53 protein-coding genes (2 of these 53 only partly in view) are annotated in these 56316 nt (G+C 67.1%); 19 read left to right on the forward strand and 34 right to left on the reverse strand.

Annotation, left to right across the window (positions count from 1 at the left end):
- Together BKX93_RS11745 and BKX93_RS11750 are read left to right on the forward strand one after the other, a co-directional pair.
- Positions 1–847: the 3' portion of an MFS transporter gene (locus BKX93_RS11745; protein ID WP_070979921.1), read on the forward strand. It extends 533 nt beyond the left edge of the window; only the last 847 of its 1380 coding nucleotides appear in the window; the start codon falls outside the window, past its left edge; it ends in the stop codon at positions 845–847.
- Positions 848–1065: 218 nt separating this feature from the next.
- On the forward strand, positions 1066–2016 hold the full coding sequence (locus BKX93_RS11750; RefSeq protein ID WP_046167640.1) for a LysR family transcriptional regulator: 951 nt from the start codon (positions 1066–1068) through the stop codon (positions 2014–2016).
- Here BKX93_RS11750 and BKX93_RS11755 read toward each other — a convergent pair.
- On the reverse strand, positions 1986–2894 hold the full coding sequence (locus BKX93_RS11755; protein ID WP_070979923.1) for a LysR family transcriptional regulator: 909 nt from the start codon (positions 2892–2894) through the stop codon (positions 1986–1988). The two genes, BKX93_RS11750 and BKX93_RS11755, sit on opposite strands and share 31 nt — an antisense overlap.
- Before the next feature lie 133 nt (positions 2895–3027).
- On the opposite strand from BKX93_RS11755, the gene BKX93_RS11760 reads away from it, so the two are divergent.
- Positions 3028–3666, forward strand: a complete 639-nt coding sequence (locus BKX93_RS11760; RefSeq protein ID WP_070979925.1) for an NAD(P)-dependent oxidoreductase — start codon at positions 3028–3030, stop codon at positions 3664–3666.
- 7 nt (positions 3667–3673) lie between these two features.
- On the opposite strand, the gene BKX93_RS11765 is transcribed toward BKX93_RS11760, so the two are convergent.
- Entirely contained in the window at positions 3674–4090 is a 417-nt protein-coding gene (locus BKX93_RS11765) for a hypothetical protein (RefSeq protein WP_145929304.1), read from the reverse strand.
- A complete protein-coding gene (locus BKX93_RS11770) occupies positions 4087–5508 on the reverse strand; it encodes an MFS transporter (protein ID WP_070979928.1) in 1422 nt (473 codons plus the stop codon). Before BKX93_RS11770 ends, BKX93_RS11765 begins: the two co-directional genes overlap by 4 nt.
- A gap of 114 nt (positions 5509–5622) precedes the next feature.
- Between BKX93_RS11770 and BKX93_RS11775 the strand changes: the two genes are divergently transcribed.
- Positions 5623–6528, forward strand: coding sequence for a LysR family transcriptional regulator (locus BKX93_RS11775; RefSeq protein ID WP_070979929.1), 906 nt, complete (start codon positions 5623–5625; stop codon positions 6526–6528).
- A 267-nt stretch (positions 6529–6795) separates the two neighbouring features.
- Here BKX93_RS11775 and BKX93_RS11780 read toward each other — a convergent pair whose 3' ends face one another.
- The 3 genes from BKX93_RS11780 to BKX93_RS11790 all read right to left on the reverse strand — a co-directional run bounded on the left by BKX93_RS11780 (position 6796) and on the right by BKX93_RS11790 (position 10141).
- A complete protein-coding gene (locus tag BKX93_RS11780) occupies positions 6796–8730 on the reverse strand; it encodes a methyl-accepting chemotaxis protein (RefSeq protein WP_070979931.1) in 1935 nt (644 codons plus the stop codon).
- 225 nt (positions 8731–8955) lie between these two features.
- The gene (locus BKX93_RS11785) at positions 8956–9522 is read right to left on the reverse strand and encodes a DinB family protein (RefSeq protein WP_222103251.1); all 567 of its coding nucleotides are present in this window, start codon (positions 9520–9522) and stop codon (positions 8956–8958) included.
- A gap of 16 nt (positions 9523–9538) precedes the next feature.
- A complete protein-coding gene (locus BKX93_RS11790; protein ID WP_046158672.1) occupies positions 9539–10141 on the reverse strand; it encodes a TetR/AcrR family transcriptional regulator in 603 nt (200 codons plus the stop codon).
- Between the two features lie 114 nt (positions 10142–10255).
- On the opposite strand from BKX93_RS11790, the gene BKX93_RS11795 reads away from it, so the two are divergent.
- The 4 genes from BKX93_RS11795 to BKX93_RS11810 all read left to right on the forward strand — a co-directional run bounded on the left by BKX93_RS11795 (position 10256) and on the right by BKX93_RS11810 (position 16273).
- Positions 10256–11701 (forward strand): efflux transporter outer membrane subunit, encoded by a 1446-nt coding sequence (locus BKX93_RS11795; RefSeq protein ID WP_070979933.1) that lies wholly within the window; start codon positions 10256–10258, stop codon positions 11699–11701.
- A 36-nt stretch (positions 11702–11737) separates the two neighbouring features.
- On the forward strand, positions 11738–12880 hold the full coding sequence (locus tag BKX93_RS11800) for an HlyD family secretion protein (protein WP_070979935.1): 1143 nt from the start codon (positions 11738–11740) through the stop codon (positions 12878–12880).
- Between the two features lie 7 nt (positions 12881–12887).
- A complete protein-coding gene (locus BKX93_RS11805) occupies positions 12888–14432 on the forward strand; it encodes a DHA2 family efflux MFS transporter permease subunit (RefSeq protein ID WP_070979937.1) in 1545 nt (514 codons plus the stop codon).
- Positions 14433–14638: 206 nt separating this feature from the next.
- The gene (locus BKX93_RS11810) at positions 14639–16273 is read left to right on the forward strand and encodes a hypothetical protein (RefSeq protein ID WP_052717505.1); all 1635 of its coding nucleotides are present in this window, start codon (positions 14639–14641) and stop codon (positions 16271–16273) included.
- Positions 16274–16715: 442 nt separating this feature from the next.
- Here BKX93_RS11810 and BKX93_RS11815 read toward each other — a convergent pair whose 3' ends face one another.
- Together BKX93_RS11815 and dkgB are read right to left on the reverse strand one after the other, a co-directional pair.
- Positions 16716–17057, reverse strand: a complete 342-nt coding sequence (locus BKX93_RS11815) for an FKBP-type peptidyl-prolyl cis-trans isomerase (protein WP_046158668.1) — start codon at positions 17055–17057, stop codon at positions 16716–16718.
- Between the two features lie 68 nt (positions 17058–17125).
- A complete protein-coding gene (gene dkgB / locus BKX93_RS11820; RefSeq protein ID WP_235429455.1) occupies positions 17126–17923 on the reverse strand; it encodes a 2,5-didehydrogluconate reductase DkgB in 798 nt (265 codons plus the stop codon).
- 189 nt (positions 17924–18112) lie between these two features.
- Between dkgB and BKX93_RS11825 the strand changes: the two genes are divergently transcribed.
- Positions 18113–18883, forward strand: a complete 771-nt coding sequence (locus BKX93_RS11825) for a substrate-binding periplasmic protein (protein ID WP_046167649.1) — start codon at positions 18113–18115, stop codon at positions 18881–18883.
- A 10-nt stretch (positions 18884–18893) separates the two neighbouring features.
- Here BKX93_RS11825 and BKX93_RS11830 read toward each other — a convergent pair whose 3' ends face one another.
- Positions 18894–20186, reverse strand: a complete 1293-nt coding sequence (locus tag BKX93_RS11830) for an adenylosuccinate synthase (protein ID WP_070979938.1) — start codon at positions 20184–20186, stop codon at positions 18894–18896.
- A gap of 111 nt (positions 20187–20297) precedes the next feature.
- Between BKX93_RS11830 and gcvA the strand changes: the two genes are divergently transcribed.
- From gcvA to BKX93_RS11845, 3 genes are all read left to right on the forward strand, one after another.
- Positions 20298–21176, forward strand: coding sequence for a transcriptional regulator GcvA (gcvA, locus tag BKX93_RS11835; RefSeq protein WP_070979940.1), 879 nt, complete (start codon positions 20298–20300; stop codon positions 21174–21176).
- Positions 21177–21384: 208 nt separating this feature from the next.
- Positions 21385–22167, forward strand: coding sequence for a 3-hydroxybutyrate dehydrogenase (locus BKX93_RS11840; RefSeq protein ID WP_070979942.1), 783 nt, complete (start codon positions 21385–21387; stop codon positions 22165–22167).
- Between the two features lie 9 nt (positions 22168–22176).
- Positions 22177–23376: a patatin-like phospholipase family protein gene (locus BKX93_RS11845; protein ID WP_052717506.1), complete on the forward strand. Its 1200-nt coding sequence runs from the start codon at positions 22177–22179 to the stop codon at positions 23374–23376.
- Positions 23377–23409: 33 nt separating this feature from the next.
- Here BKX93_RS11845 and BKX93_RS11850 read toward each other — a convergent pair whose 3' ends face one another.
- Complete coding sequence (locus BKX93_RS11850; RefSeq protein WP_070979943.1) at positions 23410–24336, reverse strand: LysR family transcriptional regulator; 927 nt, start codon at positions 24334–24336, stop codon at positions 23410–23412.
- Between the two features lie 160 nt (positions 24337–24496).
- Here BKX93_RS11850 and BKX93_RS11855 point away from each other — a divergent pair, with 160 nt between their 5' ends.
- The gene (locus BKX93_RS11855; protein WP_244887173.1) at positions 24497–26044 is read left to right on the forward strand and encodes an MFS transporter; all 1548 of its coding nucleotides are present in this window, start codon (positions 24497–24499) and stop codon (positions 26042–26044) included.
- Here the strand turns inward: BKX93_RS11855 and BKX93_RS24690 are convergent.
- From BKX93_RS24690 to BKX93_RS11870, 3 genes are read right to left on the reverse strand one after another with little or no spacing between them, the layout of a single operon-like run.
- The gene (locus tag BKX93_RS24690; RefSeq protein WP_070979945.1) at positions 25940–26230 is read right to left on the reverse strand and encodes a hypothetical protein; all 291 of its coding nucleotides are present in this window, start codon (positions 26228–26230) and stop codon (positions 25940–25942) included. The two genes, BKX93_RS11855 and BKX93_RS24690, sit on opposite strands and share 105 nt — an antisense overlap.
- Entirely contained in the window at positions 26227–27948 is a 1722-nt protein-coding gene (locus BKX93_RS11865; protein ID WP_070979947.1) for a chloride channel protein, read from the reverse strand. Before BKX93_RS11865 ends, BKX93_RS24690 begins: the two co-directional genes overlap by 4 nt.
- Positions 27945–28394 (reverse strand): MarR family winged helix-turn-helix transcriptional regulator, encoded by a 450-nt coding sequence (locus BKX93_RS11870; RefSeq protein WP_046159111.1) that lies wholly within the window; start codon positions 28392–28394, stop codon positions 27945–27947. Before BKX93_RS11870 ends, BKX93_RS11865 begins: the two co-directional genes overlap by 4 nt.
- Positions 28395–28522: 128 nt before the next feature.
- On the opposite strand from BKX93_RS11870, the gene BKX93_RS11875 reads away from it, so the two are divergent.
- Complete coding sequence (locus tag BKX93_RS11875; protein ID WP_046159112.1) at positions 28523–29611, forward strand: HPP family protein; 1089 nt, start codon at positions 28523–28525, stop codon at positions 29609–29611.
- A gap of 23 nt (positions 29612–29634) precedes the next feature.
- Here BKX93_RS11875 and BKX93_RS11880 read toward each other — a convergent pair whose 3' ends face one another.
- From BKX93_RS11880 to BKX93_RS11940, 14 genes are all read right to left on the reverse strand, one after another.
- The gene (locus tag BKX93_RS11880; RefSeq protein WP_144410379.1) at positions 29635–30234 is read right to left on the reverse strand and encodes a c-type cytochrome; all 600 of its coding nucleotides are present in this window, start codon (positions 30232–30234) and stop codon (positions 29635–29637) included.
- A gap of 12 nt (positions 30235–30246) precedes the next feature.
- Entirely contained in the window at positions 30247–31551 is a 1305-nt protein-coding gene (locus tag BKX93_RS11885; protein ID WP_145929305.1) for a cytochrome C, read from the reverse strand.
- 134 nt (positions 31552–31685) lie between these two features.
- Positions 31686–32072: an integrase core domain-containing protein gene (locus tag BKX93_RS23720; protein ID WP_145929306.1), complete on the reverse strand. Its 387-nt coding sequence runs from the start codon at positions 32070–32072 to the stop codon at positions 31686–31688.
- A gap of 18 nt (positions 32073–32090) precedes the next feature.
- Positions 32091–33560, reverse strand: coding sequence for a CHASE3 domain-containing protein (locus BKX93_RS11890; RefSeq protein WP_046168444.1), 1470 nt, complete (start codon positions 33558–33560; stop codon positions 32091–32093).
- A gap of 47 nt (positions 33561–33607) precedes the next feature.
- Positions 33608–33994 carry a response regulator gene (locus tag BKX93_RS11895; RefSeq protein WP_052717653.1) on the reverse strand — a complete coding sequence of 129 codons (387 nt, stop codon included), beginning with the start codon at positions 33992–33994 and terminating at the stop codon, positions 33608–33610.
- Positions 33969–36875: a response regulator gene (locus BKX93_RS11900; protein WP_070979952.1), complete on the reverse strand. Its 2907-nt coding sequence runs from the start codon at positions 36873–36875 to the stop codon at positions 33969–33971. Before BKX93_RS11900 ends, BKX93_RS11895 begins: the two co-directional genes overlap by 26 nt.
- Entirely contained in the window at positions 36872–37915 is a 1044-nt protein-coding gene (gene cheB, locus BKX93_RS11905) for a chemotaxis-specific protein-glutamate methyltransferase CheB (protein WP_046168443.1), read from the reverse strand. The genes BKX93_RS11900 and cheB overlap by 4 nt, the downstream gene beginning before the upstream one ends.
- The gene (locus BKX93_RS11910) at positions 37912–39918 is read right to left on the reverse strand and encodes a hybrid sensor histidine kinase/response regulator (protein WP_070979954.1); all 2007 of its coding nucleotides are present in this window, start codon (positions 39916–39918) and stop codon (positions 37912–37914) included. Before BKX93_RS11910 ends, cheB begins: the two co-directional genes overlap by 4 nt.
- A 42-nt stretch (positions 39919–39960) precedes the next feature.
- Positions 39961–40497: a chemotaxis protein CheW gene (locus BKX93_RS11915; protein ID WP_070979956.1), complete on the reverse strand. Its 537-nt coding sequence runs from the start codon at positions 40495–40497 to the stop codon at positions 39961–39963.
- Positions 40494–41993: a CheR family methyltransferase gene (locus BKX93_RS11920; protein WP_070979957.1), complete on the reverse strand. Its 1500-nt coding sequence runs from the start codon at positions 41991–41993 to the stop codon at positions 40494–40496. Before BKX93_RS11920 ends, BKX93_RS11915 begins: the two co-directional genes overlap by 4 nt.
- On the reverse strand, positions 41990–42460 hold the full coding sequence (locus BKX93_RS11925) for a chemotaxis protein CheW (RefSeq protein WP_083340529.1): 471 nt from the start codon (positions 42458–42460) through the stop codon (positions 41990–41992). Before BKX93_RS11925 ends, BKX93_RS11920 begins: the two co-directional genes overlap by 4 nt.
- A 233-nt stretch (positions 42461–42693) precedes the next feature.
- Positions 42694–43566, reverse strand: coding sequence for an alpha/beta hydrolase (locus tag BKX93_RS11930; RefSeq protein WP_222103252.1), 873 nt, complete (start codon positions 43564–43566; stop codon positions 42694–42696).
- Positions 43567–43634: 68 nt separating this feature from the next.
- On the reverse strand, positions 43635–44513 hold the full coding sequence (locus BKX93_RS11935) for an alpha/beta fold hydrolase (RefSeq protein WP_070979960.1): 879 nt from the start codon (positions 44511–44513) through the stop codon (positions 43635–43637).
- 18 nt (positions 44514–44531) lie between these two features.
- A complete protein-coding gene (locus BKX93_RS11940; protein ID WP_070979962.1) occupies positions 44532–45587 on the reverse strand; it encodes a sugar phosphate isomerase/epimerase family protein in 1056 nt (351 codons plus the stop codon).
- 161 nt (positions 45588–45748) lie between these two features.
- On the opposite strand from BKX93_RS11940, the gene BKX93_RS11945 reads away from it, so the two are divergent.
- Entirely contained in the window at positions 45749–46315 is a 567-nt protein-coding gene (locus BKX93_RS11945) for a TetR/AcrR family transcriptional regulator (protein ID WP_222103253.1), read from the forward strand.
- 128 nt (positions 46316–46443) lie between these two features.
- On the opposite strand, the gene BKX93_RS11950 is transcribed toward BKX93_RS11945, so the two are convergent.
- On the reverse strand, positions 46444–46959 hold the full coding sequence (locus BKX93_RS11950; RefSeq protein WP_070979966.1) for a DUF2867 domain-containing protein: 516 nt from the start codon (positions 46957–46959) through the stop codon (positions 46444–46446).
- 142 nt (positions 46960–47101) lie between these two features.
- Here BKX93_RS11950 and BKX93_RS23725 point away from each other — a divergent pair, with 142 nt between their 5' ends.
- Positions 47102–47302 (forward strand): hypothetical protein, encoded by a 201-nt coding sequence (locus BKX93_RS23725; protein WP_222103255.1) that lies wholly within the window; start codon positions 47102–47104, stop codon positions 47300–47302.
- Between the two features lie 239 nt (positions 47303–47541).
- Here the strand turns inward: BKX93_RS23725 and BKX93_RS11955 are convergent, their stop codons facing one another.
- Entirely contained in the window at positions 47542–48567 is a 1026-nt protein-coding gene (locus BKX93_RS11955; RefSeq protein WP_244887174.1) for a LysR family transcriptional regulator, read from the reverse strand.
- Positions 48568–48640: 73 nt separating this feature from the next.
- Here BKX93_RS11955 and BKX93_RS11960 point away from each other — a divergent pair, with 73 nt between their 5' ends.
- The 3 genes from BKX93_RS11960 (at position 48641) to BKX93_RS11970 (ending at position 51085) form a co-directional block, all read left to right on the forward strand.
- A complete protein-coding gene (locus BKX93_RS11960) occupies positions 48641–49486 on the forward strand; it encodes an SDR family oxidoreductase (protein WP_070979970.1) in 846 nt (281 codons plus the stop codon).
- Between the two features lie 64 nt (positions 49487–49550).
- Positions 49551–50609, forward strand: coding sequence for an NAD(P)-dependent alcohol dehydrogenase (locus BKX93_RS11965; RefSeq protein ID WP_070979972.1), 1059 nt, complete (start codon positions 49551–49553; stop codon positions 50607–50609).
- Positions 50606–51085, forward strand: coding sequence for a (R)-mandelonitrile lyase (locus BKX93_RS11970; RefSeq protein WP_083340530.1), 480 nt, complete (start codon positions 50606–50608; stop codon positions 51083–51085). Before BKX93_RS11965 ends, BKX93_RS11970 begins: the two co-directional genes overlap by 4 nt.
- Before the next feature lie 239 nt (positions 51086–51324).
- Here BKX93_RS11970 and glmS read toward each other — a convergent pair whose 3' ends face one another.
- The 5 genes from glmS to atpD all read right to left on the reverse strand — a co-directional run.
- Complete coding sequence (gene glmS, locus BKX93_RS11975) at positions 51325–53154, reverse strand: glutamine--fructose-6-phosphate transaminase (isomerizing) (protein WP_046168432.1); 1830 nt, start codon at positions 53152–53154, stop codon at positions 51325–51327.
- Entirely contained in the window at positions 53154–53948 is a 795-nt protein-coding gene (locus tag BKX93_RS11980; RefSeq protein ID WP_046168431.1) for a DeoR/GlpR family DNA-binding transcription regulator, read from the reverse strand. The genes glmS and BKX93_RS11980 overlap by 1 nt, the downstream gene beginning before the upstream one ends.
- A gap of 168 nt (positions 53949–54116) precedes the next feature.
- Complete coding sequence (glmU, locus tag BKX93_RS11985; protein WP_070979973.1) at positions 54117–55481, reverse strand: bifunctional UDP-N-acetylglucosamine diphosphorylase/glucosamine-1-phosphate N-acetyltransferase GlmU; 1365 nt, start codon at positions 55479–55481, stop codon at positions 54117–54119.
- 80 nt (positions 55482–55561) lie between these two features.
- Positions 55562–55984 (reverse strand): F0F1 ATP synthase subunit epsilon, encoded by a 423-nt coding sequence (locus BKX93_RS11990; protein ID WP_046158743.1) that lies wholly within the window; start codon positions 55982–55984, stop codon positions 55562–55564.
- 11 nt (positions 55985–55995) lie between these two features.
- Positions 55996–56316: the final stretch of a F0F1 ATP synthase subunit beta gene (gene atpD / locus BKX93_RS11995; protein WP_046168429.1), read on the reverse strand. Its footprint extends 1077 nt past the window's final position; only the last 321 of its 1398 coding nucleotides appear in the window; its start codon lies off the right edge, out of view; it ends in the stop codon at positions 55996–55998.

Here is a 56316-nt window from a genome sequence, read left to right on the forward strand (position 1 = left end):
CGCCGCCTTGCTGGCCATCCCCTTCGTGGTGCCGTTCCGGGAGGCGTCGCCGTCCCGCGGCGCGGACCTGCCGGGCCAGGCCGCCGGCATGCTGACGCTGTCGCTGGCCAGCTACGCGCTGATCGAGGGGCCGCGCCTGCCGGCTCCCGTCCTGCTCGCCCTGTTGCTGGCCGTCGCCGCCAGCGGCCGGCTGTTCTGGCGGCTGGAGCAAGCCAACCCGCAGGCGATGGTGCCGCCGGCGCTGTTCCGCCATCCGGCCTTCGCCGCCGCCAACTGGGTGGGCTTCGCCATCGGCGTCGCCTATTTCGGCAGCCTGCTGCTGCTCAGCCTCTATCTGCAGCAAGGTCTGGGCCTGGACGCGCTGCATGCCGGCCTGGCCATGCTGCCGCTGGCCGCCTGCCTGATCGCCGGCAACATCGTCGCCGGACGCCTGTTGCCGAGATTGGGCGCCCGCCGCCAGATGCGCGGCGGCCTGCTGCTCTCCGCCGCCGGCTACCTGCTGCTGGCCCTCGCCGACGGCCATGCGCTGGCCTGGTCGCTGCTGGCCATGCTGCCGCTGGCGCTGGGCACCGCGCTCGCCATCGCGCCGATGACCGCCACCGTGCTGGAAAGCGCGCCGCCGCAGCTGTCCGGCACCGCATCCGCCGTGCTGAACGCCATCCGCCAGACCGGCGCCCTGGTCGGCACCGCCGGCGCGGCGCTGGTGGTGGGCCACAGCGCCGATCCGCGCCAGGCGCTGCCGCTTGGCCTCGGCCTGGCCGCGCTGGCGACGCTGGGCGCGGCCTGGGCGGCCAGCCGGATTCCCGCCGCGGAACGGGAGGCGTCGCCGCTCGCGGCGACGCGCTGACCGCGATGTCAAAACATCACGCGCCGCGCCTCCGCCTCCCAATGCCGGCGCCGGCTGAGGCGGCAGCGCATGGTGATCTCACGTTGAAACAGCCACGGGTATAAACGGTAGAGGTAACGCATCGCACGGCTCGCTTTCTGAGTACGGTTGAGATGCGTGTTAGGATAGTTTTCGAATCCTTGCGAATAAACGCGCAATTTCGGAAAGATTGTCCCGATATGAAAACAATGCCCTCGCCAGACAACCTATTGGCCTTCGACGCGCTGGCGCGCGCCGGCAGCTTCACCGCCGCCGCCGATCTGCTGGATTGCCACAAAAGCCTGGTCAGCGCGCGGATCAAGGAGCTGGAACGGGAAATGGGCGCGGCGCTGGTGCTGCGCACCACGCGCAAGGTGGCGCTGACCGAGGCCGGCGAACGGCTGCGCCCGCACGCGGCCAGGCTGCGGGAGACGGTGGCTCAGGCGCGGATGGCGGTGGACGAAACGCAAAGCGACGTCGAAGGCCCGCTGACGGTCAGCACCACCTCGTCGCTGGCCCAGCACGTGCTGGGCCCGGCGCTGAGCGAGCTCGCCGCCTCGCACCCCGGCTTGCAGCTGTCGCTGGAAGTGAACAACCGGCTGCAGGACCCGGTGGCCGATGTGCTGGACTTCTGCCTGCGCTCGGCGCGCTCCCACGCCATTCACGACGACAGGCTGGTGGCGCGGCTGGCCGGCTACGCCAGCGAGAATCTGTACGCGTCGCCGGCCTACCTGGCCCGCCACCCGGCCATCCGCCAGCCCGCCGACCTGGCCGCGCACCGGCTGCTGGTGATGGAGTCCGAACAGCGCGGCGGACTCAAGCTCACGCGCGGCGAACAGCTGCTTTCCCAGCCGACCGGCGCGCTTTTCTACCTGAACGACTATCCGCTGCGAACCCATCTGGCGCTGAAAGGGCACGGCATCACGATGCTGGCTGATTACGCGGTGCAAAGCCATCTGCGCGACGGCGAGCTGACGCGGGTGCTGCCTGAATGGCATTGCGACTATTGGCCGATCTACCTGGTCCACCCGTTCCGCGCGCCGCTGACGCGCAAATACCAGACCTTCATCGATTTCGTGCTGCCGCGCGTCGCAGCCGCGCTGCCGGAAAACCAGATGGATCAGGCCGGCCGCGCCAGCATCACCCGGTAAAACTCGACAAAGGCGCGCGCCGCCGCCGGCGCGTGGCGGCCCGGCGGAAACACCGCGTAGACGCCGCCCTTGGGCAAGGTCCATTGCGGCAACAGATGGACCAGCCGGCCCTGGCGCAGATCCTCCTGCACGCTGAACGAATCCAGCACCGACATCCCCGCCCCCGCCAGCAGCAGCGAACGCAGCGAGGCGGCGGAATCCACCTTGATCCGCGCGCGCATCCTCACCGTCTCCTCCTCGCCGCCCGCGACGGAAAACCGCCAGGTCAGCGGCGTCTTCAGCAGCGTCAGCGCCACCCAGTCGTGCCCCGCCAGCTCGCCGGGATGCGCCGGCATGCCCCGATCGCGCAGATAGGCCGGCGACGCCACCAGCTGCTGGGCGAACTCCCCCAGCTTCAGCGCCCTGAGCGAGGAATCGCGCAGCGTGCCCAGGCGGATGGCCAGGTCCATCCCCTCCGCCACCAGGTCCACCATGCGGTCTATGGCGTGCAGCTCCAGCTGCAAGCCGGGATGCCGGCGGATGAATTGCGTGGCCGCCGGCACCACCGATTCCGCCATATGGCTGACCGGCGCGGTCAGCCGCAGCGTGCCGGACAACGCCGCCGCGCCGTGTCCGGCCTGCAGCAGCGCGTCGCGCAGGGCCGCCAGCGCCGGCTGCGCGTCCAGGTACAAGGCCTGGCCGGCCTCGGTCAGCTTCACCCGCCGCGTGGTGCGGGTGAACAGCGTCGCGCCCAGCTGCGCCTCCAGCCGGCCCACCTGCAGGCTGACGTTGGCCTTGGTCATTCCCAGCCGCTCGGCGGCGGCGGTGAAGCCGCCTGCCTCCGCCACCGCCACGAAGATCTGCAGCCCTTCCAGATTGCCCTCTACGCCTCGCGCCATATCGACTGTCAATTTTTCAATAACAATCAATTATGGTTTCAGCCGTTTATCAGATCAATCGAAAAGCGCATCATGCATTCCATCAGCGCTGCGACGCGGCGCCTCAATCCGATATCAAACCAGGAGTCTCACCATGAAAATCGCACTGATCGGCGCCAGCGGCTATGTCGGTTCCGCCCTGTTGAAAGAAGCCCTGTCCCGCGGCCACCACGTCACCGCGCTGGTTTCCCGCCCGGAACGCATCGAAGCGCAAGCCAACCTGACCGCCGCCAAGGTCGACGTGCAGGACAGCGCCCAGCTGGCCGAACAACTGAAAGGCTTCGACGCCGTGCTCAGCGCCTTCAGCGGCCACGCCCAGGCCGAACAGCTCGACTACTTCGTCAAAGGCATCCGCTCCATCATCGCCGCGGCCAAGGCCGTCCAGGCTCCGCGCCTGTTGGTGGTCGGCGGCGCCGGCAGCCTGGAAGTGGCCCCCGGCGTGCAGCTGGTGGACACTCCGGAATTCCCGGAACAATGGAAGGCCTCGGCGCTGGGCGCCCGCGAAGCGCTGAACCTGCTGCGCGCCGAAACCGAGCTGAACTGGACGCTGCTGAGCCCGTCGGCGATGCTGCAGCCGGGCCAGCGCACCGGCCAGTTCCGCCTGGGCAAGGACCAGCTGCTGGTCGATGCCGAAGGCAACAGCCACATCTCGGTGGAAGACTACGCCGTCGCCATGATCGACGAGCTGGAAAAAGGCGAGCACCAGCGCAGCCGCTTCACCGTCGGCTACTGATCGCCCATCAACGGGGAGGCCAGACAGCCTCCCCGGTTTCCTGCAGATGGCGCCAGCGCCAGTTGGCGCCGTCCCGGAACAGCACGGCCGTCGCGTGGCGGCCGTTGCCGCTGCCGTCCGCCAGCGTCTGCGTTTCGTAGTAGGCCACCGTCGCGGCGTCCCCATCTCCCATCAGCAGCGTCATCCACTCCAACTTGATTTCCAGTCCCGGCCGGCTGCCTGCCGCGCCCTGGAAGAAGGCCCGCAGTCCCTGCCCATCCAGCCGCGCGCCGCTTGGCGCCACCATGGCGAAGCCGGCGTCGAAACCCGCCATCAGTTCCGCCAGTGCTTCCTCGCCATGCGGCCCGTCGCCCAGCCAGCGCGCGATCTGCGCCAAAGTGTCGCGAACCTGCGCCCATACCGCCAATTCATCTTTCTTCATCATGCTTCTCCCATTCGAGGACGATTCAATAAACGCAACACCTCCGCATTGCCTATCCGGCTGCCCAGCCATAAGGGCGGCAGCATGGTCAAGGCGGCGGCCAGAAAACATAGATGGAAGGCCCGCACCGCCAGCTCCCGCGCCGCAGGCGCCGCCGGATCGGCGATGCCTTGACTGGAAAGCAGCAGGTTCAGCAGCACGCTGGCCAGGGCCATGCCGATGCAGAAGCTGATCTGGCGATTGATGTTCCACAATGCGCTGGCTTCGCCCATCCGCGCCGGCTCCACCCTCAGGAAGGCGGTGCTCTGGCTGGCGCTGCTGCACAAGGTGCCGCCCAGGCCCATCAGCGCGTAGCTGGCGGCCAGCCAGGGCAGTTGCCCGGAGCGGTCTATCGCCAGCAAGCTCAGAAAGCCGATGCCCTGCGCCAGCGCGCCGGCCATCAGCAGCGGCCTGGGCCCCAAGCTGCGGTAGCCGCGCCCGGTCAAGGTGATCGCGGTAAACGCGCCCAGCGACCACGGCAACATCAACAAGCCGGCCGCGGACGCCGACACGCCCAGAACCTGCTGCAGATACAGCATCGCCACCAGGCTGACGCCCATGAAAACGCCCGGCACCAGCAGATACATCAGCATCGACATCCGCAGCAGCGGCTCGCGCAGCAACTCCAGCCGCAAGATGGGCCGCGGGTGCCGGCGGCTGTGCCGCGCGTAAGCCGCGCCCAGCGCCAGACCCGCCGCCAGCAGCGCGCCGCCGCGCGCCCAGGTGGACGGCTGAGCCAGATCGCTGAGCCCTTGCAAGGCCAGCAGCAATGCCAGGCTGCCCAGCAGCAGGCCAAGCCAGTCCAGGCCGGCGGCAGGCTCCGGCTCGCGCTCCTCGCGCAGCCAGCGCAGCGCCAGAACCAACGGCACGGCCGCCAGCGGCAGGTTGAGCCAGAAAATCCAGCGCCAGCCCAGCGCGTCCAGCGCCAGCCCGCCCAGCGTCGGCGACAGGGCCGGCGCCAGTTGGCCCACCAGCAAAATCATCGCGGTCAGACCCGGCCGCTCCGCCGGCCGGTACAAGCGATAGGTCATGGTCTGGCCCAGCGGAATCAGCAAGCCGCCGCCCAGGCCCTGCAGCGCGCGCCAGGCGATCAGCGCGGCGAGCGAGCCGGCCTGCGCCGCGCCGGCCGACCCCGCCATGAACAGCAGCAGCGAGGCGACGAACACCCGCTTGCCGCCCCAGCGCGCCGCCAGCCAGTTGCCCAGCGGAATCACCGCGGTCAGCCCCAGGATGTAGGCGGTGCCCACCCAGGTCAGCTCCGCCACGTCGCGATGGAAGGTGCGGGCGATGTCGGGAAAGGCGACATTGCCGACGAAAAGATTGGCCAAATCGATGAAAAACCCCAACAGGTACACCGCGGCCACGCGTTTGCGATACTCCATGCATCCAACCTCCTTGCTTGACGGAGGCCAGCTTAGTCTCGCCCGATGGCCGGAAAAACCACCGACAATCGATTAAACTGTCAAAATCATTTTGACAATAAAGCCCGCCAAGACATGAGCCTGCAACGCTTCCGCATCTTCGCCGCCATCGTGGAAAGCGGCTCGCTGACCGCCGCCGCCGAGGCGCTGGGCCACAGCAAGGCGGTGGTCAGCTTCAACCTGAAACAGCTGGAGGCCGAGCTGGGCGTGGCGCTGCTGACCCGCAGCACGCGCCGGCTGCAGCTGACCGAAACCGGCCGGCGCTTCTACCAGGACTGCCTGCATGTGCTGCGCATGGCGCAAACGGCTATGGACGACGCGCGCCGCGGCCACGGCGGCCTGCAGGGCACGCTAAGCGTGAGCACCACGCCGGAATACGGCCGCCGCCGGGTGATTCCGGCGCTGGCGGCCTTCTCCCGGCTGCATCCGCGGCTGACGGTGCGGCTGGAGTCGTCGTCGCGGCATGCCGACCTGATTTCTCAACAGGTGGACGTGGCGATCCGGCTGGGCTCGCTGAGCGACTCCAGCTACCGCGCGCGGCTGCTGGAGGAATTCGACATCTGGCCGGTGGCGTCGCCCGGCTATCTGGCGCAGCCCGGAAAGCAAGTGGAAAGCGTGGACGACCTTTCCCGCGCCGACTGGCTGGCGCACAGCCGGCTGGCGGCGCCGCTGCGCTGGAAGCTGACGGGACAAAATGGCGAGGCGATGCTGGACGCCGGCGACGCGCCGCGCGTAACCGCCGACACCTCGGGCGCCTTGCTGGACTTCGCGCGCCAGGGCTGCGGCGTGGCGCTGCTGCCGGACTGGCAGGTAAAAGACGATGTGGCCGCCGGCGCGCTGGAGAGCCTGCTGCCGGATTGGCGCTTTCCGCGCCAAGGGGTGTACGCGGTCTACCCGGACACCCGCCACCTGCCGGAAAAAGTGCGCGCCTTCATCGACTTTTTCGCCGACTACCTCGCGGCGCGGCAAAGGGAGGGCTGAACCTTTCCCCCTCCCGCAACCTGTCTACGATCTTCATGGTTGTGAATCCGCTACGCGGATAATGATTTTCATAGCCGGGGCTGCCCGGCCAGCAGGGAGGGGATATTTGCTTGGCCAAACATCCCCTCCCCCTAAAAGCCACCCTGCAAGCCTGGCCTTCGGCTACCCGCCGGGTCCCGTCAGGTTTGAAGGGACTGGTGGCGCATCGGATACGCGGTTTCTGACCAGCCAAGCCTAAAAAACGGGCAGAAGATCGTTAGCAGATTCTTACAGCTTGAAGCGCGACACCACGCCCTCCAGCGACTGCGACAAGCGCTCCAGGTCGGCCACCACCTGGCCGGCGCGGCCGATCTCGGAGTCCGACTGCAGCGCCTGCGACGACATCTGCTCGGCGGTGCGCGCCATGTCCTCGGTGGCCTTGGATTGCTCGCTGGCGGCGTCGCGGATCTCTGCCGCCTGGCGCACCACCAGCTGCATGCTGGACTGGATTTCGGCGATCTGGCGCTGCGCTTCCTCGGCCAGTTCCACGCCGCCCTGCACCGCGCCGTAGGTCTTCGCCACGCGCTCGCGCGCCTGGCCCGAGCCCTGCTGCATGCCGCCGACCATGTCGTCGATCTCCACCGTGGCCTGGCTGGTGCGCTCGGCGAGCTTCCTCACCTCGTCCGCCACCACCGCGAAGCCGCGGCCCTGCTCGCCGGCGCGCGCCGCCTCGATCGCCGCGTTCAGCGCCAACAGATTGGTCTGGTCGGCGATGTCCTTGATCACGCCGGCGATGCTGCCCACTTGGGCCGAGCGGCGCTCCAGCTCCTCCATCACCGTCTTCACCTCGTCCATCGACGATGCGACCGAGCCGATCTCGACGCTGACCTTGCCCACCGCCTCCGCGCTCTGCGACGACAGCGCGCCGGCCTGCTGCACCGCCTCGGCGGTGCCGTGGCAGTTGCCGGCGATGTGGCTGACGCTGACTGACAGCTGCTCGATGGTGGCCGCCGTGGTTTCGCTGAGGTCGGCGTTGTGGCGCGAACCGGCCGACAAGCGCTCGGTCATCCGCGCCAGCTCGCCGGCGCTGCGGTGCAGCTGGCCGCTTTGTTCGCGCACCTGCTGGAACATGCCGCGCAGCTGCTCCATGAACTGGTTGAACGCCGCCGCCACCTGGCCGGTTTCGTCGCGGCTGTCGGCCGGCAGCCGCATGGTCAGGTCGCCGTGGCCGGAGCTGAGCGCGCGCATCGCGTCGCGCAGCTGCACCAGCGGCCGGCTGATGAAGCCGGACACCTGCCAGATCACCAGCAGCGACAGCAGCAGCACCACCGCGTCAATCGCCGCCACCCACCAGATGGTGCGCGTCACCGCTCCATACACCTCATTGGCGTCCATCTCCACCACCACGAACCAGTCGGCGTTGGGCATATAGCTGGAGGCGGCGATGGTCGGGCCTCCCGGGCCGTCGAAATGCGCCAGGTTGAAGCCGGACTTGTTCAGCAGCTGCGGCGCGATCGCCGACAGGCCGGGCAGGTCGGCCAGCAAGGTTTTCTTCTGCATCGCCGCCGGATCGCGGTGCAGCCGCACCTGGCCGGAGGCGTCCACCACGTAGACCTGGCCGCGCTCGCCCACCGCCATCTTGCGCACGCGCTCGGCCATCTGGGTGACGTCGAAGCCCAGCGCCGCCACCGCGCGGTGGCCGGCCTGGCCCTTGTTGGCCAGCACGTTGACGAACATCATCACCTGCTGCTTGCCGGTTTCCGAACCCAGCGTGAACTGGCTGTCGCGGCCGGAGGCCAGGAAGTCGGCCAGCCACTTGTCGTTGCCCTTGGGATCGGCCTTGACGGTAGTGTGATCGATGTAGATGTTGAGCGTGGCTTCGGAGGTCCAGGAGATGATGGACGCGCCGGAAGTCTGCATCAGCGCCTTGGCGTAGCGCTGCCAGGGGCCGATGCCGGACTCGGGCTCGCCGGCCGCGGTCCAGTCCAAGAGATAGGTGTTGGCGGCCAGCTGGCGGGTCTGGCTCAAGGGCAGCGCGATGGAGGCGTCCAGCTCGTTGCGTATGCCCTCCACCGTCGCCTTCAGTTCATGCTGCTCCAGGCGCTCGGTCAGCGCCGACTGGAACATGCGGGTGGACACCGTGCCGGCGATGGCCAGCGCGATGAGCAGGATCAGCGCGACGCTGACCAGGATTTTCTGTTTGACCGACCAGTTCTTGAACATGCTTGCTGGCTTTCCAGGAAGAGACGAAAAATGTCCGGCGCCGCCGGACCGCATATCCGCGCACGCTGCGCCCGCCAGACGGCGGCAGCGCGAGCCGGAGCGGACTCCGTCTCCATCTGAAAAGCATGCCGCCGTAATGGCGGCGGCAATTGTAACAAGCCCTTATGTTTTCGCCATGAAGAATATTTTCAGCGACACTTCTTCATGTGGAGTAATTGCCACAACTCAGCCGGGCTGCCGACGCGCCGGCTGAGTGTCGTGCAGGAAACGGGTGTAAAGGTCGCGCGGCGGCTGCAGGCCGCATTCGGCCAGCACGCGTCCCGCCGCGCCGCGGTGATAGCCGCCGTGGGTGATCACCTGCATCAGCATCTCGGCTCGGCTCATCCGGCCATGGCCGCCGTCGGTGAAGGTGAAATCGACATTCTCGGCGAGTTCGGCATCGCTCAGGCCGCTGGCGTAGCCGACGTACCAGGCGTCGGTTTCGCGCACAGCCGCCAGCAGGCCGGCCAGCTCCGGCGTTTCCGGCGTGTTGGTGCCGGCGTAGCCGTGCAGCCGACGGGTCAGATTGCCGGCGAAGATGCGGTCCACCACGTGGATGTGGTTGAGGATGCGGACCACGAGATGGCGCTTGTCTGGATGGGCTTCGCCATCCAGCTGGGCCGTCAGCGCGTACAGCTCTTCATCGGCCCAGGCCTTGTAGCGGAACAGCGAGGGGAACAGATCGGGAAGACTCATCTTGCGGCCTTTCGCGCCGGACGGCGCCTGCGTGGGATAAGTTTCCCATTGTCTCACGGCGGACTTCCCGATGTCATTTCACGCCATAGGCCGCCAGGAACACCCTGACCGCGTCCGCCACCCTGCCCGGCCGCTCCGACGCCGGCGCCAACTCGTCGATCAGGCCGGTCATCATCGCCGCCTGGCATTCCGACTGCAGCAGGCCGTGGAAATGCATGGCGGCGGTCCACGGCGACGCCTGGCGCAGCCGCCCCGCCTCCATCTCCGCCGCCATGAAATTCGCCAGCTTGGTCCAGCCCGACTTCGGGCCGTTCTCGTAAAACAGCCTCCCCACCTCGCTGCGGCTGCCGCTGCCCATCACGATCGCGTGCAGCGCGCGCAGCTGGGGACTGAACAGGCTATCGAGGAAGGCCACGCCGAAAGCGCGCAGCATCTCCTCCAGGTCGCCGCCCGGCTGCAGCTTGACATAGGCCGACGACAGCTCCGCCGTCAGCGAGCGCATCACGTCCAGGAACAAGGCTTCCTTGGACGGAAAATAATTGTACAGCGTGGCCTTGGAGCCGCCAGCCCGGGCCGATATCTCGGACATCGACGCCGCCTCGTAGCCGCGTTCGACGAAGACTTCGGTCGCTGCCGCCACCAAGCCCTGGCGCTTGTTTTCGCTTTTTGTGCGCATATCCATCCTTAAAACTGAACAGTACAGTTCAAATTTTCTTGACAAGAAATCACGTCTCGCCATATAACTATACCGTACCGTACAGTTAAATCAAAACATTACCGGACAGAGACGATGAAAACCGCATATTTCCGCTGGCGGCCGCTGCCAGCGGCCGGCCTCTCCGCAGCGCTGGCGCTGATGGGAGGCTGCGCGACGACGCCGGACATGGGCCCGGCGCCGCAGATCAAACCGCTGCAACAATACCAGAATACGCAAAGCCTGCCCGCCTCGGACGGCGTCTGGGCCAATGAGCAATGGTGGAAAAAATACGGCGACGCGCAGTTGAACGCGCTGATGGACGAGGCGCTGAGCCAGGCGCCCGACCTCGCCGCCGCCCGGGCCCGCGTCGAGCGCGCCGAAGGCCTGGCCCAGCAGGCCGGCGCCGCGCGGCTGCCCGGCGCGGACCTGAACGCGGCTATCAACCGCGACAAGCAAAGCTACAACAACGGGATGCCGGCGCCGGCCGGCTTCAACACCAGCGGCCGCGCCACGCTGGATTTCAGCTATGAGCTGGATTTCTGGGGCAAGAACCGCGCCTCGCTGGCCGCCGCGACCTCCGAGCTGACCGCCGCCCGCGCCGACGCGGCCCAGGCCAGGCTGATGCTGACCACCTCGCTGGCCGCCGGCTACGCCGAGCTGGCGCGGCTGTTTTCCGAGCGCGACGCCGCCGCCCAGGCGCTGGAGGTGCGCGCGCACACCTCCAAGCTGATGCTGCAGCGCTGGCAGCAAGGCATGGACACCCGCGGCGTGCTGCGCCAGGCCGAATCGCGCGAGGCCGCCGCCCGCGCCGACCTGGCCGCCGCCGACGAAAGCATCGCCCTGCAACGCCATAGCCTGGCGGCGCTGATCGGCGCCGGACCAGACCGCGGCCTGGCCATCGCCCGTCCCGGCCCCGGCCTGTTTCGCGAACAGAAGCTCCCGGCCGCGCTGGCGGCCGAGCTGCTGGGCCGCCGACCGGATCTGGCGGCCGCCCGGCTCCGCGCCGAGGCCGCGGCCAAGCGTATCGACGTCGCCGAAGCCCAGTTCTACCCCAACGTCAACCTCACCGCCTTCGTCGGTGCCCAGTCGCTGGGGTTGGGGCTGTTCGACAAGGCCGGTTCCGGCATAGCCGGCGTCGGCCCCGCGATCCATCTTCCCCTCTTCCGCGGCGGCCAGCTACAGGGCCAGTACCGCGCCGCGCGCGGCGATTACGACGCCGCCGTCGCCAGCTACGACGCCACGCTGAGCCAGGCGCTGCGCGAAGTGGCCGACGCCGTCTCCAGCCAGGCCGCGCTGACGCCGCAGCTGCAACAGCGCCAGGAGGCGCTGACAGCGGCCGACGAGGCCTACCGCGTCAGCCAGAACCGCTTCGACGGCGGCCTCGCCAATTACCTGGACGTGCTGACCGCCGAAGACAGCGTGATCGCCGCCCGCCGCAGCCTGGCCAGTCTGCAGGCCCGCCGCTTCTCGCTGGACGTCGCCCTGGTCAAGGCATTGGGCGGCGGATACCGGCAAACCGAACAACAGGCCGCCCGCTGAGGCGGCCGGGGAACATACACGCAAGGAATACCCGCCATGAGCGAAAACGCACAAGCCCTGCCGGCCTCCGCGGCGCCCGCCGCCGCCGGCCATCCCCTGCAACGCAAGAAGCTGTTCACGCTGCTGTTCGGCGCCGTCGCCGCCGCGGCCGTCGCCTACGGCGGCTACTGGACGCTGCTCGGCTCCCACCATGTCAGCACCGACAACGCCTATGTCGCCGCCGAGATCGCCCAGGTGACGCCCGAAGTGGCCGGCACCATCCAGCAGGTGAAGGTAGTCGACACCCAGGCGGTGAAGGCCGGCGACGTGCTGGTGACGCTGAACGACAGCGACGCCAAGCTGGCCCTGGCCCAGGCCGAAGCCGACCTCGCCCGCGCCGAGCGCCGGGTGAAGGGCTACTTCGCCAACGACGAGGGCCTGAGCGCCCAGGCCCAGGCCCGCAGCGCCGACCAGGCCCGCTCCGCCGCGCAGCTGGCGTCGGCCCGCGCCGACCTGGAGCGCGCGAAGCTCGACCTGCAGCGCCGCCAGACGCTGGCGAAAAGCGGCTCGGTGTCCGGCGAGGAGTTGAGCAACGCGCAAAACGCCTACGCCACCGCATCGGCCAGCCTGAAGGCCGCAGAAGCCGCCAGCCGCCAGAGCGAAGCCAACTACCGCGCCGCGGTCGGCAGCCTGAAAGCCAACCAGACGCTGACCGCCGACACCACGGTGGCCGACAATCCGGAAGTGGCGCTGGCGCGCGCCAAGCGCGATCAGGCCAGCCTGGACCTCTCCCGCACGGTGATCCGCGCCCAGGTGGACGGCGTGGTGGCCAAGCGCCAGGCCCAGGTGGGGCAGCGGGTGCAGTCCGGCACGCCGTTGATGTCGGTGGTGCCGCTGCAGGACGCGCATGTGGACGCCAACTTCAAGGAAGTGCAATTGAGCAAGGTGCGCGTCGGCCAGCCCGTGGAGCTGACCGCCGACCTCTACGGCAACAAGGTGGTCTACCACGGCAAGGTGGCCGGCCTGTCCGGCGGCTCCGGCTCCGCCTTCGCGATGATTCCGGCGCAGAACGCCACCGGCAACTGGATCAAGGTGGTGCAGCGGCTGCCGGTGCGCGTCGCGCTGGACCCGGCCGAACTGAAGGCCCATCCGCTGCAAGTGGGGCTGTCGATGGAAGCCACCGTCGACGTCAGCGAGTGAGGCCGCCATGTCTAGCGCGAATCCCGCGGCCGACGGCGTCCAGCGGCCGCTGACCGGCAATATGCTGTGGCTGGCGGCGCTGGTGTTGGCCGCCGCCAACTTCATGGTGGTGCTGGACACCACCATCGCCAACGTGTCGGTGCCCAATATCGCCGGCGGCCTGGCGGTGTCGTCCAGCCAGGGCACTTATGTCATCACCTCTTACGCGGTGGCCGAGGCCATCATCGTGCCGCTGACCGGCTGGCTGGCGGCGCGCTTCGGCACCGTGCGGCTGTTCGTCGGCTCGATGCTGCTGTTCGGCCTGTTCTCCATGCTGTGCGGCCTGGCCGGCTCGCTGGAGACGCTGGTGCTGTTCCGCGTGCTGCAAGGCCTGGCTGGCGGCCCGCTGATGCCGATGTCTCAGACCCTGCTGCTGCAGATCTTCCCCAAACAGAAAGCCGGCGCGGCGATAGGGCTGTGGAGCATGACCACGCTGGTGGCGCCCATCATGGGCCCCATCCTGGGCGGCACGCTGTGCGACCAGGCCAGCTGGCCGTGGATCTTCTACATCAACGTGCCGATCGCGCTGGGCTGCGGCCTCCTGGGCTGGAACCTGCTCAAGCGCTACCAGAGCCAGGTGTTCAAGCTGCGGATAGACGTGATCGGACTGGCGCTGCTGATGGTGTGGGTGGCGTCGCTGCAGCTGATGCTGGACAAGGGCAAGGAGCTGGATTGGTTCGCCTCGCCGGCCATCGTCGGCATGGCCATCGTGGCGCTGGTCGGCTTCGCCGCCTTCCTGATCTGGGAGTTGACCGACGCCCAGCCCATCGTCGACCTCAGGGTGTTCCGCCACCGCGGCTTCTGGGCCAGCGTGCTGACCATCTCGCTGGCGTTCGGCTCGTTCTTCGGCGCCACCGTGCTGACGCCGCAGTGGCTGCAAGCCTATATGGGCTACACCGCCACCCAGGCCGGCTACGCCACCGCGATGAGCGGCGTGCTGGCGGTGATGGCGGCGCCGATCGCCGCCCAGCTGTCCTCGCGGATGGATCCGCGCAAGCTGGTGTTCTGCGGCGTGATGTGGCTGGGCTGCGTCACCCTGTACCGCAGCTTCTCCACCACCGACATGGGCTTCTGGCAAGTGGCGCTGCCGCTGCTGTTCCAGGGGCTGGGCATGCCCTTCTTCTTCGTGCCGCTGACCGGCCTGGCGCTGGCCAGCGTGGAGCCGGCGGAAGTGGCCTCGGCCGCCGGCCTGATGAGCTTCATGCGCACGCTGTCCGGCGCCTTCGCCACCTCGCTGGTCACCACCGCCTGGGACGACAAGGCCAGCTACAACCACGCCGAGCTGGCCGGCATGGTGGACGGCGGCGGCGACGCGCTGCGCGCGCTGCAAGGCGGCGGCCTGTCCGACAGCGCGGCCTGGGGCGTGATCGAACAGACGCTGCAGGCGCAAAGCATCATGCTGTCCACCAACCAGATCTTCTGGCTGGCGGGGCTGTCCTTCGTCGTCGCCGCTTGCGCGATCTGGCTGGCGCCCAGGCCCAGCCGCGTCGCCGACACCAGCCAGGCTCACTGAGTTTCTCGACCCGCGTTTCACCACTTGCCCCGCGCCCTTGTGGCCGGGGCTTTTTTTTTGCCCTGTATCGAAGGCCAGTCTTTACATACGGCCGCCATCTCGTAACAGACGCTTGCATATACTGCGTGCTATCAATATGCCTTAAAAATAATCAAGACCACCCGCGCCTCCGCCTTCCATTCAACGCAGACAGGAAACCCTCAGCAATGAAGCATTCGATCAAGCGGCTGGCGCTCGCCACTGCCGCCGCGCTCGCCTGCCAGGCCGCCGCAGCCGCGCCGCTCCAGGCCATCCGCCATGACGCCTTCGCCCAGTCCTGCCAGGCGCTGTGGGGCAAGGAAACCGCGCGCAGCCGCTGGGTGAAGGACGATGGCCAGGGCGGCCTCGCCTATGCGCCGCTGAACAGCAACGGCGACCGCATCATGGACTTCTCCAGCGCCGGCTACATGGGCGGCGGCGTCGCGCTGCCGGCCGCGCCGGTGAAGGCGACGGTCAAACCCAGCGGCAATGCCGCCAGCGACCTCGCCAACATCCAGGCCGCTATCGCCAAAGTGGCGGCCTTGCCGGCGGTGAACGGCGTGCGCGGCGCGGTGCTGCTGGCCCCCGGCGCCTTCCTGCTCGAATCGCCGATCCAGCTGGCCAGCGACGGCGTGGTGCTGCGCGGCAGCGGTTCCGGCGCGGGCGGCACCGTGCTGAAGGCGCAAGGCGCCGGCCACGCCATGCTGAGCCTGGGCGGCGCGAGCGCCAGCCTGACGCCGGCCGGCGCCGCAGCCGCCATCGCCGACGGCTATCTGCCCTCCGGCGCCAGCGTGATCCACGTTGCCGACGCCTCCGGCTTCAAGCCCGGCGACGCGGTGATGATCCGCCGCCGCGCCAGCGCCGAATGGATACGCTTCATGGCCATGGATCAGCTGGTCCGCGACGGCAAGCCGCAAACCTGGATCAACGCCGGCAACAACAACGAAATCTGGCTGCGCACGGTCACCGCGGTGAAGGGATCGCAGCTGGCGCTGGACATCCCGCTGTCCGACTCCTTCGACAGCGGCTATCTGGGGACGAATGGCGGCAGCGTGCAGAAATACGCGGCCAGCGGCATCGCCGGCCAGATCGGCGCCGAGCATCTGGCGCTGGAAGGCCAGCCGCGCGGCAGCGGAACCGACTACGCGGTGGCCAATCTGGACAATCTGGCCGACGGCTGGCTCAGCGACATCCAGGCGCACAACTTCACCGGCGGCGTGGTGGTCGGCAAGCAGGGGCGGCGGCTGACGCTGAAAAAAGTGGTGCTGAGCCACGACCACAACAATGTCGACTGCTCCGGCGCCAAGGCATTCGAGTTCAGCATCGCCGGCAGCCAGGTGCTGGTGGACCGCAGCGCGTCCAACGGCAGCAAGAAATCGTTCTACTACGCCACCCAGGCCCAGGCCGGCGGCCCCAACGTGCTGCTGAACTTCAGCGGCCGCGCCGAGGCCTGCGGCAATATCGAGCCGCACCAGCGCTGGGCCACCGGCCTGCTGGTGGACAACGCCGACGTCAGCGGCGCCATCGCGCTGGGCAACCGCGGCGCCGACGGCAGCGGCCACGGCTGGAGCATCGGTTGGGCCGTGGCGTGGAATGCCAAGGCGGATCAACTGGCCATCGCCGCGCCGCCGGGCGCGACCAACTGGGCGATAGGCAGCAGCGGCGCGCTGACGCCCAATGTGCCGGACGCCCAAGGCGTGCCGGTGCCGCCCAAGCTGGGCGCGGTGGACTCGGCCAACGTCCGCGTCGGTCCGGACAGCCTGTACCTGATGCAGCTGTGCCAGCGGCTGGGCCCGCAGGCGGTGAAGAACATCGGTTATTGATGGGCGGCGGAAACGACAAGAGGCCCAAATGGGCCTCTTTTCATGCTCGACTCCCGATGCCGCGCACCATCCGGCCGCGGGCATCGCCGCTGGCGAACCCGCGCTGCGCGGCTTGGGCTCCCGAAGCTCCAATCCATGCGACGCGCCCCATTTCCCCTTTCAGGACGCGCCGTCCGAAAAGTCGAGGGCAAGGTTTTAAGCTGGCGACTGTTTGAGGCGCGCGACGTTAGCGCGCGCCGAGTTTGCCAGCGCCTTGCCCTTGGCTTTCCGGGCGGAAATCGCGGTCTGCAGGGGCGGCCTGGAGTTGCAAGAGGGCTGGCCGGGCAGCCCTCTTGCCCGTAGCGCGGGCGGAACCGCCCTAATCATCGTCCGCGCAGCGGGCTCTACGAAACATCCACTTTAAATTGACTCGAATGAGCCTCTCGCTGCGCTCGCAGCTTGATCAATCATCCCGCGTCAGCACTTCCAGCAACTCGATCTCGAACACCAGATTGGAATTCGCCGGAATGCGGTCGCCGATCTGGCGCTCGCCGTAGGCCAGATGCGCCGGCACCCACAGCTTGCGCTTGCCGCCCACCTTCATGCCCATCATCCCCTGGTCCCAGCCCTTGATCACGCGGCCGGTGCCGATCACGCACTGGAACGGCCGGCCCTTGTCGACAGAAGAGTCGAACTTGCTGCCATCCTCCAGCCAGCCGGTGTAATGGCTGGTGATCAGCGCGCCGCGCACCGCCTCCTTGCCCTCGCCCACCACCAAGTCCTCGATCTTCAGCTCTTCGCTCATTGCTCTTCATCCACAAAACGCCGCGCGGGGCGAAAACCGCCATTGTACTCCGCGCGGCGAGCGATGGATCAGGCGTCCCAGGCTGGCGCGAAGTCCGGGTTGGCGATGCGGCCGCCGTCTTCCAGCCGGGCGATGCGCGTCATGTCGTCCTCATCCAGCCGCAGCTTCAGCGCGTCCAGATTGGCCGCCAGATTGGCCCGCTTAGTGGACGACGGAATCACCGCGATGTCCTGCCGCAGCTGCCAGGCCAAGGCCACCTGAGCCGCCGTCGCGCCATGCTTCTGGCCGATGGCCTGCAGAACCGGATCGCTGACAACGCGACCGTAGGCCAGAGGCATGTAGCCGGTCAGCGCGATGCCGTGCTCGCGGCAGAAGGCGCGCACCTTCTGGTTCTGCAGATAGGGATGCACTTCCAGCTGGTGGGTGCCGATGGCGTCGGCGCCGACAGCCGCGATGGCCTGCCGCAGGTGGGCGATGGTGAAGTTGGACACGCCGATCTCACGCGTCAGCCCCAGTTGCTTCGCCTCCGCCAGCTGCTCCATGTACACCGCCATCGGCACCTCGTCCTTGGGCGACGGCCAGTGGATCAGCGTCATGTCCACCTGGTCCAGGCCCAGCTTGTCCAGGCTCTCGCGCAGGCTGGGAATCAGCTTGCCCTGGCCGAACTTGTCGGTCCAGATCTTGGTGGTGACGTAGAGTTCGCCGCGCGGCACGCCGCCCTTGGCGATGGCGCGGCCGACATCGGCCTCGTTGCGGTAGATCTGCGCAGTGTCGATGTGGCGGTAGCCCAGCTCCAGGCCCATCGTCACCGACTCCTCGGCCTGCTGTTCTTTCAGGCGGAAGGTGCCCACTCCCAGTTTCGGCATTTGCACGATGCGTTTCCTTATTTGAATTAAGACCGGAGGCATGCTCTCATGCCCCCGGCATGGAAAGCTTCCAGCCTACCCGAGCAAGCCGCCGCAAGCCAGCCGCCATGCCTTCCTGCCTGGCGGACTATCCTAACAAGACCCAAAACGTTACATTGACGATAATGTCCGAAGGGTAGGCTTCCCGGCATGAAACCATTGATTCTGCTGTTCGCTTGCGGCCTCAGCGTCGCCGCCGTCGGGGAAACGCTGACGGTGGGCATAGGCGATCAGGCCTTTCCGCCCTACAAGATGGGCAATGACACGCTGGACCCGCGCCGTCCCGGCCTGTCGGTGGAGCTGGTGCAGGCGGCCGCGCGCAGTTGCCGGCTGAAGGCCGATATTCGCCTGCTGCCTGGCGCGCGGCTGCTGAAGGAGCTGGAGCACGGCACGCTGGACGCCGTGATGATGCTTTCCTACACCGCCGAGCGCGCCGCCTACGCCGCCTTTCCGCTGCAAGGCGGCAAACCGGACGAGGCGCGGCGGCTGGCCACGCTCAGTTACGCGCTCTACGTGCGCCGCGACAGCGACGTCGGCTGGGACGGCAAGAAGCTGTCCCATCTGCGCCGCAGCGTCGGCGCCAACGCCGGCTGGTCGATCAACACAGATCTGCAGCGGCTGGGCATCCCGGCGGAAACCGCCAACAGCGTGGCGCAGAACTTCGACAAGCTGGCCGGCAAGCGCATCGACGCCTACGCGGTGCACGAGACGCTGGGCGACGCCTACCTGGCGCGCAATCCGGCGCTGCCGGTGCGCAAGCTGGCGTTGCCCATCAGCACCAAACCCTACTTCCTGCCGGTCTCGCGCCGCTACGCCGCCAGCCATCCCAGGCAAGTGGATTGCCTGTGGAACGCCATCTCCGCCCAGCGCGACGAGCTAACCCGGCGGCGCATCCGCTTCTATCTGGACGCCGGCGGCTAAGCCGCCGGGCTCAGCCGCCCAGCGTCCACGGATCAGCCAGGAGGATCACATCGTCGCGCTCGGCGCCGGTGGAGATCAGCGACACCGGCGCGCCGGCCAGCTCCGCGATTCTCCGCACATAGGCGCGCGCCTGCTCCGGCAGCGCGTCCAGGCTGCGCGCGCCGCGGGTGCTTTCCCGCCAGCCCGGCAGCGTCTCGTACACCGGCTCGATCCGGCCGCGCTCGGCCAGCCCCGCCGGATAATCGCCCCGCAGAACGCCGTCCAGCCGATAGCCGACGCAGATCTTCAGCTCGTCCATGCCGTCCAGCACGTCCAGCTTGGTCAGCGCCAGGCTGGCGATGCCGCCCACCCGCACGCTCTGGCGCAGCAAGGCCGCGTCCAGCCAGCCGCAGCGGCGCGGCCGGCCGGTGTTGGTGCCGTACTCGCCGCCGCGCTCGCGCAGGCGGTCGCCTATCGCATCGTCCAGCTCAGTGGGGAACGGCCCGCCGCCCACCCGCGTGGCGTAGGCCTTGCACACGCCCAGCGCGTGGCCGCGCGCGGCGCTGCCCAGGCCGGAGCCGGAAGCCGCCTGCGCCGGCCCGGTGCCGGATGAGGTGACGAAGGGATAAGTGCCGTGATCGACGTCCAGCAGCATCGCCTGCGCGCCTTCGAACAGGATGCGCCGGCCGGCCTCGTCGGCCTCGTTCAGCAGCTTCCACGCCGGCCGCAGATAAGGCAGGATGCGGCGCGCCTGCCCCAGCAGCGCCGCCAGCATCGGCTCCAGCTCGAAAACCGGCCGCCCCAGCGCGGCCAGCACCGCGTTGTGGTAGCGCAGCGTCTCCTCCAGCCGCCCGCGCAAAACCGCCGGATCGGCCAGATCGGCCAGCCGGATCGCCCGCCGGCCGGCCCGGTCCTCGAAAGCCGGCCCGATGCCGCGGCCGGTGGTGCCGATGGCCTGGGTGCGCGCCGCCTCTTGCGCCGCGTCCAGCGCGATGTGGGACGGCAACAGCAAGGTGGCGTTGTCGGCGACGGCCAGCTGGTCCGGCCCGATCGCCAATCCCTCGGCGGCGATGCGGTCGATCTCGGCCAGCAGCGCCTGCGGGTCCACCACCACGCCGTTGCCGATCACGCCGAGCTTGCCGCGCAAGAGGCCGCAGGGCAGCAAGGCCAGCTTCCAGGTCTTGCCGCCCACCACCAACGTGTGGCCGGCGTTGTGGCCGCCGTTGAAACGCACCACGCAGTCCGCCGTCTCGGCCAGCAGATCGACGATCCGCCCCTTGCCCTCGTCGCCCCATTGCGCGCCCGTCACGATCACCTTGTTCATGCGTTTCTCCAGAAGTGAAAATTGATGCTGTTGCGACAACACCTTACGCAACTTGCCGGCCGATGGACAAACGACTTATTCTGGCTTTTCATGTCAGGAAAACTCACACGAATGAAACGAGACCTCCCGCCGCTGAACGCCTTGCGCGCGTTCGAGGCCGCCGCCGTCCGCCAAAGCTTCAGCGAAGCCGCCGAGCTGCTGCACGTCACCCACGGCGCGGTCAGCCGGCAGATCCGCCTGCTGGAGGAATGGCTGGGGGCGCGGCTGTTCGAGCGCCGCCACCGCCAGGTGCGGCTCACCGACGCCGGCCGCGACTACCTCGCCGACGTCCGCGCGGCGCTGGAGCGGATAGAGACCGCCAGCGCCAGGCTGCGGCGCGGGCCGCTGCCGCTGCGGGTGAACGCGCCGGCCACCTTCACGCTGCGCTGGCTGATTCCGCGGCTGTCCCGGTTCCAGTTGCAGCACCCGCACGTGGAGGTGAAGCTGACCACCTCCAGCGAGCCCATCGCCCAGCTGGCCGACAGCTTCGAGGTGGCGATACGCGGCGGCCCGCAGGCGCTGCCCGGCTTCATCGCCCACGAATTCCTGCAGGAAAGCCGGCTGCCGGTGTGCAGCCCAGGCCTGCTGGAACGGCTGCCTATCGCCTCGCCGGCCGACCTGTCCCGCCACACCCTGCTGCACACCGCCGGCAGCCCGGAATTCTGGCCGCAGTGGCTGGACGCCGCCGGCGCGTCCGGCTTGCAGCCGGCGGCCAGCCTGACGCTGGAGCACTTCTACCTGACGTTGCAGGCGGCGCTGGACGGATTGGGCGTGGCGCTGGGCCCCAGCCGGCTGATCGCCGACGATCTGGCCAGCGGCCGGCTGGTGCAGCCGTTTTCCGGCCCGCGGCTGGAAGACTGGCGCTACTTCGCCTACGTGCCGGAAACGCGCGACAACCACCCAGCCGTCGCCGCCTTCTGCCGCTGGCTGGCTCAAGCGGACCCGGCGTGAGCGCCGACGACAAAACACCCCATTGTCATGCTCGACGCCGTCCACCGCTTCGGCTATATCTAAAAGCCTCCGCCGGTCCGCGGGGGAACTCATCCCGCCGAGCGGCCTCGTACCAGTAAGCCTCGATTGCCCGGAGGGCGGCCAGACGCCGCGTCTCCGACCCGGTATTGCCAGTTGTTCCCCTTCCAGAAACGACAGGAGAAGCGCCATGCAATTGAACGGAAAAGTCGCCCTGATCACCGGCGCCGCCAGCGGCATAGGCAAGGAGATCGCGCTGGTCTACGCCCGCGCAGGCGCGGCGGTGGCCATCGCCGACATCAACCTGGACGCCGCGCGCAAGACCGCCGACGAGATCGCCTCCGCCGGCGGCAAGGCGATAGGCGTGGCGATGGACGTCACCAGCGAGGACGCGGTCAACCAGGGCACCCAGCAGGTGGTGGACGCCTTCGGCCAGTTGGACATCCTGGTGTCGAATGCCGGCATCCAGATCGTCAATCCCATCGTCAACTACAGCTTCGCCGACTGGAAGAAGATGCAGGCGATACACGTCGACGGCGCCTTCCTCACCACCAAGGCCGCGCTGCAGCACATGTACAAGGACAAGCGCGGCGGCGTGGTGATCTACATGGGCTCGGTGCACTCGCACGAGGCCTCGCCGCTGAAATCGGCCTATGTCGCCGCCAAACACGCGCTGCTGGGCCTGGCCCGGGTGCTGGCCAAGGAAGGCGCGCCCTACAATGTGCGCTCCCACGTGATCTGCCCCGGCTTCGTGCGCACGCCGCTAGTGGACAAGCAGATTCCGGAGCAGGCGAAGGAGCTGGGCATCAGCGAGGAGGAAGTGGTGAAGCGGGTGATGCTGGGCAATACCGTGGACGGCGTGTTCACCACCGTGGACGACGTGGCCCAGACCGCGCTGTTCCTGGCCGCCTTCCCCAGCGCGGCCCTCACCGGCCAGTCCTTCGTCGTCAGCCACGGCTGGTTCATGCAATAAGGAGCGCGCATGGCGAAGGACAAGCTCAATCCGGCCTGCCACGCCGACGCCTCGCCCTACCGCAGCCCAGCCTTGCCGCCGGACCACCGCTACCAGGTGGTGGCGCTGGTGCTGCAGGGCGGCGGCGCGCTCGGCGCCTACCAGGCCGGCGTCTACCAGGGGCTGGCGGAGGCCGATCTGCATCCCAACTGGGTGGCCGGCATCTCCATCGGCGCGCTGAACGCCGCCGTCATCGCCGGCAATCCGCCGGGGAAGCGCGCCGAGCGGCTGGAACAGTTCTGGCACACCATCAGCCGCCAGCCGCTGCTGCCGCCGACTCCGCACAATCTGCTGGACGACGCCCAGGCGCTGCCGCCGCCGCTGCAAGGCTGGCTGAACGGCCTGGAAGCCTGGCGCGCGCTGATCGAAGGCCAGAACGGCTTCTTCCAGCCGCGCCCGCCGCTGCCGCCCCGCGACGGCGGCACCGCCAGCTTTTACGACACCTCGCCGCTGAAGGACACGCTGGAGCGGCTGGCGGACTTCGACCGCATCAACGACAGCGACGAAATGCGGGTATCGGTGGGCGCGGTGAACGTGAAAAGCGGCAATTTCGTCTATTTCGACAACACCCGCCAGCGGCTGCGCGCCGAGCACTTCATGGCGTCCGGCGCGCTGCCGCCCGGTTTTCCGGCGGTAGAGATAGACGGCGAGTACTACTGGGACGGCGGCATGGTGTCCAACACGCCGCTGCAGCCGGTGCTGAGCGAGCGGCCGCGCAAGCACTCGCTGGTGTTCCAGGTGGACCTGTGGAGCGCGCGCGGCGAGGTGCCGTCCGACCTGTCGCTGGTCGCGCTCAGGCAGAAGGACATCCAGTTCTCCAGCCGCACGCGGATGATCACCGACTACATGCGGGAGAGCCAGCAATACCGCCAGCTGCTGCGCGAGGTGATGGCGCTGGTGCCGGAAGCCGCGCGCGACAGCCCGGCCTACCGCCACGCCGCCGGGCAAGCCTGCGACCGCCTGTTCAACGTGATCCACCTGATCTACCAGGACAAGCCCGGCGAAGGCCACTACAAGGACTACCAGTTCGGCGCCCGCACCATGCGCGAGCACTGGGCTAGCGGCCTGGCCGACATCCGCGCCACCCTCGCCCACCCGGAATGGCTGAGCATGCCGTCGCCGGAACGGCCCTTCGTCACCCACGACGTGCACAAGCGGGCCTCTGGCTGACGGCGGCCGGGACGCTTGGCGGCGTTCCGGCCTCTAGTCCTCCGCGCCGCCGTCTCCGGTCGCGTCCCATCCATCGCCGCATGCCGCCTTGACGCAGCCGCGCAGCCAGCGGTGGGCGGGATCGGCGTCATGCCGCGGATGCCAGATCATGGAGATGACGATGCCGGGCACCGACACCGGCAGCGGAAAGCTCTGCATGCCGTCGCGCAGAAAGCCGGTATGCCGCTCCGGCACCGAGGCCACCAGATCGGTGGCGCGCGCCAGCGCCAGCGCCGCGGTGAAGCCGCCAACCAGGGTGGCGACGTTGCGCCGCAAACCCAACGCCTTCAATGCCGCGTCTATCGGCCCCCGCTCCTGGCCGCTGCGCGACATGCAGACATGCCGGGCAGCGGCGTAGCGCTCGGCGCTGATCTCGCCGTCCAGCAGCGGATGCCCGGCGCGCGCCACGCCGACGAAGCGGTCGCGGAACAACATCCTCACCCGCAGCTCCGGCCCGGCCGACGCGCCCACCACGCCGGTGTCCAGATCCACGCTGCCGTCGCGCAGCGGCGCGCTGTCCTTGTCGGCCTTGAGCGCGAAGCGGAAACGCACGCCCGGCGCTTCCCGGGCCGCCCGCGCGATCAGGCGGGGGCCGAAGTTCTCGACGAAACCATCGCTGGTGCGCAAGGTGAAGGTGCGCTCCAGCGCGAACAGGTCCAGCTCCCGCGCCGGCGTCAAAGCCGCTTCCGCCTCGCCCAGCAGCGGGCCGATCCGCTCGCGCAGCGCCAGGGCCCGCGGCGTCGGCACCAGGCCGCGCCCGGCGCGGACCAGCAGGGGATCGCCCATCGTCGCGCGCAGCCGCGCCAGCGCGCGGCTCATCGCGGACGGGCTCAAGCCCAGCCGGCGCGCGGCGCCGGCCACGCTGCCTTCGGCCAGCAACGCGTTCAGGGTGATCAGCAGGTTCAGATCGGGAGTGCTCATCCGTCCACCATAGCACGGCCAGGCATGGCGTCATATGCAGCTATCAAGTGCATACCACGCGTCTTCCGCCATACCTCGCGCCGGCATAGGCTGCGGACATGGACAAGGCGCGGACGGCCAATCGCCGCCCGCTCCATCGCAAACCTCATGGAGCATTCGATTGAACATCACGCATTCCAGCCAGCGCGGCGCGCTGGCCTGCCTGTCGCTGTGCGTGCTGCTGTCCTCGCTGGGCACCAGCATCGCCAACGTCGCCCTGCCGGAGCTGGCCCGCGCCTTCGGCGTCTCCTTCCAGCAAGTGCAATGGGTGGTGCTGGCCTACTTGCTCGCCGTCACCTCGCTGGTCGTCGGCGTCGGCCGGCTGGGAGATCTGATCGGCAAGCGCCGGTTGCTGCTGGCCGGCATCCTGCTATTCAGCCTCGCCTCGCTGGCCTCCGGACTGGCTTCCTTCCGCGGGTTGCTGGCGGCGCGCGCGCTGCAGGGCCTGGGGGCCGCGGCGATGCTGACGCTGGCGATGGCTTTCGTCGCCGACGTCGCGCCCAAGGCGCAAACCGGCCGCGCGATGGGCTGGCTGGGCAGCATGTCGGCCGTCGGCACCGCGCTCGGCCCTTCGCTGGGCGGCGCGCTGATCGCCGCCTGGGGCTGGCCGGCGATCTTCCTGTTCAACGCGCCGCTGGGCGCAGCCGTCTTCCTGCTCGCGCGGCGCAGCCTGCCGGCCGACGCGCCGACGGCGCGGGCATCCCGTTTCGATTACGCCGGCGCGCTGTTGCTGGCGCTGACGCTGTCCGCCTACGCGCTGGCGATGACGCTGGGGCGCGGCCGCTTCGGCCCGCAGAACCTGGCCTGGCTGCTGGCGGCGGCCATCGGCGTCGCCGCCTTCCTCCGGGTGGAAGCGCGCGGCGCGGCCCCGCTGGTGCGGATAGCCATGCTGCGCGATCCGGCGCTGAGCGGCCCGCTGATCGCCGCGGCGCTGGTGGCCACGGTGATGATGGGCACTCTGGTGGTCGGCCCCTTCCATCTGTCGCGCGCGCTGGGGCTGGACGCGATGGGCGCGGGCCTGGCCATGTCTATGGGACCCGCGATTTCCATGCTGGCGGGCGTGCCGGCCGGACGCCTGGCCGACCGCTTCGGCGCGAAGCGCGTCAGCCTGGCCGGCCTGGCCGCGATGCTGGCCGGCGCAGCGCTCCTCGCCGCCCTGCCCGCCTCACTGGGCGTCGCCGGCTATCTGGCTCCGCTGGCGGCATTGACCGTCGGCTACGCGCTATTCCAGGCAGCCAACAACGCTCTGGTCATGGCCGGACAGCCGGCCGACCGGCGCGGCCTGGTCTCAGGCCTGCTCAATCTGGCGCGCAACCTCGGCCTGGTGACCGGTGCGGCGGCGCTGGGCGCCGTCTTCGCCGCCGCGGCCGGCGGGCCGATCGCCGACGCGCGGCCGGAAGCCGTCGCCTGGGCCACCCGCGCGGTCTTCGCCGTGTCCGCCCTGCTGATGGCCGCCGCGCTCCTCGCGCTCCTCGCGCTGCGGCGCGGACGGCGGGCCGGGCTCGCGCCGCTTGAACGCGGGCCATCCCGGCGCCCGCGCCATTTTGGCCTTATCCGGCCGGCGCTATCCGAACCAGCGCGCGCGCCAGCCGGCATCGCCCGCCAGCCGCTCCAGATTGTCGGGGCTGGGGCGAAGACAGGGACGCGCGCCCCAGGCGCGGGCGAATGAGGCCGCGGCCGGAGTGAAATACGCCGTCAGCTCGCACTGCAGCCGCCCGTCCGTCTCCCTGAGCAACAACAGCGCCTGCCCGTCGACAGCCGGCCGCGCGGCGAAGTCGGCCAGCAGGTCGTCCAGCAGCGGCTGGGCGCACAGGCCGTCGCCCAGCGGCAGCGAAAACCACTCGCAGCTGCTCACCGCAGGCGCTCCCTGACCGTTTCCTCATGCAGCAGCACATGGCTGTTGGCCAGCAGATCGCGCAGCGACACCACGCCGATCAGCCGCATGCTATCCGGGCCGTCCACCACCGGCAGGCGGCTGAACCCCAGCTGCGCCATCCGTCCGGCGGCGTGGCGGGCGCTCATGCCGGCCAGCAACACCTGGGACGGCGACAAGGGTTCGGACCAGATGACGCAGGGCTGCCGGCTGGCCTCCGCCCCCTGCAGCCTTCTGCGCAGCAGCAAGCCCACCACCCTGCCGTCGCGCAGCACCGGATAGCCGTTGTGGCCGCGCGGACCGAAGAATGTCCCCCAGGCGTCCGCCGCCGGCGTCGCGCCGTCTATCGCCACGGCCTCGCGCGTCATCACGTCCGCCACCTGCAGCCGCTCCAGCGGATCGACGCTGTATTCCCGGTGGATGTGCAGGCCGCGGCGGGCGATTTTCTCGGTCATGATCGAGCGCTTCAGCGCCAGCGCCGTCACGCCGCAGGCGACCACGGTGGTCAGCGTCAGCGGCAGCAGCGCCGAACCGTCGCCGGTCAGGCCGAACGCGAACACGATGGCGGTGATGGGCGCGCCCAGCGCGCTGCCCAACACTCCGGCCATGCAGGCCAGCGCCCACAACTCCGGCGAGCCGCCCGGCAACGCCGGCGCCAGCGCCGCGCCCAGGCCGGCCCCCAGCATCAGCAGCGGCGCCAGCACCCCGCCCGAAGTGCCGGAGCCCAAGGCCAGCAGCCAGATCACGGCCTTCACCGCCAGCAGGGCCAGCGCCGCCTCCAGCAGCAGCCGGCTGTTCAGCAGGTCTCCGATCACGTCGTAGCCCACGCCCGGCGCGCGCGGCTGCAGCCAGCCGCCGATGCCGACGACCAGGCCGCCCAGCGCCGGCCACCACATCCAGTGCAGCCGCAGCTTGCCGAAACCATCCTCCACCCGGTACAAGCCCCAGGTCAGCAAGGCCGCCAGACCGCCGCAGGCCAGCCCGGCCAACAGGCAGGAGCCCAGCGCCGCCAGCGTGGCGGGCGGGGTATGCAGCGGAAACAACGGCCCGGCGGCGAAACACAACGTGCGCAGGAAGCCGGCGCAAGCGCAGGCCAGCGCCACCGGCAGCAGGCTGCGCGGACGCAGTTCGAACAACAGCAGCTCCACCGCCAGCAGCACCGCCGCCACCGGCGTGCCGAACACGGCGGTCATCCCGGCGCAGGCGCCGGCCACCAGCAGCGTCTTGCGCTCCGCCGCGGTCAGATGCAGACGCTGCGCCAGCAGCGAGCCCAGCGAGCCCCCGGTCATGATGATCGGGCCTTCCGCGCCGAACGGCCCGCCGCTGCCGATGACGATGCCGGATGACAAGGGCTTGAGCAACGCCACCTTGGGCGACATCCGGCTCTGGCCGAACAGGATGGCTTCCATCGCTTCCGGAATGCCGTGGCCGCGGATCTTGTCGCTGCCGTAGCGCGCGATCAGGCCCACCAGCAGGCCGCCCGCCACCGGCGCGGCGATCGCCCACGGCCCCAGCGCGTGTCCGGCCGGCGCGCGCTCGGCCAGCGACAGGGTCTGGTAATAGAACAGATTGGTGCACAGGCGGATCAGGTCCAGCAGGACCACCGCGGCGGCGGTGCTGACCGCGCCGATCAGCAAGGCCATGCCGGACATCGGCAGCAGCCGCCGGTCCACCGAGTAATCGCGTCTCGCCGCGTTCATCGTCCGCCGTCCCCATCATTGAAGGCGGTGATGCGCGACACCCGGAACACGTCGCGCAGCGAGCGCAGCTCCGCCTCGTGCCGCGCCGCCAGCCGCGCGAGAAAGCCCTCGCCGGCCGCGGTCAGATGCACCTCCACCTGGCGGCGGTCATGCTCGCTCTTGCGCCGCGCCGCCAGGCCCTGCTCCTCGCAACGGGTCAGCAACGCCACCGCGCCGTGATGCTGGATCTGCAGCCGCTCGGCCAGCTCGCCCACCGTCGCCCAATCACGGCCCGGCACGCCGCGCACGTGCAGCAACAGCAGGTATTGCTGCGGCGTCAGTCCCTCCGCCCGGGCCGCGTTCTCGCTGAAGTGCAGGAAGCGCCGCAACTGGTAGCGGAATTCCGACAACGCTTCATACTGCCGCTTGTCCATGCCGGCGGCCGGCTCGGCGACTTGCTCCATCATGTCTGATCTCGAATATATATCACAACATGATATTTATACTTGAGCCCGGCGGGCTCGGCAATATACATCACAATATGATATATATTCGGCCACCCCCACCACGCCGGGACGCTCCCGGCAGCCGCGCAATGGAAAACCTGCATCGACAATTGCGCGCCTGGCTGCGCGGCTTCTGGCCGCAGGCCATCGTCACCAGCCGACGCGATCGGCTGGCCGGCAGCCTGGGCGCGGCTTTCGGCCTGATCGCCACCGCCTGGGTCTGCCACCGCGCGCTGGGCGAGCCCAACCCGTGGTTCATCGCGCCGATGGGCGCTTCCGCGGTGCTGCTGTTCGCCGTGCCCGCCAGCCCGCTGGCCCAGCCCTGGTCCCTCATCGGCGGCAATCTGTGCGCCGCGCTGGTCGGCGTCAGCTGCGCCCGGCTGATAGGCGACCCGGCCCTCGCCGCCGGCATCGCGGCGGCCATCGCCATCGCGCTGATGTTTCCGCTGCGCTGCCTGCACCCGCCCAGCGGCGCGGTGGCGCTGACCGCGGTGCTGGGCGGGCCTGCCGTAACCCGATTGGGCTACGGCTTCGTCTGGCACCCGGTGCTGCTCAACTCGCTGCTGCTATTGGCGGCGGCGCTGCTGTTCAACCGCTTGGCCGGCCGGCGCTATCCGCACAAGCAGCCCGCCGCGCCCGCTCCCACGCCGAGCGAGCGCGTCGGCGTCAGCCGCGCCGACCTGCACGCCGCGCTGGCCGAGCGCGGCGAGGTGGTCGACATCAGCGAGGACGATCTGGAGGACATTCTGCAGCGGGCCGAGGAAAGATCGCACCAGCGCCGCTTCGGCGCGCTGCGCTGCGCCGACTTCATGGTGAGCGAGGTGCTGAGCGTCGCCGCGGCCGCCAGCAGCGACAAGGCGCTGGCCCTGCTGCGCGACCACCGTTTCGACGCCCTGCCGGTCACCTCGTCCGACGGCAGGCTGCTGGGCGAGATCAGCCTGCGCGAGCTGCTGGCCGCGGCGGGCATGCATCCCCCGCCGCTCGTCGGCCAGTTGATGGACACCAGCCCGCACACCTCGCGCCCGGACGATCCGATCGAGCGGCTGATCCACCCGTTCGCCGACCGCGGCGTGGCGCACAGCATGGTGGTGGACGGCGAGGGACGCCTGCTGGGCCTGGTGGCGCAGGGCGACCTGATCGCGGCGCTGTTCCGCGAGCAACTGGAGCGGCCCGCCTGAGCGGCCGGGCCAGGCTGGCTGGCTTACAAGCCTTGCAAGTAGGCGGCCAGGCTGTTCAGCTCCTCTTCGTTCAGACCATGGACGATAGCCTGCATCGATACCGCCGCGGGTCGCTGGCTGGTGGAAAAAACATGCAGTTGCTTGAGCAGGTAGGCCGCATGCTGGCCGGCCAGCCGCGGCGCCTGTTCGGTGCCTTCGGCCCGGGGGCCGTGACAGGCGAAACAGGCAGGCACGCTGTCGCCCTTGCCGCGCAAGAAGATCTCTTTGCCGACCGCAGGCCTGGCCGCGTCGCCGGCAGCGTAATTGGGCTTGGGCGTCTGCGCGGCGAAATATCCGGCCACGCCGGCGATTTCCGCGTCGCTCAGCCCGCCCGCCACGCCCCACATGTAGTCGTGGGCCGCCTGATCGCTACGGCTCTGTTCCCGGAACAGTTTCAATTGCTGCCCCAGATAGGCCGCTTGCTGCCCGGCTATCCGCGGAAACAGCGGCGAGACGCTGTTTCCGTCCGCGCCATGGCAATTGGCGCACCAGGTCCGCGCCAGCGCTTCCGGGTCCCTGTCCGCCTGCGCGGACCCCGCCAGCAGCAGCGCGCCAAATAGACCCATCATCCATATCGTTTTCACGGCATCCTCCCGTCAGAAGGCAACCCAGGTGTAAAGGTAGGTGATGTTGTTGTTGCGGGCGTTGCGGCCATTGCCGTCGTAATTGGAGACGGCGCCCTGGTATTTGAGGAAGCCGGTGTACTGCAGGCCGACCCGCCAATTGGGTTTGATCATGTAATTGAGCTCGGCGATGTAGCCGCTGGTGTTGGGACTGCCGGTGACGGGATAAGCCAGATTATCTGCTGAGCCGGTTTCGGAAAAGTAGCCCAGCGTCAGGCCGTAGATGCGCTGATACCAGTAACTGCCCTTGAGCCGGAAGGTATTGAGGCCGCTGCCGGCGTTCTGCACGCTGGCGCCGACCAGGGAAGCGTCCCAGTCGGTCCGCTCATGGATGTAGGACACTTGCGCGGTGAATACATGCGGATCGGACAGGTACTGATACTGGGCGTCCAGCCCGGTGTCTCGGTAGTGGCTTGTCGGCGAGCCAGGATCGGTCGGATCGACATGGACGCGGGCATCCAGGCCGAAGGTGCCCGCCTCGATCGAATGCTCGCCCCAGTCATGGCTGTAGGCGAAGCGCCAATACGGGTTGGTGCCGTCCAGACGGTTCGACACGTCGACGCCGCTCTTGAATAGCGAAGTGGCGCCCTTGGCCAACCGATATCCCCCCACCTCGAAATACCAGGCCTTGTTCAGGAAAGCGTAGGCGCTGAGGCCGACAGTCTGCTGCGCCAGCCCGCCCTCTATCAACGTGGCCGGAGGCGCGATGCCCCAGGCGCCTGCCAGGTGGCTGCTTTGATAGGGATAGCTGAAAGCCGGCGAGGAGTTCCAGACATCCTGGACGGTAGGATTGTTGTTGAGCGTCAGCCCATAGATCAGGTCCAGATCGCTTTTGGCGATATGGTCGGTCAGCCGCCAGTCATTGTTGTCCACCGCTGTATGGCCGGAAAAATCCTGGGTGCCGGAATTCTGGTTCAACGCGTTAAAGGTCCATTGCGAGAACATGCCCACGTGATCGCCCAGCTTGCCCGCCACGAACAGGCTGCCGCCCTCTACCACGCCGTCGTTTTGCCTGGGATACGCGCCGTCATTGCCCTGGGTGCTGCCCACATGGGAAACGGAGGCCTGCGCCATCGCCGCCAGCGGAAACAGCTTGGTGGTGCCCAGCGTGTAGCCGGACAGCTTGAACAGCCTGCCGTAAGGCGTCAGCTCCGGATAACTGACGTGGCAAGCGATGCAGGCCTCCCCGGTCTGCCTGGCATAGCTGGGCAGCGCCAGCGCCGAGGTGGAACACAGCAGCAGCATGGATGCCGCCAAGACCCGAACCACTTTCAGCATGCAAACTGATCGCATTTGGCGCTCCCCGGAGTTGTGCCGGCAATACCTCAGTTATAGAGATGAAAGGACTTCCTCCTAATGGATCATTGGATGAAATTGATCCATGCCAAGCAAGAGATGCCCGCGAGGCTGACTCAATAGCGGGATGCATTCTGATCTGCCCCCGCCAACCATATCCTCAATCTGGAGAGCAGCCTTTGGTCTGCACGGTTGTGGAATGGGTTGATTTGTAGGGTTGCTGCTTTTTCTTGTCGATAATGCACAGCGCACACCACCGGCGGTATCCGGCAAATCGATCCGAGGAAGAGAACCTGATTGTAATCGTCGTGCCAGGCGGCCATAACCTGCCGCGCCTCAGCCAAACAATCGAATACATGTTCGTTCAGGCAATCCTCACGAAACCTGGCGTTGAGGCTTTCTACATAACTTTTCCGCATCGGACGGCTAGAGATGCCGGGTTTACGGCATATGCAACGATAGGCGAAGACGGCGCCGCCATTCGATCCCACGCCGAACGACACCAGCCAGCGCCTGCTCGATCAGACCGCCTGGGGATGAACCAGACGCCTCAGATCCATCGACAGCCCGGCCAGTTGCGACGCCGTTTGCAGGGTCTGGGTCGAGCTGGTTTCAGTCTCTTGCGTCGCCTGCGCCACCTCGGACACGGCGGTTCGCACCTGGTCGGCCGCGGTGGCCTGCTGCTTGGTCGACAGTTCGATCTCGCGCACCGCCTCGGTGGTGGTGCTGACCAGATCGGCGATCTGCTTGAAGGCCGTGGCCACTTCGGCGAACTGGCGCGCCCCGAGATCGACGGCCTTTGCCCCGCTCTCGGTGGCCATCACCGTGGTGTTGACCGCGCCGCGCACATCGTCGATCTGGGTGCGGATGCCCTTGGTGGACGCCGCGACCCGGTCAGCCAGCTTGCGGATCTCCTCCGCCACCACGGCGAAGCGGCGCCCCGCCTCGCCGGCGCCGCTGGCTTCGATGGTGGCGTTGATGGCCAGGATATTGGTCTGCTCCGCCAGCTCGGACACGATGTCGAGCACCGCGCCTATCTCCTGCGATTTGCGGCCAAGATCAAGCATATGGCTGACCACCAAGTCGGTCTGGCGGCGGATGCCGCCGATGGCCTCCTGGCCTCTTTCCACGGTGCCCACCCCGCTGCGCGCCGCCGCCGCCGTCTGCTCGGCGATCTGCGCCACCCGCTGGGCGCTCTCGGCGATCTGGCGCGAAGTCACGCCCAGCTCGCTGATGGTGGTGCTGATCTCGCTCATCGCGCTGGCCTGCTCCCTGGCCCCGGAGGCCTGCTGGGTGGCGGCGGCCTGCAACTCCGCCGATGAACTTTGCACATGCCCCACCGCGACTCCCAGCCGTTCCGTCAGCGAACGGGTAATGGAAATACCGGCGCCAATCACGAACAGCAGGCACAGAACGGTGCCGACGACGATGGTCATCTTGGCGCTGCCTGAGGTGGCGTCCGCGTCCGCCTCGCGCTTCCTCAGCAGCTCGCGCTCATCGCGGCTGATCTGGTCGCACACGGCGCGCAAGGCATCCATATACTTCTTGCCCTCTCCGCTCAGGACGAGTTTCAGCGCTTCATTGCCATGGCCGGCCTTGCGCAGATCGATGGTGCGCTTGAGTTCGCTGAACTTGCTGTTCACCAGCGTTTCGGCCTGGCTGATCTTGGCCTGCTGCCCGGCATTGTCGGCGCTCAGGGCGCGCAGTTCGGACATCACCGCCGGCACGCCGGCGACGGATGCGCGGAACGGCTCCAGATAGGCGGGATCGCCGGTGAGCAGATAGCCGCGCTGGCCGGTCTCGGCATCCTTCATCAGGCTGACCAGGCCAGACACATGCTCCAGCACCTTCTGGGTATGGGTGACCGAGCTGGCGGTGGCGATCAGCACGCCGATGCTCCAATACGCCGCGATGCCGATCACGATCAGGAAAGCCGACGATACCGCGAAGCCGAAAGCCAGCTTCTGGCCGAAGGTCCGGTTTTTATTCATGATTGAGCCACTCCCATTACCGGCGGATCGGTCCGCCTGCCCTTGCATTATTCCTGTCCGGAAGTCTGCTGCGGTCCGACCAGGCGCCTGATCTCTGCCACGAAATTGACATAGTCGATTGGCTTTTCGATGTAGCCATCGAAACCGGCGGCCAGCATGCGCTCGCGGTCGCCCTTCATCACGCAGGCGGTCAAAGCCACCACCGCGATGGCCCGCGTCCGCGGGTCGCCCTTGAGAATGGCGACGGCCTCGATGCCGTCCATTTCCGGCATCTGGACGTCCATCAGCACCAGATCCGGCGACTCGCTCCGGGCGATGTCGATGCCGTCGCGCGCGCACTCGGCGCAAAACAACGTGTGGCCTTCGCTTTCCAGCATCATGCTGGTAAGCACCATATTGCCCGGCGTGTCATCGACTATCAGTATGCGTGCCATTATCCACCTCGCTTGCCAGGCCGGGCGCGGCCGCGGCGGCAATCCGGCGGCGCGCGGCCTGCTGCAGCGCGCGGCCGACCTCGAACAAAAACTGCCGCCGGTCGAAACTGTCTTTTTCCATCACCCGCAGCGCTTGCCCGCTCAAGCGCCGCCTATCGTTCATGCTGACGCTGCCTTCGCTCAGCAGCAGGATGGGAACGGCGGCGGCGTTGTGGTTGCGCAGCGCCGCGAGCGCTTCGAAACAGCCGACATCGGACAGCGCCAGGCCGACGATCAGCAAGTCCGGCCTGGCGTCCCGCAACGCCGCCAAGGCAAGCGCGCCGTCGGCATAACACAGCGCCTTGCAGTTCAAGGCGGCGAGATCCGCGCTCAGCCGCGTACCGGTGGCCGTGTCGTCGATGATCATCACGGTCGTCGCCTGCGCCCGCGCATCGCCCAAGCCCAAAGCCTGCACCGCGTCGCGCAGGCTCTGGCGCGACACTGGTTTTTGCAGCAGCCGCGCGACACCCATCACGCAGGCCTTCATCTCTTCGGCCGCAATGGCGGCGAGCACTACCGGCACGCGCTCCAGCCGGGGGTTGCGCTTGATTTCGTTCAGCACCGCCCAGCCGCCTCCCTCGGGCGACAGCAAGTCCAGCGCGATCAGATCCGGAACTTCGCCGCGCGCCATCGACAGCGCGGTTTCGGCATCGCGCGCGATGTCCGCCGCGAAGCCGATTCTCTCCAGATGGGCCTGGAGCTGTTCGGCGGCCTTCGCATCGTCCACCACCACCAGCGCCCGGCGCGGCCCGGCATTTGGCGAGACTGCCGGCGCGTCCACCCGCAGCGGCAGCCAGATCGAGAACTGCGCGCCAAGGCCCACCGCGCTGCTGACGCCGACCGTGCCGCCGTGCAGCTCGGCCAGCCGGCTGACCAGCGCCAGCCCCAGGCCGCTGCCTTCATGCTGGCGCGAGCTGGAAGAATCAAGCTGGCTGAAGGTTTGGAACAGCGCCGGCAGATCGGCGGCGGCGATCCCGCCGCCGCTGTCCAGCACCCGCACTTCCAGAAACTCCTGCTCGGGCCCCTCCGGCAGCGGCAACAGGCGGCTCGCCCAGGCTCCATCCTCGCCGTAGCCGATATCGCAGCGCTGCTCGCGATGCAGCGACAGCACCACGCGGCCGCCGTCGCGGCTGAATTTGACCGCATTGGACAGCAGGTTGTAGACCATCTGGCGGAATTTCCGCAGGTCGACCAGCACCGGCTGCAGCGGCTCGCAGGGCAGGAACTCCAATTCGATGCCGCGCCGCGCCGCGTTGTCCTGCACGATGGACAGGCAGGCGCGCAACACGGCGTTGGCGTCGATCGGCTCCAGCACCCGCTCCATCTTGCCCGCCTCCACCTTGGACAAATCCAGGATGTCGTTGATGAGGCCCAGCAAGTGGCGGCCGCTGGACAGAATGTGGCCGGCGCAGGTGATCTGCTTGGGGCTGAGCGGCCCGATGACGCCGCGCGACAGCAAGTCTGAAAAGCCGATGATGGCGTTGAGCGGCGTGCGCAGCTCGTGCGACATATTGGACAGGAACTCGGACTTGAGCCGGTTGGCCTGCTCCAGATCACGGTTCTTTTGCTCCAGCTCGGCCAGAAGGATGGCGCGGCTTTCCGCCAGCGCGCGCGCCGCGCGCACCTCCGCCGCCTCCAGTTTCTTGTCCATCAGCTCGGCGCGGATGCGGCGGCTCTCGTCCTCGAACTGCTTGCGCCGCAGCTGCGCCCGCACGCGCGCCTTGAGCACGTCGAACTCGCTCGACTTCAGCACATAATCGTCGGCGCCGGTCGACAGGCCCTCGATCATTTCAGCTCTGTCCTCCATCGCGGTCAGCATGATCAGCGGAATGTCGCGCGTGGCGGGGTCGCCCTTCAGGCGGGAGCAGGTCTCGGTGCCCGATAGTCCTGGCATCAGGCGGTCCATCAGCACGCAGTCGACGGTTTGCACCTTCAGCAGCGCCAGCGCCTGCTCGCCCGATTCGGCCAGGATCATGTCGTAACCCTCGTCGCCGAGCACCTCGGCCAGCTGGTGCAAATAGGTCACGCTGTCGTCTACCGCCAGGATGCGCCGTCCGGCCTGCTGCGGCGCCATGCCGCTTGCGCCGTCGACATTGCGCAGCACCGCCGCCAGCCGCGCCAGCAATATGCCGGCGTCGCCATCCTTTTGCACGAAGGCGTCGGCGCCGGCGTCCAGGGCGTACAGCTCGGCGCCCTCTTCGTCGGCCCCGGTCAGCAGGATGCACGGCACGGTGCGCAAGGCCGGATCGAGGCGCAGCTTGCGCACCACGGCGGCGCCGTCGATGCCGGGCAACATGCGGTCCACCAGCAGCGCCGCGGGCCGGCGCGACGCCATCGCGCGCAAGCCCTCTTCCCCGCTATGGGCCAGCGCCACCTGATAACCCTGCTCGCGCAGCAAGCTTGCCAGTTGCTCGCGGTAAGTCAGGCTGTCGTCTATCACCTGCACCAGCGGCGCGGCGTCGACCGGCGTCCCCGCCGCCTCCAGCAGCTGCACCGCGCGCGCCACCAGGCGGTCGCGGTCATAGGGCTTGCCGACATAATCGTTTGACCCGGTCAGCATGCCGCGTATGCGGTCGCTGACCTGGACCTCGCTCGACAGCACCAGGACCGGCAGGCTGGCGCCCTCGGCCGTGGCCCGCACCTCGCGCAACAGATCAATGCCATCGCCGTCGGGCAACATGACATCCAGCACCATCAGGCCGACGACCTGCCGCGCCATCGCGGCGCGCGCCTCCGCCAGCGAGGCGCAGACGATGACGGCCATCCCGCGCTCAGCGAACGCCTCCTCGAGATCGGCCCGGACCGTCAGGCTGTCGTCGACGATCAGCACCGGGGCCATCATGGCGCGCGCCTCGCGGCCAGCGCCGCCAGCGCCGGGCCGATGTCGGCCAGCGGCAGGATGCGCTGCGCCGCGTTCAGCAACGCCGCCTCTCGCGGCATGCCGTATACCACGCAACTGGCCTCATCCTGCGCGATCGTCAATCCGCCGGCGGCGCGCACGGCCAGCAGCCCCCGCGCGCCGTCCTGCCCCATGCCGGTCAGCAGCACCGCGGCGGCGGCGGCGCCGTACTCCTGCGCCACCGATTCGAACAGCACGTCGACCGACGGCCGGCACGACAGGCGCTCCGGCCCCGCCTCGCAAACCATCTTGCCGCCGCGCACTTGCAAATGCAGTCCGGGCGCGGCCAGCGCCACGCCGCGCGCCGGCAGCGGCTGGCCGTGGCGCGCCAGCCGCACGTCCAGCGCGCAATGGTCGTCCAGCCAGTCGACGAAGGCATGGCCGAAGGGCTCGGCGATATGGATGACCACCAGCAGCGGCAACGGGAAGTCGGCGGGCAGGCCGCCCAGCACCTCGACCAGGGCGCTCGGCCCTCCGGTCGACGCCCCCAGCGCCACCAGCCGCATAGCCTGCCGCGGCGATGCCGGCGCGCAAGGCGCCGCCGGCGGCGCCTCCTGGGCGGCGCGGCGTCCGCGCAAATGCGTGACCACCTTGATCTTCGCCACCAGTTTGAGCATGGCCAGATAGTGCTCGCCCCAATGGTCCTGCCCGGGCATCGGCTTCTCGATCACGTCCAGCGCCCCGGCGGCCAGCGCCTCGTAAGTGCGGAACAACTCGCCGCGGTTGACCGAGGACGAAACCACCAGGATCGGGGTCGGACAATAGGCCATGATGTACTCGGTGGCGGCCAGCCCGGTCATCACCGGCATCATCATGTCCAGCGAGATGACGTCCGGGCGCAAGGCCAGGCACAGCTCGATGGCCTGCTTGCCGTCCTCGGCCTGGCCGACCAGCTCGAAAGCCGGGTCGGACTCCAGCAACTCGCACAGGTACATGCGCACCGTCAGCGAATCCTCCACCACCAGCACCCGCAATTTCGTCATCGCAGCACCAGCTCCCCGATCTGCGCCAGAAACGCCGTCTGATCGAATTCGTTCTTGACAATATAACCGTTGGCGCCGGCATCGCTGCCGCGCCGCTTGTGCTCCGCCGTGTCGAGCGAAGTCACCAGCAGCGCCGGGATATCGCGCAGCTGCGGGTCGGCGCGCACCTCCGTGATGAAGCCGAAACCATCCATGCCCGGCATCTCGACATCGACCAGGAACAAGCCGTAGCGGTTCTGCCGCGCCAGCTCCAGGCCCTCCTCGGCGGAAGCCGCCAGCTCCACCTGATAGCCGGCCGACTCCAGGATGCTGCTTTCCAGCATTCGGGTGGTCAGAGAATCGTCGACGATCAGGATCGGCGGGCGCGGCGTCGCCGCCTCGCTATCGCTGCGGCGGGTCAGCGCCCCGCCCAGCTCCTCGGGGTCGAGCACCATGCGCGGCTCGCCCTCGATGTCCAGATACAGTCCCAGCACCATCGGATCGGCCGTCATCAGCGGCGGAAGCGCGCGCAGCACCACGCTATCCACCCCGCCCAAGCGGCTGGCCGCCACCGCCAGCAACTCGCCCCGGCTGCGGATGACCACCGCCGTCATCGCGCGCGGCGACCACTGGTGCGCGGCCCGCCCCGCCGCGCCGATGGCCAGCGGCAATAAAGGCAGCAGCTGGCCTTCATACACGATGGCGCCGCCATCCACTGAATGCACCACCTGCTCCCGCGGCACCCGCAGCGTGCCCCGCACCGCGTCCAGCGGCAACGCCATGGCGCGGCCGTCGGCTTCGACCAGCAACACCTCCATCGCCGCCAGCGACAACGGCACGCACAACTCGAACGTCGTGCCGCCGGTATCGCTGCTGACGCGGGCGTTGCCGCCCAGCTTTCCCATCGCGGCGCGCACCACGTCCATGCCGATGCCGCGCCCGGACAGTTCCGTCACCGTGCTGCTGGTGCTCACTCCGCCTTCCAGCAGCCTGGCCAGCAAGGCGGCATCGTCGGCCGGCGCGTGCTGGCCGCGCTTGGCGAGCGCCGCTCTCAGCGCGTCCCGGTCGATGCCGCGGCCATCGTCGCGGAAGCGGAACCACACCATGTATCCGCGCCGCGATACCTCCAGCGCGATGCGGCCGGACGCATCCTTGCCCGAGGCGGCGCGCTGCTCCGGCGTCTCGATGCCGTGCGCCACCGCGTTGCGCACCAGCTGAAGCAAGGCGCCCAGCATCACGTCGAGCACCTCGCCGTCGATGCGCAACTGCCCGCTTCTGGCATCGAACGCGACTTGCTTGCCGCAGCTGTGGGCGGCGTCGCGCGCGCAGCGCTCCAGCGTGGTGAAAATACTGTCGACCGGGACCAGCCGCAGCCGCTCGGCGGCGTCGCGGGTTTGGCGCAGCTCGCGGTCGATCCGCTCGGCCCCGCCGGCCATCCGCCGCTCCAGCGCGTCGAGTTGCGCCGCCAGCGCCCTGCCGCCCTGAGACGCCGCCTCGCCCGTCAGCGCCAGCTCGCGCAAGGCCTCCAGCTCGCCGATGGCGCGCCGCATGCCGGCCAGTTCGGCGCCGATTTCGCCCAGGCCCTCCAGCAATGCGTCCACCTCCAGCACATCGGCCCGGACGATGCGCTGCGGCGCGTCCTGCGCCGGCAGGGCTCCTCCCTCCGCGCCGGCTCCGGCCTTGTCGGCGGCACCGGCGTCATTGGCGTCGGCCGATGGCAATTGGGCTAGCAGCGCATTCACTTGGTCGCAGGCGGCCAGCAACTGATCGATCATGCTGCGCGGCAGCGACGCGCCGGCCGAACGCAGCGGCGCCAGCAACGCCTCCACGCCATGCAGCAGGTCGGCGATCTGCGACTGCCTCACCACCCGCGCCGCGCCTTTCAGCGTATGGGCCCAGCGCAGCAGCAGCGCTATCTGCTCCTCGTCCCCGCCGCTTTGCTCAAGCGCCAGCACGCCCTTGCTCAGCTGCCCGACCAGTTCTCGCGCCTCGATTCTGAAATAGCGGTAGGGATCTTTAGCCATGGCGGGTTCCCGGACTGCGCGGCCTGGCGATGCGGCGCGCGCTCATGGCTGCGGTCTCTGCGACGCATACCTGGTGCGCGCTTCGATCTGCGCGGCCAGCGCGCCGATGTCCAGCACCGGCACCACGCCGGAGGCGGTGCGCACCCCCTCGCGCGGCCGTCCCTGGCCGGCCGAGTCGGCCGATGCGATCAACTGCCCGGCGTCGGCGCAGATATGCGACTCGAAGGCTTCGAAGGCCAGCGCCAACGACGCGCTGGCCTGCGCCAGCACCATCCATCGCGGCGCGGCGCCGGCGGCTTTGCCCAGCAGCGCGGCCAATTGATACACCGGCACGATCTGGCCGCGGAAGTTGGTCACGCCCAACAGCTCGGGCAGCGGGCCTGGCAGCTCCAGAATGCGGCGATCGGCATGCAGGCCGCGGATATCGGCCAGCCGGATCGCATACGGATCGCTTCCTATCCGTATCGTCAGCAAATTGACGCTGCCGGCGGCCGGCGGCGCGGGCGCCAACGAAAACGAGCGGTCGAACTCTTCGCGCAAGCTGGCCGCGCTGTCGGCCAGCGCCAGAACGGGACTCATCGCGGACCTCCAAGAGCAGTCAGTTCGGCGCGGCAAAGGTCGATCAGCGCGCTGCGCGGGAAACCGCCGCCGAACAGCAGCAGCCGGGATGGATCCTCATGCTGCAGCAGGACCAGGGCCTGGGCCAGATCGCGCCGCGCCGCGTCGAGCTCGGCCATCCGCCGCTCCAGCACGCCGATATGCAGGCGCGCCAGCGCAAAGCCCGGATCCAGATAGGCGGCGCTGCGATAGTGGGTCAGCGCAGCCGGATTGTCGCCCTCCTCTTCGCGACACAAGGCCAGCACATAATGCGCGCCGGCGTTGAGCTCGTCGCGCGCCAGCAAGGTGCGGCAGATGTTCTGCGCCTCGGCCAGCGCGCCGCTCTGGCTGAGCGAGACGGCTTTCAGCAGCAACACGTCCGGATCGTCGGCATGCTGTTGCGGCAGCTTCTCGATCAGGGCCAGGCTTTGCTCGAACTGCTCCTTATGCAGGCACGACAAGGCATGGTGCAAATCCGGCTGCGCCGGCGCGGACTGGCCGTAATCCGCTTGCGGCGCCGCCACCGCCAGCGAGTCGATGCGCTGGGCCGCGCGCGCGATCACATTGGCCCACGCGGGATCATTCAGCAGCACTGGCTGGAATGGCGCCTCGCCCCATGCCGGCAGGCTGAATTTCATCGCCGGAGCCGGCTCGCCGGCTTGCGATTTGCGCCGGTAATAGAAGGTGGCGTGGGTGTGGCAAAGATGGAAATCGCTGGACAGGCCGCGCAGGGTTTCCGCATGCCCCAGGAACAGATAGCCGCCGGGAGCCAGAGCACCCGCGATCCGCGCCACGGCGGCCTCGGCCTGCTCGGGGCTGAAGTACATCAGCACGTTGCGGCAGAATACGATGTCGTAACTACCGGGTGCCCACAATTCGGCGTCTTCCCGCGCCAGATTGCGCTGCTCGAACCGCACCGACCGGCGCACGCCATCGCTCAGCGCGTAGAGGTCGCCATCGCGCGCGAACCAGCGCGTCCGCATCGCGGGGCTCACCTCCCGCAGCGACCAGACCGAATAGCGCGCCGCTCTCGCCTTGGCCAGCATGGCCGGATTGGCGTCGACGGCGCGTATCTGCACGCTGACCGCGCCAAGGCCCATGGTCTCTCTCGCGGCGATAGCCAGCGTGTACGGTTCTTCGCCCGAGGCGCAGCCGGCCGACAGCACGCGCACCGGCAGGCCTTCGCGCGCCTGCAGGCAAGCCGGCATCGCCGCCTCGGCAAAAGCCTGGATTTGCTCGCCATTCCGGTAGAAGTACGTTTCGGTGACGGTCAGGTCGACCGCGAGCCGGTGCAGCGCCTCGGACGGCTCGGGCTCCGCCTCCAGCATGGCCAGATAGGCCGCGTTGTCTCGGCCCCCATGCCGGGCCAGCACCCGCGCCAGATTGCCCAGCTTGGTTTCGTCGAACTGCAGGCCAAGGCGGTCTACGATCAGATCGCGGAATTGCGCCACCTGGGCGGCCGATGGCTCGATGCTCATGGCTCGCCATCCCCAGCCGCCAGGGCTTCCCACATCTCCTCCGGAACCATGCGGCCGGCGCGCAGCACCAGCAGCAGCTCCGCGTCGAGCGTCGCGATCGACTGCACCAGGCCATCGTCGCTACCGTCCAGCAACGGGGCGATGTCGGCCAGCGCGGCGGCTGGGAGTTGCCGCACGCCGATGACGCCATCCACCGCCAGCGCCAACTGGCGCTCGCCCAGCGTCAGCGTGACGAAACGCGATACCCGCGTCGACAGCGCCGGGCCCACCAGGCGCGCGCAATCGAGCACCGGCACCGGAGCGCCGCGTATCAGCGCCAGCCCCAGCAGGAAATCAGACATGGCGGGCACCGGGTCGACCGGCAAGGCGCGCATGATTTCGCGCACATGCGTCAACGGCAGCGCGCACAGACGGGGGCCGCTCCGGCACAACAATACGGAAAGCAATGATTTGCCATCGAATGCCATGGGGATCCATTTCACTGACAAGCAGAACGATTACCCGCATCACGCAATGCTGGCCGGACTCTCTTTCGCATGATGAGAGAATGGCCGACGTCTTTATGAAGATTACACAAGATTCCTGCCGAGTATCAGCTTTATTGCATAACTCAGCAGTTTAAGCCGCCGGGAGGCGAGGCCCCCGGCGGCTGCCGATGACGGGGCCGCGCGGCCGGCCCGGCCCTCGCATCCGGTGTCGCTCAGACGGACAGGGCGGCCTGGATCAGCATGCCCGAGCGCGCGAACAAGGCCTCGGCGGCAGGCGTCAGCCCGAGCATGTGGATGCAGCCATGAATCATGCCAGCCAGCCGTTCATCATGCGCCGGCACCGCTGCGGCCCGCAGCCGCCGCGCATAGGCCTCGCCTTCGTCCCGCAGCGGATCGTACTCGCACACCAGGATCGTGGCCGGCGGCAAGCGCTCCAGCGTCGCGGCCCGCATCGGAGCGGCGTAGGCGGACGGGCCGTCGCCGGTTTCGCCAAGGTAGGCGTCCCAGCAGAACGCCATGATGTCCCGGGTCAGGTAGTAGCCGTCGGCATAGGCGGCATGCGAATCCATCGTCAGCCTATCGTCCAGCGCCGGGTAGAGCAGAAGCTGATGCGCGATCGCCGGGCCATTGCGGTCGCGCGCCAGCAGGCACGCCGCGGCGGCGAGGTTGCCGCCGGCGCTGTCCCCACCCACGGCGATCCGCGCGGGATCGATCCCCAGTCGCTCCGCCTGCGCGAAGACCCAGGCCACGCCGCTGTAGAAGTCTTCCAGCGGCGCCGGAAAGCGGTGCTCGGGGGCGAGCCGGTAGTCGACCGACAGCACGACGCACTGGCTGGCGTTGGCCAGCGCGCGGCACGGGTTGTCGTAGAGCTCCAGCGAGCACAGACACCAGCCGCCGCCATGGGCGAACACGATGGCCGGCTGCGCCGCCGCCGATTGCGCCGCGCGCTCCGGCCAGTACGCCCGAACCCGAAGCGGATGCCCGTCGCCGGCCGCCACGATGAAGGTTTCCACCCTGGCGACCGGCTGCAAGGGGCCATGCAGCGCCGACAAGTCCTGCTCGGTGGCGCGGCGAGTATCGTCCAACGACGCGCCGTCTCCCCCTTCAGGCAGCGCGTCGAGAAACGCGGCGATGCGCGGATCCAGCGGCATGCTCAGGCCCTCCCTTCGAGAAAGGGCGCCAGGTGCGCGATGAATGCCTCGGGCGCCTCTTCCATGATGAAGTGGCCGCAATCCGGCACGACAAAGCCGCGCAGATCGACAGCGTTGCCGCGCATGGTCGCCAGCGGCGCATCGTTGGTGGCGTGTTCGGCGCCGATGGCCAGCACCGGCATCGCCAGCTTGCGTTGCGCGCGTTCGCGGTTCTGCCTGATCGTCTCGGGAATCGCGCGGTAGTAGGCGAATCCGCCCCGCAAACCGCCGGGCGCCGCATAGGCCGCGATATAAACATCGGCGGCCACGCGGTCGCGACGATGGGACCAGCGGTCGAACATGAAATCGAGATAAGCCTTCTCGCGGCCGGCGATCAGCGCCTCGGGCAAGTCGGTCAACTGATTGAACATGAAGTGCCACAGGAAGATGTTCTGCTCCGGCGGCGCGAAAATGTCAGGCGCCGGCGCCAGCCCGGGAATCACCGCCTCGGTGATCGCCAGCCGGCTGACCGCGTCCGGATAGTCGCTGGCGAGCGCGTAGGCGATCCACATGCCGACATCGTGGCCGACCACCTGATATTGCTCGTGGCCAAGCGCCGCCATCGCGCGGTGCAGCCTGGCCGCGGCGGCGCCGGTGTCGTAGCCGTCCAGCGGGCGGTCCGAATGGCCGGTGCCGGGCAGGTCGACGGCAATCGGCATGAAGCCTTTTTCCGCCAGCGCCTGCATGACGTGACGCCACGCAAACCAGGTCTGCGGCCAGTCAGGGATTAGCAGCACCGGCTGACCGTGGCCGGCGGTGACGCAATGGACGCGCTGACCGTCGATGCGGACATAGCGGTGGGTATAGTTGTCGTGTTCGAGTCGTTCGATGGATGGTTTCATGATGTTCTCCGGTGGCTATCAGGCAATGCCCAGCATGGCGTGGATCTGGGTCCGGTCGACCGCCGCGCCGGCGAAATCGTCGAAGACCTTGCTTGTCACATTGATGATGTGGCGATTGATGAACTCGACGCCTTCCCGCGCGCCGTCTTCCTGATCCTTCAGGCAGCACTCCCACTCAAGCGCGGCCCAGCCGGCGTAGTCGTTCTGGGCGAGCTTGGAGAAGATCGCCTTGAAGTCCACCTGGCCGTCGCCGAGCGAGCGGAAGCGGCCGGCGCGCTCGAGCCACGAGGCGTAGCCGCCATAGATGCCCTGCCGGCCGCTCGGATTGAACTCGGCATCCTTGACGTGAAACATGCGGATCCGCTCCTGGTAGATGTCCAGATAGTCGAGATAGTTGAGCTGTTGCAGCACGAAATGGCTTGGGTCGAACAGGATGTTGCAGCGCGGATGCTCGCCGACCAGCGCGTAGAAGCGCTCGAAACTCGCGCCATCATGGAGGTCTTCGCCCGGATGGATCTCGTAGCAGAGATTGACGCCCTGCTCGTCGCAGGCATCGAGAACCGGCAGCCAGCGCCTGGCCAGTTCATCGAAGGCGGCTTCGATCAGGCCATCGGGGCGCTGCGGAAACGGGAACAGGTACGGCCAGGCGAACGAGCCGGAGAAGGTGCCCATCTCGGTCAGGCCGAGCCGGCGCGACGCCCTGGCCGCTTGTTCGAGCTTCTCCAGCGCCCATGCGGTGCGGGCCTGCGGATTGCCGCGCAGCGCCGTCGGAGCGAAGTTGTCGCACATGCTGTCATAGGCCGGGTGCACCGCGACCAGCTGGCCGAAGATGTGCGTGGTCAGTTCGCTGACGACGAGTCCATGCTCCGACAGCGCACCCTGGATATCGTCGCAATAGGCCTGGCTTTCCGCCGCGAGGCCGACATCGAACAGTCGCTCGTCCCACGCCGGAATCTGCAGCGCCTTGAAGCCGGTTTGCGCCGCCCATGCCGCAATGGCCGGCAGGCTGTTGAATGGCGCGGCGGCATCGCTGAACTGCGCCAGGTGCAGGCTCGGTCCCTTGATCGTTCTCATTCTTTCATCTCAATTATTTGTCGATCGACAAAGAATAGAGCTTGCGATGGCTTGCGTCAACAGTCGGATGCGCTAGAATCCACCGCACGACAGCAAACCGTGAGCAAACTATGGCCGGACGGCCCAGAGAATTTGATCGAGACCAGGCCCTGGAAAAAGCGATGCGAGCCTTCTGGGCCCGAGGCTACGAAGGCACGTCGATGGCCAATCTGGTCGATGCGCTCGGCATCGCATCGGCGCGCATCTACGCCGCTTTCGGCAGCAAGGAAGCATTGTTCCGCGAGGCGGTGGCCTTGTACGAGTCAGGCCAGGGGGGCTTCGCCGAACGCGCGATGCTGCAGGAGAAAACGGTCAGGGCCGCGATCGAGCGCATGTTCGCCGATGCGATCGAGACCTACACCCAAACCGGCCAGCCGCAAGGCTGTCTGGTAGTGTCCGCCGCCGCCAGCGGCGCGCTGGAAAGCGATCCGGTCATCGCCTGGCTGGCGTCGCATCGGCGCCAGCGCACGCAATCGATCATCGACCTGCTGGCTGGCGCGCTGCAGCGCGGCGAGTTGAAGCCGGATACCGACGTGGCCGCGCTGGGCGACTTCTATGCGGTGCTATTGCATGGCGTTTCGATCCAGGCGCGCGACGGCGTCGGCGCCGAACGCCTGCGAGCCATGCTGGTTCCCGCCATGGCCGCGCTGGATGCGGCGCTGCTCCCCGCCGATGATGGCCAAAGGTAGCTCGCGTCGATCGGTTTGATTAGCGGCTCGAAAGCGCGCCATCGAGAAAGCCCGCGGCAACGGCGGGCTTCAGATCTTACACATGCCGCTCCGGCCAATCATCAGCCGGGGTCAAGTCCACGTTGCGCTCAAACCGCCCGTCTTGCCACCCGTTCCAGGCTAGCCCGCGCGATTACGCGGTGGAATGGCGTGATTGCCGCGAGGTACGTCCGCCCCAGCAAGTTATGGCAATGCACCACAGAGACTATGACGAGCTCCCTGCCGCCTGCCGCGCCGGCGCGCTGCTGGATCGCCAGCCGGAAGTCTAGATGTCGATCGTCCTCGCCCATCACCAGTTCTCCCGCGCTCTTCGACAGCAGTGGAAAGAAACTGATCACCGGCCCCCGCGCCGCCGCCGCCATACCCACCGCGCGAGACGATTTGACGCCGACTGTCGCCATAATCATGTCCCGCACCCGCGTCAGCACGCGAATCCACCATGCCTGCGGCTCGAATCCCGCGCGCACCAGCATTTCAAGATCGTCGCCGGCTCCCTCCGGCAACTGCACCGCATAAGCATCCAGCAGGTCCGCGCCCCGATAAAGCGGCGCCAGGATGCTGTCGGATGGCACGGGTATCGCATAAGCTTTATGGGCATTGATCATCAAGCAATCTCTCCATGGTTTGGGCTTGGCGTGAGCCTGCGTTAGACCTTGTTTCTCTGCGCCCGTCGATCCCGCACGGGCCGGAATAAGCGATCATTGCTTCGGCAGCGCGGCCGGATCGCTATTCACAGGCGCTCCCGGGATGCGAGCATCGACCGCGATTGAGACGTCACGTCGATTGGCTCTCCTCCCTGGTGAGGCCGAAATTGTGGGCCTGGCCGCGCACCTATGCCTCATCGGCCGCCAGCAGGCCGGACTGAGGCGCGATGCCGGACGGTTCAACCACTTCGTGCAGCGCGCATTTTCCTTCGTTGAAAAAATGCATTTTCTCCGGCGCGCGTGATGTGTGCGATGAAAGTTCGAACTACCGCTGCTAGCGATAGATCAACGACATACCCCCGCACAAGGCGGATGGCCAAGAAAGACAGACGACGGGTTCTCGGCCGAAGCGGTCGACAAGCTGACTATCTAACAATGGCAGGTATGCACAAAAACCCGGACACGTTCAAACGCAAGAAATCACTAATTTGAATAACAATGGATTTCGGCAGTATTTTTTTGTGGCAAATCCGGCATCCGTACTCATAGCGGATACCGTCGCGCGGCAAATGCGGCGTGAGCGGCAGCCAGCTCGATTGAAGACAGCAAATAGTCTGGGCTGTCAGACAACTTCGATATGGCCAGATCGAGAAATGACCGCACTCGGCTGGGTTGTGCCGCCCGGCTGCCATAGTAGACATGCAGGGCAATGGGTGCGCTCATAAAAGGTAGCAGTACCGGAATCAGACGGCCTGCACGGATATGCGGTGCTGCCGACAGATTAGCAACTTGTCCGATCACCTGACCTGCCAGCATAGCCTGCAGCTCCAGCTCGGTATCGTTGCTGTAAAAGGCAGGTGAAAAGTGGCGCTGCACCACGCTGCCGTCGATAGTTAGATACCAGGGTGAAACCTTGCCGCTACTGGGGTGGCGGAAAATACTGCAGCGGTGCCCTGCCAGCTCTTCCAGCGTCTCTGGTATGCCATGCCTTGCCAGATAATCAGGGGCAGCGCAAACGATTAGCTGGATGGGGAATAGGCGACGGCTGATCACCCCATCTTGTGCCGATGCCCCGATCCGAAAGCCGACATCCACCCGTTCCAGAACCCAGTTGCCAATGCCGTCGTCCAGCTGGACATCAGGACGAACGCCAGGATGCTCGCGACAAAAGGTGTCCAGCAAGGGCATCAGGATGCTGGCAAAGGATGACTTGGGCCCGACGATGCGCAGCGGCCCGCTAATCCCTTCCCTTCCCGCACGGGCGGTACTTACTGCGCGCTCCAATGTCGCCAGCGCCGGCTGCGCATCCTCCAAAAACTGCAGACCTTCTTCAGTCAGTGCCAAGCTGCGCGTAGTCCGGTGCAGCAAACGCACGCCCAGATGTTTTTCAAGTAAAGCAATGCTCTGAGTCGCCGCTTGCGGTGATACGCCTTGGGCCTGCGCCGCCTTGCGGATGCTGCCAAGCTCTACCGCTTTGGCAAACATGGAGATAGAGCGCAATTCATTGATGGGCATGAGAGTACCTGCTGTGTCTGCCGAATTATCAATAAAAAATTGCCACTGATGCAAGGTTTTATCGGCTACTCGATTGATATTTAACGACTTATAGTCACCTCATCAATTTGCGCTAGAGGTGAATCATATGAAAGAAACCCTTGTCGTCGTCGGAGCCGGGCAGATCGGCCAGGCCATCGCGCGCCGAATTGGCGTTGGCAAACAGATCATGCTGGCTTCGCTACGAATAGAAGAGGCCGAACAGGCGGTGGAACTGTTTCGCCATGCCGGTTTCAGCGCCACCGCAGCCAGTGTGGACGTGAGCTCGCGCGCTTCTGTCAGCGCATTGGTGGAACAGGCCTGCCAGTTGGGGCCGATCACCGGGCTGATCCACGCCGCCGGCGTATCGCCCTCTCAAGCGCCGGTTGCCGCCATTTTGCGGGTGGATCTGTATGGTACGGCGCTGGTGCTGGAGCTGTTTGGCAATGTCATGGCCTCCGGGGGCTCTGCCGTGGTCATCGCCTCGCAGTCTGGCCACCGCCTGCCGGCACTGAGTCAGCAGCAGGATCGGTTACTGGCGCTGACACCAACGGAAGAACTGCTGCAACTGGATTTTCTGCAACCTGGGCAAGTGCTTGACACCCTGCATGCCTACCAGTTGTCCAAACGTGCCAACTCACTGCGGGTGATGGCCGAGGCGGTACGCTGGGGCCAGCGTGGAGCGCGGGTGAATACCATCAGCCCCGGCATCATCATCACCCCGTTGGCCAACGACGAGTTGAACGGCCCGCGTGGCGCCGGCTATCGCAGCATGATTAGCGCCAGCCCGGTGGGACGTGCAGGAACCCCCGACGAAGTGGGCCATGTCGCGGCCCTGCTGATGGGGCCGGATGGTACTTTTATCACTGGCAGCGACATTCTGATGGATGGCGGCGTGACCTCAGCCTTCCGTTTTGGGGACATTGCACAGCCGGTCGCGCAGAGAGGAGCCTGATTGCACGGCAATCAGCTGATGCGAGACAAGATTAACGATTGAACCATTCAGAAAGAACCGAACAATGAGCTACCGCGTTAAAAGTTATGCGGCACAATCCTCCAGCAGTCCGCTGGCCCCGTTTCAGTTTGAACGCCGCATTCCCCGTGCAGACGATGTGGTGATCGAGATTCTGTATTGCGGCGTCTGCCATTCCGATGTCCACAATGTACGTAACGATTGGGGCAATGCCAATTATCCCATGGTTCCCGGTCATGAAATCATCGGCAGGGTCATTGCCACCGGAGCTGGCGTTACTCGTTTCAAGGAGGGCGATCACGTCGGTGTTGGCTGCCTGGTGGCCTCCTGCCAGCGCTGCGACGCCTGTGACCATGGCCACGAGCAGTACTGCCAGAATGGCGCTACCTACACCTATAACCACACCGACCCGATAGACGGTACGCGCACTTTTGGCGGTTATAGCGAAAAGATCGTGGTGGCGGAAGACTTTGTCCTGAAAGTACCGAATACGCTGGACCTGGCCGGTGCGGCACCCTTGCTGTGCGCAGGCATCACCACTTATTCCCCACTGCGCCACTGGAAAGTGGACAAGAGCAGCAAGGTGGCGATTGTCGGCCTGGGGGGGCTCGGACACATGGGATTGAAGTTGGCCAAGGCCATGGGGGCGGAGGTGACATTGTTCAGCCGTTCGCCGGGCAAGGAGCGTGACGCGCGCAGGCTGGGGGCTGACCATATCGTCATTTCCACCGATGTACAGCAGATGGCCGCCGTTGCGGGCCGCTTCGACCTCATCATCAACACGGTGCCCTACAAGCATGATGTCAACCCCTACATTCCGACGCTGGCCTCCGGCGGCACCATGGTGATGGTGGGCTATCTGGGGCCGCTGGATAACTTCAATACCGGACCGCTGGTATTCCGCCGCAAGGCATTGGCCGGTTCGCTGATCGGCGGCATTGCCGAAACTCAGGAAATGTTGGATTTCTGCGGCCTGCACGGCATTCACTCCGATATAGAGCTGATCGCCATCCAGGACATCAACCAGGCCTTCGAACGCATGCTTAAGGCTGATGTGAAATACCGCTTTGTGATTGACATGAACACCTTGAAAGAGTCCATATGAACGCCCTGAGCCAGAATACGAGTCAGCCCTCGGAGCAAGGCTTGATGATTACGCCCGCCTCTGGCCGCGACACCGTGGATGCGCCTGCCGAGTTTTTTACCGGCAGCGTCAAACTTGAAATGCTGTTTACACCGGCGGGGCCTGATCGCACTTCGGCAGGTCTAGTCACTTTTCCTGCTGGCGCTCGCACCCACTGGCACAGCCATCCGCTGGGACAGACCCTGGTAGTGACCGCAGGCACGGGTTATGTGCAACGGGCAGGCGGACCGCTGCAACCGATCAGGTCGGGAGATGTGGTGCGCATTCCGCCTGAGGTAAAACACTGGCATGGCGCCGCATCGGATAGCAGCATGAACCACATCGCCATTCAGGAGGCGCTAGATGGCAAGTCTGCCACCTGGCAGGAGGCGGTCAGCGATGCGGATTATCTCGGTGGTAAGCTAGATGTCAATCTGAGCGATCAGAGCCCGCCGTAACCCATGTCAGTATGGATTACCGCTCATTTGCTAGATACTTTTATGACTGCTTCCAATACGAAAACAGCCGTCTTTTATCTGGCACGCGAAGGACAGCTTTAGCCGAAAAGCGGGCATCTGAAGAATTGATACGACAGGGCAAAGAAGAAGGGGCCCGCGGCCCCTTCTCTCTTGTCAGACTCCGACGAACTTTATTCGGATCTGACAGACTTCGCTCTAGTCACGGCCGCCGAATTGGCTCACTCCACCGTCACGCTCTTGGCCAGGTTCCGCGGCTTGTCCACATCCGTGCCGCGCGACAGCGCGACATGGTAGGCCAGCATCTGCACCGGGATGGTGTGGACGATGGGGCTGAGGACGCCGACGTGGCGCGGGGTGCGGATCACGTGCACGCCGTCGGATTCGCTGAAGTGGCTGTCGGCGTCGGCGAACACGAACAGCTCGCCGCCGCGGGCGCGCACTTCCTGCATGTTCGACTTCACTTTCTCCAGCAGCGCGTCGTTGGGGGCGATCACCACCACCGGCATGTTCTCGTCCACCAGCGCCAGCGGGCCGTGCTTCAGCTCGCCGGCCGGGTAGGCTTCGGCGTGGATGTAGGAGATTTCCTTCAGCTTCAGCGCGCCTTCCAGCGCGATCGGGTAATGCAGGCCGCGGCCGAGGAATAGCGCGTCGTCCTTGGCGGCGAAGCGCTCGGACCAGGCCTTGATCTGCGGTTCCAGGTTCAGCGCGTGCTGCACGCTGCCCGGCAGGTGGCGCAGCTCGTCCAGGTATTGCGCCTCCATCCCGGCCGATACTCGGCCACGGGTCTTGCCCAGGGTCACCGCCAACGCGAACAGGCCCACCAGCTGGGTGGTGAAGGCCTTGGTGGAGGCCACGCCGATTTCGGCGCCGGCGCGGGTGTAGAACACCAGGTCGCTGGCGCGCGGAATGGCGGATTCGCGCACATTGCAGATGGACAGCGCGTACTGGTGGCCCAGCTCCTTGGCGTACTTCAGCGCTTCCATGGTGTCCAGCGTTTCGCCGGACTGGGAGATGGTGACGATCAGGTGTTTGGGATTGGCGAAGGCGTCGCGGTAGCGGTATTCGCTGGCGATTTCCACGTCGCACGGCAGGCCGGCGATGCTCTCGATCCAGTACTTGGCGGTGAGGCCGGCGTAGTAGCTGGTGCCGCAGGCCAGGATCTTCACGCCTTCCAGCTGCGGCAGGATGGCAGCGGCGGCCTGGCCGAACAGCTCCGGATTGAAGCCGGCGTCCTGCACCGCTTCGATGGTGTCGGCCAGCGCTTTCGGCTGTTCGTGGATTTCCTTCTGCATGAAGTGGCTGTACGGGCCCAATTCCAGCGATGCCAGCGACACGTCGGACAGATGCACTGGGCGCTCGATGGCCTGGTCGTTCTTGTCCATCAGCTTGACGCCGTCGCGGGTGAGGTGGCCGATGTCGCCCTCTTCCAGGAAGATCACGCGGCGGGTGGCGGACAGGATGGCGGAGACGTCGGAGGCGATGAAGTTTTCGCCTTCGCCCAGGCCCACCAGCAGCGGGCAGCCCATGCGGGCGCACACCAGTTCGTCCGGACGGTCCAGCGCGATCACGCCGATGGCGTAGGCGCCGGTCAGCTCGCGGGTGGCTTTCTTCACCGCGTCGAACAGGCTGTCGCCGGCCTGGTAATAGTGATGCACCAGGTGGGCGATCACTTCGGTGTCGGTTTGCGATTCGAAGGCGTAGCCCAGGCCCTTCAGGCGCTGGCGCTGCTGTTCGTGGTTTTCGATGATGCCATTGTGCACCACGGCGATCTTGCCGAAGGAGATGTGCGGGTGGGCATTGTATTCGGTGACGCCGCCATGGGTGGCCCAGCGGGTGTGGCCGATGCCGAGCTGGCCTTGCAGGCGTTCCTCGGCGGCGGCGCTTTCCATCTCGGCCACGCGGCCGACGCGGCGCACGCGGCGGATTTCGTCGCCGGCCAGCACGGCCACGCCGGCCGAGTCGTAGCCGCGGTATTCCAGACGCTTCAGGCCATCCACCAGGATGGGAACGATATTACGCTTGGCGATGGCGCCAACGATGCCGCACATTATTTTCTCCTTGCACTACTGTCTTGAACTGCGGGCGCGCAAATCAGCGTCACGCCCTTCGCTTGAATCTTGTCTCTGGCGTCTTGCGCCAGGCCATCGTCGGTCACAAGGGTGTGGATCTTGTCCCACGGCAATTCCAGATTGGGAATGCGGCGACCGATCTTTTCCGACTCCACCATCACGATCACCTCGCGCGCCACTTCCGCCATCACGCGGGACAGGCCCACCAGCTCGTTGAAGGTGGTGGTGCCGCGCTCCAGGTCTATGCCGTCGGCGCCGATGAACAATTGGTCGAAATCGTAGGAACGCAGCGCCTGCTCGGCGATCTGGCCCTGGAACGATTCCGAATGCGGGTCCCAGGTGCCGCCGGTCATCAGCAGGATGGGTTCGTTCTCCAGCTCGCGCAGTTGGCCGGCCACGTTCAGCGAGTTGGTCATCACCACCAGGCCGCGCTTGCCGCCCAGCAACGGAATCATCGCGCTGGTGGTGGTGCCGCTGTCGATGATGACGCGATTGTGGTCGCGCAGCCTTTCCGCCGCCGCGCGGGCGATTGCCTGCTTTCGTTTCGAAACTTGGCCGACATCCGGTTCGGCCGCCATTTCGCTGGGCAGCGACACCGCGCCGCCGTAGCGGCGCAGCAACAGGCCGCCGGTTTCCAGCAGGGCCAGGTCTTTGCGGATGGTGACCTCGGACGTGGCGAAGCGCTGGGTCAGCTCTTCCACGCTGACTTCGCCCCGCTCCTGCACCAGCGCGGCGATGGCATGGCGGCGCTGCTGGGTGTTTCGTTTTGTCATTAAAAGTTTCGCTTCGAAAGTTTTTCGATGATAACAGCGCAAGTTTTTCCTTGGCAAGGCCTATTTCGAAAGAAAGCGGCGCCGCCGGGCTGCGGCCGAAACACATGAAAAACGCCCGGCGTTCCCCATTGGAGAAACGCCGGGCGCGGGTCCTGCGCGCGAGCGGAATCAGCTCTTTTTCTGCGGCCGCTTCCAGCCCGGCACCGTCACCTGGCGCGCGCGCGCCACGGTCAGCTCGCCAGCCGGGGTGTCCTTGCTGATCACCGAGCCGGCGCCGATCGTGGAGTCTCGCTCCAAACGCACCGGCGCCACCATCAGCGTGCCCGAGCCGACGAAGACGTTGTCGCCGATCAGGGTCTTGAACTTGTTGACGCCGTCGTAGTTGCAGGTGACCGAACCGGCGCCGACGTTGACCTTGCGGCCGATCTCGGCGTCGCCGATATAGCTCAGGTGGTTGACCTTGGAGCCGTCGCCGATCTTGCTCTTCTTCACCTCGACGAAGTTGCCGATGTGCACGTGTCCGGCCAGCTCCGCGCCCGGACGCAGGCGCGCGTACGGCCCGATCCTGCACTCCTCGCCCACCGCCGCGTCCTCAAGATGCGAGAACGGCGCGATCCGGGTGCCGGCGGCGATCTTCACGTTCTTCAGCACGCAGTGCGCGCCGATTTCCACGTTGTCGCCCAATGCCACCACGCCCTCGAACACGCAGCCGACGTCGATGCTGACGTCCATGCCATGCTTGAGCTCGCCGCGGATGTCGATCCGCGCCGGGTCGGCCAGCGTGACGCCGGCTTCCAGCAGCGCTCGCGCCTGATTGGCTTGCAGAATGCGCTCCAACTCCGAGAGTTGCAGCTTGTTATTGACGCCGGCGGCTTCCCAGCTGGCATCGACGTTGGCGCTTTCCACCGCCACGCCGTCGCGCACCGCCAGTTCCAGCACGTCGGTCAGATAGTATTCGCCCTGGGCGTTGCCGTTGTTCAGCGCGTTCAGCCATCCCGCCAATCGCGCATTCGGCAGCGCCATCATGCCGGTGTTGATCTCGCGGATATTCAACTGTTCCGGCGTGCAATCTTTGTGCTCGACGATGGCTGTCAGCTTGCCGTCTGCCCCACGCACCATGCGGCCGTAGCCGCTGGCGTCGGCCAGCACATCGGTCAGCACCGCCATGCCGCCGCCGGCGGCCTGCTCCAGCCTTTGCAACGTGGAAACCTTGGTCAGCGGCACGTCGCCATACAACACCAAGGTCTTGCCGTCCGCCGGCAGGTGCGGCAGCGCCATCTTCAGCGCGTGGCCGGTGCCCAGTTGCTCCGCCTGCTCGGCCCATACAATGTCCGCATCCTGAATTCTGGCCCGCACCTGCTCGCCGCCGTGGCCGTACACCACCACCAGGCGGGACGGATTCAAGCCGCGCGCGGTACGGATCACCCGCGCCAGCATCGGCTCGCCGCCGATCGGATGCAGCACTTTGGGCTGGGAGGAATACATGCGCTTGCCTTTGCCGGCAGCCAGAATGACGATACTCAGACTATCCATGATCTTTTTGCTTCACCAGAACGGAAAAAGGCTGCCACTTGCGTGGCAGCCTGCACTATACACGATTACGTCTCGCGCATTCAGTGAGCGCGCTTCTTGAGGTAGTCCAGCGTCTTGAGCTCGGCAATGGCCAGCGCCAGTGCAACGTGGGCCTTGGCCGTGCTCATGTCGTCGGTCGCGTGCTTGAGGGCATCCTCGGCAGCGCGTTTCGCCTCATTGGCGCGGGCCTCATCGAGATCCTCGCCGCGAATCGCCGTATCGGCGAGTACGGTGATCAGCGTCGGTTGCACTTCCATCATGCCACCGGACACCGCCACCAGTACTTCGTCCTTGCTGCCCGGCACCCGAAGGCGCAGGACACCAGGCTTGATACGGGTCAGGAGCGGCACGTGTTGCGGATAGATACCGATCTCACCTTCGGTAGCCGGCGCCACGACAAACTCGGCCTCACCGGAATAGATGAGTTGTTCGGTGCTAACCACTTCCACATGCATCTTGGACATTAGCCCTCTCCTTAGTTAAGCGTCTTGGCTTTCTCGACGGCTTCTTCGATGCCACCAACCATGTAGAACGCTTGTTCCGGCAGGTGGTCGTATTCGCCAGCAATGATCGCCTTGAAGCCCTTGATGGTTTCGCGCAGCGAAACGTATTTGCCCGGCGAACCGGTAAATACTTCGGCCACGTGGAACGGCTGGGACAGGAAGCGCTGGATCTTACGGGCGCGAGCCACGACCAGCTTGTCTTCCTCGGACAGTTCGTCCATACCCAGAATCGCGATGATGTCGCGCAGTTCCTTGTAGCGCTGCAGCGTGGACTGCACGCCGCGGGCGACCGA

This window comes from Chromobacterium vaccinii (assembly GCF_001855275.1).
In the GTDB taxonomy this organism is placed as follows: Bacteria; Pseudomonadota; Gammaproteobacteria; order Burkholderiales; family Chromobacteriaceae; genus Chromobacterium; species Chromobacterium vaccinii.

Bases quoted from the DNA above. Each gene is read 5' to 3' on its own strand.
- BKX93_RS11970 (WP_083340530.1), top strand. From the start codon at position 50,606: ATGAACGCCCTGAGCCAGAATACGAGTCAGCCCTCGGAGCAAGGCTTG.
- BKX93_RS11815 (WP_046158668.1), bottom strand. From the start codon at position 17,057: ATGAGCGAAGAGCTGAAGATCGAGGACTTGGTGGTGGGCGAGGGCAAG.
- BKX93_RS11840 (WP_070979942.1), top strand. From the start codon at position 21,385: ATGCAATTGAACGGAAAAGTCGCCCTGATCACCGGCGCCGCCAGCGGC.
- glmU (WP_070979973.1), bottom strand. From the start codon at position 55,481: ATGGATAGTCTGAGTATCGTCATTCTGGCTGCCGGCAAAGGCAAGCGC.
- BKX93_RS11925 (WP_083340529.1), bottom strand. From the start codon at position 42,460: ATGGCATTCGATGGCAAATCATTGCTTTCCGTATTGTTGTGCCGGAGC.
- BKX93_RS11870 (WP_046159111.1), bottom strand. From the start codon at position 28,394: ATGATGGAGCAAGTCGCCGAGCCGGCCGCCGGCATGGACAAGCGGCAG.
- BKX93_RS11770 (WP_070979928.1), bottom strand. From the start codon at position 5,508: ATGGAGTATCGCAAACGCGTGGCCGCGGTGTACCTGTTGGGGTTTTTC.
- BKX93_RS11775 (WP_070979929.1), top strand. From the start codon at position 5,623: ATGAGCCTGCAACGCTTCCGCATCTTCGCCGCCATCGTGGAAAGCGGC.
- BKX93_RS11890 (WP_046168444.1), bottom strand. From the start codon at position 33,560: ATGAATAAAAACCGGACCTTCGGCCAGAAGCTGGCTTTCGGCTTCGCG.
- glmS (WP_046168432.1), bottom strand. From the start codon at position 53,154: ATGTGCGGCATCGTTGGCGCCATCGCCAAGCGTAATATCGTTCCCATC.
- BKX93_RS11795 (WP_070979933.1), top strand. From the start codon at position 10,256: ATGAAAACCGCATATTTCCGCTGGCGGCCGCTGCCAGCGGCCGGCCTC.
- BKX93_RS11750 (WP_046167640.1), top strand. From the start codon at position 1,066: ATGAAAACAATGCCCTCGCCAGACAACCTATTGGCCTTCGACGCGCTG.
- BKX93_RS11960 (WP_070979970.1), top strand. From the start codon at position 48,641: ATGAAAGAAACCCTTGTCGTCGTCGGAGCCGGGCAGATCGGCCAGGCC.
- BKX93_RS11805 (WP_070979937.1), top strand. From the start codon at position 12,888: ATGTCTAGCGCGAATCCCGCGGCCGACGGCGTCCAGCGGCCGCTGACC.
- BKX93_RS11965 (WP_070979972.1), top strand. From the start codon at position 49,551: ATGAGCTACCGCGTTAAAAGTTATGCGGCACAATCCTCCAGCAGTCCG.
- BKX93_RS11910 (WP_070979954.1), bottom strand. From the start codon at position 39,918: ATGGCTAAAGATCCCTACCGCTATTTCAGAATCGAGGCGCGAGAACTG.
- BKX93_RS11755 (WP_070979923.1), bottom strand. From the start codon at position 2,894: ATGGCGCGAGGCGTAGAGGGCAATCTGGAAGGGCTGCAGATCTTCGTG.
- BKX93_RS23725 (WP_222103255.1), top strand. From the start codon at position 47,102: ATGCGAGCATCGACCGCGATTGAGACGTCACGTCGATTGGCTCTCCTC.
- BKX93_RS11980 (WP_046168431.1), bottom strand. From the start codon at position 53,948: ATGACAAAACGAAACACCCAGCAGCGCCGCCATGCCATCGCCGCGCTG.
- BKX93_RS11920 (WP_070979957.1), bottom strand. From the start codon at position 41,993: ATGAGCATCGAGCCATCGGCCGCCCAGGTGGCGCAATTCCGCGATCTG.
- BKX93_RS11830 (WP_070979938.1), bottom strand. From the start codon at position 20,186: ATGAACAAGGTGATCGTGACGGGCGCGCAATGGGGCGACGAGGGCAAG.
- BKX93_RS11895 (WP_052717653.1), bottom strand. From the start codon at position 33,994: ATGGCACGCATACTGATAGTCGATGACACGCCGGGCAATATGGTGCTT.
- BKX93_RS11935 (WP_070979960.1), bottom strand. From the start codon at position 44,513: ATGAAACCATCCATCGAACGACTCGAACACGACAACTATACCCACCGC.
- BKX93_RS11790 (WP_046158672.1), bottom strand. From the start codon at position 10,141: ATGCGCACAAAAAGCGAAAACAAGCGCCAGGGCTTGGTGGCGGCAGCG.
- BKX93_RS11990 (WP_046158743.1), bottom strand. From the start codon at position 55,984: ATGTCCAAGATGCATGTGGAAGTGGTTAGCACCGAACAACTCATCTAT.
- BKX93_RS11810 (WP_052717505.1), top strand. From the start codon at position 14,639: ATGAAGCATTCGATCAAGCGGCTGGCGCTCGCCACTGCCGCCGCGCTC.
- BKX93_RS11780 (WP_070979931.1), bottom strand. From the start codon at position 8,730: ATGTTCAAGAACTGGTCGGTCAAACAGAAAATCCTGGTCAGCGTCGCG.
- BKX93_RS11885 (WP_145929305.1), bottom strand. From the start codon at position 31,551: ATGCTGAAAGTGGTTCGGGTCTTGGCGGCATCCATGCTGCTGCTGTGT.
- BKX93_RS11800 (WP_070979935.1), top strand. From the start codon at position 11,738: ATGAGCGAAAACGCACAAGCCCTGCCGGCCTCCGCGGCGCCCGCCGCC.
- BKX93_RS11765 (WP_145929304.1), bottom strand. From the start codon at position 4,090: ATGATGAAGAAAGATGAATTGGCGGTATGGGCGCAGGTTCGCGACACT.
- BKX93_RS11915 (WP_070979956.1), bottom strand. From the start codon at position 40,497: ATGAGTCCCGTTCTGGCGCTGGCCGACAGCGCGGCCAGCTTGCGCGAA.
- cheB (WP_046168443.1), bottom strand. From the start codon at position 37,915: ATGACGAAATTGCGGGTGCTGGTGGTGGAGGATTCGCTGACGGTGCGC.
- BKX93_RS11865 (WP_070979947.1), bottom strand. From the start codon at position 27,948: ATGAACGCGGCGAGACGCGATTACTCGGTGGACCGGCGGCTGCTGCCG.
- BKX93_RS11945 (WP_222103253.1), top strand. From the start codon at position 45,749: ATGCGAGCCTTCTGGGCCCGAGGCTACGAAGGCACGTCGATGGCCAAT.
- BKX93_RS11940 (WP_070979962.1), bottom strand. From the start codon at position 45,587: ATGAGAACGATCAAGGGACCGAGCCTGCACCTGGCGCAGTTCAGCGAT.
- BKX93_RS11825 (WP_046167649.1), top strand. From the start codon at position 18,113: ATGAAACCATTGATTCTGCTGTTCGCTTGCGGCCTCAGCGTCGCCGCC.
- BKX93_RS11950 (WP_070979966.1), bottom strand. From the start codon at position 46,959: ATGATCAATGCCCATAAAGCTTATGCGATACCCGTGCCATCCGACAGC.
- BKX93_RS11845 (WP_052717506.1), top strand. From the start codon at position 22,177: ATGGCGAAGGACAAGCTCAATCCGGCCTGCCACGCCGACGCCTCGCCC.
- BKX93_RS11900 (WP_070979952.1), bottom strand. From the start codon at position 36,875: ATGATGGCCCCGGTGCTGATCGTCGACGACAGCCTGACGGTCCGGGCC.
- BKX93_RS11850 (WP_070979943.1), bottom strand. From the start codon at position 24,336: ATGAGCACTCCCGATCTGAACCTGCTGATCACCCTGAACGCGTTGCTG.
- BKX93_RS11760 (WP_070979925.1), top strand. From the start codon at position 3,028: ATGAAAATCGCACTGATCGGCGCCAGCGGCTATGTCGGTTCCGCCCTG.
- BKX93_RS11875 (WP_046159112.1), top strand. From the start codon at position 28,523: ATGGAAAACCTGCATCGACAATTGCGCGCCTGGCTGCGCGGCTTCTGG.
- dkgB (WP_235429455.1), bottom strand. From the start codon at position 17,923: ATGCCGAAACTGGGAGTGGGCACCTTCCGCCTGAAAGAACAGCAGGCC.
- gcvA (WP_070979940.1), top strand. From the start codon at position 20,298: ATGAAACGAGACCTCCCGCCGCTGAACGCCTTGCGCGCGTTCGAGGCC.